Genomic DNA, 56,666 nt, shown 5'->3' on the forward strand with positions numbered 1-56,666 from the left:
GCGGCTGACCCGGTGCTGCAGCAGCTAGAACTTCCGAACGACGCGAGCATCAGCGTGAACGATGCCTTCAAGCCCCTGTCGCGGTTCTTCGACCGGGTGCAGCGCCCTGAACAGCTGTTTTCGGCGGCCATCGGCGCCCTGCGGGTGCTCACTGATCCGGTCGAAACCGGCGCGGTCACGCTATGCCTCCCCGAGGACGTGCAGGCGCAGGCGTTGGACGTGCCGGTGAAGTTTCTCGCCGATCGGGAGTGGCCGATCCGTCGCCCCAGGCCGGATCGCGGCATCATCGACCAGGTCGTGCGCGCTATTCTTGAGGCTAAACGCCCCATGATCGTCGCCGGTGGCGGCGTCATCTACTCCGATGCGGCTGCGGCGCTCGCCGCGTTCGTCGAGCTGACCGGGATTCCTGTCGGAACCTCACAGGCTGGCGTCGGATCCCTGGTTTGGGACCACCCACAGTGCCTCGGCGCGGTGGGTGCTACCGGCACCACGGCCGCCAACCGCATCGCCCGTGACGCCGACCTAGTCATCGGGATCGGCACGCGGTACAGCGACTTCACGACCGCCAGCCGCACCGCCTTCCAGCACCCCGGCGTGCGCTTCGTCAACATCAACGTCGCGTCCTTCGACGCGATCAAGCATGGCGCGGCAATTTCGGTGGTAGCGGATGCCCGGGAAGCACTCCTTGAGCTCACCGTGGGTCTCGATCGGTACCGGGTCGACGCTGAATTCGCCGATCGCATCCGCTTGGAGAAGGTGGAGTGGAATTCGGTCGTCGATGCGGCCATCGCCCCGAGTAGGCGGCCGTTGCCGGCCCAGTCCGAGATCATTGGTGCGGTGCAACAGGCCTCCGACCCGCGCGATGTCGTCGTGTGCGCGGCCGGTTCGCTGCCTGGCGACCTGCACAAGCTTTGGCGGGTACGCGACGAACTCGGCTACCACGTGGAATACGGCTTCTCCTGCATGGGGTACGAGATCGCCGGAGGCATCGGTGTGCGGCGGGCTGCCCCGGATCGCGACTCGATCGTCATGGTCGGCGACGGTTCTTATCTCATGATGCACACGGAGATCGTGTCGGCTGTGGCGGAGGGCCTAAAATTCATCATCGTGCTCGTGCAAAATCACGGCTACGCGTCCATCGGCCATCTGAGCGACACAGTCGGCTCGCAGCGCTATGGCACGCAATACCGTTTTCAGGACAAGTCCCACAACAATTTTGAAACGGAGGTAACGCTGCCGATCGACCTGGCTGCCAACGCGGCAAGTCTCGGGATAGCCGTGATCAGGGTAGAGCCCGGGCCAGACGCCATCGCTGAACTGGCCGTGGCTGTGGCAACGGCGAAGGCTTCCACAACGGCGACCCTGATTCATATCAATAGCGACCCCCTCCTGTTTTCGCCCGATACGGAGAGTTGGTGGGACGTGCCGGTGGCCGAAGCCTCTGTCCTCGAGAGCACGACACAAGCACGAGCGGAATACGTAGCGCAGCGTGAAAATCAGCGCCCCTATCTAGGGGCCTAGCCCATGTCGAAAAGATTTGTTCGTATGTCAAGACAAACACTTGACGGCGGTTTGGCAACCGTATACCGTGGTCAAAAGCAACAACATTAGGACAATAAAACAAATTTAATGTGGAGGCAATAAAGTGCGATTCGTAGTTCTGGGTGCCGGCAGGATCGGGCTCTCCCACGTCGGCACGTTGAAGGCACAGTCCGGTGTCACCGACCTCCTGATCGCCGACCTCGACCCAGCCCGCGCCGCTGCCGCTGCCGCTTCGGTCGGCTCAGAATCCGCCACGATCGACGATGCATTCGCCTCGAAGCCGGACGGCATTGTGATTGCCGCCCCGACCTCGGCCCACGCCGAGCTCATCGTGCGGGCCGTGCGCGCCGGTATCCCCACCTTTTGTGAGAAGCCGCTCGCCGAAAGCCTCGCTTCGAGCATCGCGCTCGTTGAAGAGGTCGAGCGTCGCGACGTTCCGGTGCAGATCGGATTCCAGCGCCGATTCGACGCTGGTTATGTGGAAGCCAAGCGTGCCCTGCAGGCGGGTGACATCGGCGAATTGCGTCGGATGCATCTGTTGACCTGCGACCCGACTCCACCGCCGGCGGAGTACATTCCCACCAGCGGTGGAATCTACCGCGACTGCCACATCCATGACTTCGACATTCTGCGCTGGGTCACCGGCCGCGAGGTTGCTACGGTATTCGCGACCGGCGCCAACCGCGGTGCCCCCTTCTTCGCCGACGCCGGCGACGTCGACGAGTCCGCCGCCCTGCTCACCCTCGACGATGGCACGCTGGTCACGGTGCAGGGCTCGCGCTACAACGGCGCGGGCTACGACGTGCGCATGGAACTCGCCGGAAGCCTCGGAAACCGATCGGTCGGACTCGACGAGCGCGTTCCACTGACCAGCGCTGAGCCGGGCGTTAGCTTTCCCACTGAGTCGGCCTGGCCGAACTTTCAGGAACGATTCGCTCCCGCCTATGCAGCAGAGCTCGCCCGATTCGTCGCTGTCGCTGCGGGTGAAACCGCAAGTCCGTGCACCCCGCGGGACGCCCTCGAAGCGCTCTTCATCGCCGAGGCCGCCGAACTGTCCCGTGCCGAAGGTCGCCCGGTGCGCCTCGATGAAGTCAAGCGCTGAACGTGGTCGAGGCATCCGCTAATCTCCTAAGCCGCATCGCTGCCGCACCGATTTCCTGGGGCGTGTGCGAAGTTCCCGGTTGGGGATTTCAGCTCACCCCCGAGCGCGTTCTCGGCGAGATGCGAGACCTCGGTGTCGTGGCCACGGAATTCGGCCCCGAAGGATTTCTTCCGGCTAGTCCCAGCGACAAATCGGCGACTCTCTCCGATGCCGGGCTGAAGGCCGTCGGCGGATTCTTGCCGATTGTGCTGCACGACGTGGATATCGATCCCGTTCCGGCTATCGAAGCTGAACTCGACTCGTTCGTCGCGGCCGGGGCAACCCGGCTCGTTCTCTCGGCCGACACCGGCCAGGTCGGTTACGACTCGAGGCCGGCGCTGAGCGAGCAGGAATGGGTCACACTGCTCGTCAACCTCGATCGTCTGGTGCAAACGGCAGCCGCACGTGGCGTGGTGGCATCGATCCACCCGCACGTCGGAACGATGATCGAATCGAGCGACGATGTTGCGCGGGTGTTGAACGGCTCCCAGATCGGGCTCTGCCTCGACACCGGGCACCTTCTCATCGGTGGAACCGACCCGGTTGAGCTGGCTCGCAGCAACGCCGCCAGGATCAGCCACGTACACCTCAAGGACGTGCGCCGGGAACTGGCCGAGCGGGTACAGCGCAAGGACCTGAGCTACACCGACGCAGTGCGCCTGGGCCTGTACGCGCCGCTCGGATCCGGCGATATCGACATCGCATCGATCGTTCGTTCGCTGGAGGCGGCCGGTTATGCGGGCTACTACGTGCTCGAGCAGGACACCATCCTGACCGAAAACCCACCCGTCGGCCAGGGCCCGCTCTCTGATGTGCGCATCAGCATCGATTTTATCGCCGGTTTGGCGACTCCCTAAAACATCTCAGTCCCGACAGCACCACCCGCACCACACACAGCACTATTCACATGCATCCAATGGAGGATTCACTCATGAAGCTCAAATATCGCTGGATGACGGCGCTCGTCGTCCTGCCCCTCGCCCTTACCGGTTGCACGGCCGCCACCAACACTGCGGCCACCACGACCACCGACGCCGCGGCATCCGGCGACAAGATCACGATCGCGGTCGTCACCCACGGCTCCCCGGGAGATACCTTCTGGGACGTCGTTAAGAGCGGTGCGGAGCAGGCCGGCACCGATTTGGGGGTCACCGTCACGTACCAAGGCGATGGCGACCCGGTGAAGCAGAGCCAGCTGATCGACGCAGCTATCGCCACGAACCCAGACGGTCTCATCGTCTCTATGGCCAACCCCGACGGTGTCCAGAACGCGGTTGAAAAGGCGGTCGCCGCCGGCATCCCGGTGATCACGATCAACTCCGGCCTCGACCAGTCCAAGGAATTCGGTGCTCAGACCCACATCGGTCAGAGTGAGTTCATCGCCGGCCAGGGCGCGGGGGAGCAGCTTGCCAATGCCGGTGTCAGCAATGTCATCTGCGTCATTCACGAGGCCGGCAACACCGGACTGGAAGAACGCTGCGATGGAGCAGCTGACACCCTCGGCGGCACGGTCACCAACGTTCAGGTCGACGTCGCGAACGTCGCGGACGCTCAGAACACCATCAAGAGCAGCCTTCTGGCGGACTCGTCCATCGATGGCGTGCTCACCCTGAACCCGGGCATCGCCGTCGCGGCCAGCCAGGCCATCGAGGAAGCCGCCAGCACGGCACAACTGGCGACCTTTGACGTGTCCTCCGACGTCACCCAGTTGATCCTCGACAACAAGATCCTGTTCGCCGTCGACCAGCAGCCCTACTCCCAGGGCTACCTCCCGGTGACGTTCCTCACCCTGCAGGCTCGCAACGGCGATGTTGTCGGTGGCGGTCTGCCGGTCTACTCCGGCCCCGGCTTCGTTACGAAGGACAACGCCGATCAGGTCGCGAAGTTCGCGAAGAATGGAACGCGATGACTCTCACCGCATCCGCGGTGACCGATGAACGGATCAAGCCCGCCGGCCTGATCATCACGCTGCTGCGCCGACCCGAGGTCGGCGCAGCGGTTGCCGCCCTCGCCATTTTCATCTTCTTCTCGGTCTCAACGCAGGCGTTTCTGACACCGGCGGGCGTGGCCACCTGGCTCTACTCCGCATCCCTGTTCGGCATCATGGCCGTCGCGGTGGCCCTGCTCATGATCGGCGGAGAGTTCGACCTCTCCGCCGGTGCCATGGTCGGTACAACGGGACTGATCGTTGGGATCGTCACGACCGAGTGGGGCGTCAATATCTGGCTCGCCCTCGTCATCGCCCTGGCTATCGCCCTGGCCATCGGTGCGGCAAACGCCTTCGTAGTGATGAAGACCGGCCTGCCGAGCTTCATCGTGACGCTCGCCACCTTTTTCATTCTGCAGGGAGTGAACCTTGCCGTCACGAAGATCATCACCGGCACCGTATCAATTCAGGGCATGAGCGCCGTGCCCGGCTTCGATGCCGTCAGGGTGTTCTTTGGCTCTTCCTTCAGCCTGTTCGGCATGGACGTAAAGATCTCCATCGTCTGGTGGCTCGCTATTACTGCCCTCGCCACCTGGATTCTGCTGCGTACCCGCTCAGGTAACTGGATCTTCGCGGTCGGTGGACAGATCACCAGCTCCCGCCAGGTCGGCGTGCCGGTCATGAAGGTCAAAATGGGCCTGTTCATGACCACGGCCGGTGCCGGGTGGCTGGTCGGAATGCTGCAGCTGTTCGATGTATCCACGGTGCAGGCCACCACGGGCATCGGCCAGGAGTTCATCTACATCATCTGTGCCGTGGTCGGCGGATGCCTGCTGACCGGTGGCTACGGATCGGCCATCGGTGCGGCGCTCGGTGCCCTCATCTACGGCATGACCCTACAGGGCATCGTGTTTGCCCAGTGGGACAACAACTGGCTCAAGGCTTTCCTCGGGGGGATGCTGCTGCTGGCCGTGCTCGTCAACCTCTATGTACGCCGCCAGGCAGGAGTTCGCTCATGACGCACGCAGAAGCATCCGCTGCCCCGCCCATTCTCGAAGTTCGGGACATCGGCAAGACCTACGGTTCCATTTTGGCGCTGCAGGGTGTGTCGGCCTCGGTCGGGGTCGGTGAAGTCCTCTGTGTGCTGGGGGACAACGGTGCCGGAAAGTCGACGTTCATCAAGATTCTGTCCGGGGCGCACGCCCACACCCAGGGCAAACTGCTCGCCTACGGGATTGAGCGCATCTTCGGCAGCCCGCGTGAGGCCCTGGACCTGGGGATCGCGACGGTCTACCAGGATCTCGCCGTGGTTCCGCTGATGCCGGTCTGGCGAAACTTCTTTCTGGGCTCGGAGGTGACTCGTGGGTTCGGCCCGTTCAGCCAGCTGGACGTCAAGGGCATGCGCCGGATCACCAAGGAAGAGCTCGCCAAGATGGGCATCGACCTGCGCGATGTCGACCAGCCGATCGGCACCCTGTCGGGCGGTGAACGCCAGTCGGTGGCCATCGCACGCGCCGTGTATTTCGGCGCGAAGGTCGTCATCCTCGACGAGCCGACCTCCGCTCTGGGCGTCAAGCAGGCCGGTGTGGTGCTCAAATACATCGCGCAGGCCCGCGACCGCGGCCTCGGCGTAGTTTTCATCACGCACAACCCGCACCACGCCTATCCCGTCGGCGACCGGTTCCTGCTGCTCAAGCGCGGAACCAGCCTCGGCGATTTCAAGAAGAGCGAGATCACCATCGAGGAAATGACCAAGCTCATGGCAGGCGGAGCAGAACTCGACGCGCTGGCGCACGAGCTCGCTCGCGCCTAGCTCGCCTCAGGAAAAAATCTGGCCGTCTGACCCTGTGGGGGTTCAGGCGGCCAGACGTCGTTGCGCTACTTCTCGACCAGCGTCACCTCGAAGGAGTATAAGTCGGGGCGGTAGCAGTGTTGGCCGAACTCGACAGCGCGACCTGAGTTGTCGAATGCTGTGCGGTCCATCGTAAGCAGGGCCGAGTTCTTCTCGATCTCCAGCAACACGGACTCCTCGTTGGTGGACTTGCGGGCACCGATGTGCTGGCGGGCTACCCGCATCGTGACACCTCGTGAACGCAACACCTGGTACAGGCCGTGCGCGACGAGATCACCCGGTTCGATGCCGATGAACTCCTCGGGGAGCCAGTTTTCCATCACGGCGACGGGCACGTCGTCAGCCAGCCGCACGCGGCGCAGGTGCAACGTTTGACTACCCTCGTCGATTCCGAGGCGCTCGGCTGTTTTCGCATCCGCTGCCTGCGATTCGAGGGTCAGCAGGTGGGTCGATGGCACCTTGTGCGTGCTGGTGAGGTCGTCGTAGAGGCTGGTCAACTCGACCTTGCGCGTCACTTGGCCGTGCACGACCTGGGTGCCGATGCCGCGACGGCGCACCAGCAGGCCCTTGTCAACGATTTCCTGGATGGCACGGCGCACGGTTGGGCGGCTGAGGCCCAGCCGCTGGCCGAGGGCGACCTCGTTCTCGAGGCGTGAACCGGCGGGCAGCTCACCGCTGAGGATGGCCTTTTCGATGCGCTGGGAAACTTGAAAGTACAGCGGAATCGGCCCGGACCGTTCCAGATCCATGAACATTCCCATGGGGAGGGTGTTTTCTTCCTGCGCGCTCATGTGGCCCCTTCACTGACATGCCAAGAGCTTTGGTTAGTTGTCCTGACAATATCAGGTCATGCTGTGGGCTACCGGGGAAAAATTTGCTACCCACGCAGCCGGGCCACCGCGGCGACAGCAGCCCGAACGGATGCCGCGGCCGCGGCCGCGTCCGCCGCTGTCGTACCAGCGCCCAGCGTGAACCGCACCGCCGTCTGAGCCACGTCGGCCGACAAGCCCATCGCCGTGAGCACGTGCGACGGTTCGCTGCTTCCGGCCGCGCAGGCGGACCCACTCGAACACACGATGCCACGTTGTTCAAGCTCAAGTAGCACCGCCTCGCCGCTCGTGCCCGGAAACACGAACGACGCTGTGCCCGGCAGGCGTTCGGTGCGGTGTCCGGTGAGGCGGGCCGATGGGGTCTCGCCCAGCACGGTGGCGATAAATTCATCGCGCAGAGCGCCGGTTCTACTGGCGGCCAGAGCGCGTTCGGCGACGGCCAGGCGTAGCGCCACGGCCAGAGCCACCGCCCCGGCGACGTTCTCGGTACCGCTGCGTTTGCCTCGTTCCTGCCCGCCACCGTGCACCAACGGTTCGATCGCCAGACGCCCGCGCAGAAAGACGGCACCGATGCCGGGGGGAGCGCCGAGTTTGTGGCCGGACAGGCTCAGCGCATCCACGCCGAGCCTCGTCACATCGAGGTCGAGCCAGCCGCCGGCCTGTACCGCATCGGTGTGGAACGAAACTCCAGCGGCGTGAGCTACAGCGGCCAGCTCGGCCAGGGGCTGCACCGTGCCGACCTCATTGTTGGCATAGTGCACGGAGACCAGGGTCGTGTCGGGCCGAAGCGCACGGGCCAGGCCGGCGGGGTCGACGCGGCCGGCGGCATCCACCGGCAGCAGTGTGATCTCGAAACCGTGCAGGCGGTGCAGGTAGTCGCAGGATTCCAGTACGGCTTCGTGCTCGATCGCGGTGGTGACCACGTGGCGGCCGCGCGGGGTGCCCAGCGCTATGCCTTTGATTGCGAGGTTGTCGCTCTCGGTGCCGCCGCTCGTGAACACAACCTCGCCGGGACGACACCCGAGCGACTGCGCCACGCTGCGCCGTGCCTCCAGCAGTGCGGCCGCCGCAGCTTCGCCGACCTGATGGTGGCTCGACGGGTTGCCGAAACTGCCGGTCAGATGCGGCCACAGGGCCTCGAGTGCTTCGCGGCGCACCGGGGTCGTCGCGGCGTTGTCCAGGTAGATCATGGGTCTAAAGCGCGAACCCGGCCGGCGTGTTCACTCGAATGGCGATATCGAGGCCGAGGTCGAGAGAGTGCACGCTGTGTGTGAGCGCTCCCACCGAGATGACATCGACACCGGATGCCGCGATCTCGCGTACCGTCGCCAGCGACACACCGCCGCTCGCCTCGACGATCGCGCGCCCGGCGACCTGAGCGACGCCCGCGAGCAGGTCGTCGGGGCTGAAATTGTCGAGCATGATCGTGTCGATGCCGGCGGCGATTACATCTTCGATCTGGTCGAGGCGGTCGACCTCCACCTCGAAGTGGGTGGTGTGCGAGAGGCGGGCGCGCACGGCCAGCAGCGCCTCGGTCAGGCTGAGTGGCCCGGCCGCGAGCACAGCGAGGTGGTTGTCCTTGGCCATGACGGTGTCGGAGAGGCTGAACCGGTGGTTGTGGCCGCCGCCATCGCGAACGGCCTGCCGCTCCAGGGCGCGCAGCCCGGGGGTGGTCTTACGGGTGTCCACGATGCGGGCCTGGGTGCCAGCCGTCTCGGCCACGTACCGGGCGGTCAAGGTGGCGATTCCGCTCATCCGCTGCACGAAGTTCAGGCCGATGCGCTCCGCCTGCAGGATGCCGCGGGCCGGGCCGGTCACCTCGGCGAGCGTTGCACCCGCGGCGAACGAGTCGCCGTCGGCGACGAACTGGCGTACGTCGATGCGGGCGTCGGTCAGGGCGAAGGCGGCGGCGAACACGGCGCCTCCGCTGAATACGCCCGGTTCGCGCGCTTCGAGCCGGGCCGTCGCGACGGCGTCGTCGGGAATGAGCACGGCCGAGGTGAGATCGCCCCACGGGGCGTCCTCGTCGAGGGCGGCCTGCACAACAATGGTGATGGAATGGTCGGTCAGCATGCGATGGCCTCCTGGGCCGCAACGAGTGGGAGTGGTTGGTCGTGTCGTGTCTGCGAGACTGAGCGGGCCAGTTCGGGCCGGGGCTCGGGAAAGTCCGAGCGGTAGTGCGCGCCGCGGGACTCTTTGCGGGCCAGGGCGGCGGCCACGAGCAGCCGGCCGAGACCGAGCAGGTTGCGGTCTTCGAGGGCGGCGACCGAGGTGCTGGTGTGTTCCGGTGCGGTCCACTCGGCGAGGAGGGCGGCGGCGGTAGCCAGGCCGCCACCCGAACGGTGCACCCCGGCGAGGTCCCAGAGGAGCTGTTGGAGCGCGGGGCGATCAACCAGCGTGTTGGCGTCAGCCGACGGTAACTTTATGGCGGTCTCGTCGGGCAGGCCATGGATCGAGCTGGCCGAGAATTCAACCGGCGGATGGGGGCGATTTGCGGTGCGGGTCGCGCCGGCCGGCCACGGCTGGCCGAGCGCCCGCACTGCGCGGTCGGCGAAAACCGCCGCTTCGAGCAAAGAATTGGAGGCGAGCCGGTTGGCGCCGTGCGCTCCGGTGCGAGCGACCTCGCCGACGGCGAAGAGCCCGGGCAGGCTGGTGCGGGCCCAGGTATCCGTTGCGACGCCGCCCATCCAGTAGTGCGCGGCCGGCGCCACCGGGATGGCCTCGATCGCCCAGTCGAGACCTGCCGCCCGGCACGCTGACGTGATGGTGGGGAACCGGGTTTCGAGCAGCTCGCGTCCGAGCGCGGTCGCGTCGAGCCGTACCGGGGCGCCGCCCTGGCGTTCCATCTGGCGGGCGATGGCGCGGGCGACGACATCGCGTGGCGCGAGTTCGGCGTCGGGGTGTTCGGCGAGCATGAAGCGATCGGCGAGGAGATTGCGCAGAACGGCGCCTTCACCCCGCACCGCCTCGGACACGAGCGGGGTGCCGGGTACAGCCAGGGCGGTCGGGTGAAACTGGTAGAACTCCAGATCGGCAACGTCTGCGCCGGCACGGTACGCCGCCGCTACTCCATCACCGGTCGCGACCGAGGGATTGGTGGTGTGGGTGTAGAGGGCGCCGGCACCGCCGGTGGCGAGGATCACGGCGTCGGCTTCGACGCTTCGCTGCACGTTGTCCGGGCCGAGAACGCGGGCGCCGCCCACGATACCGCCGTCGACCACCAGGTCGACGAGCATCGTATGTTCGCGCACGTCGATCGAGGCCCGGCGTCGCACGGTCGCCACGAGGGCAGCCTCGACGGCGGCCCCGGTCGCGTCGCCGCCGGCGTGCACGACCCGCGAGCGTGAATGTGCCGCTTCCAATCCGCGGGCCACGCCCGACTCGTCCCGGTCGAAGTCCACGCCGAAGCGGATGAGGTCGCGCACCCGGGCCGGGCCTTCTTCGCAGAGCACCCGTACCGCGGCCGGCTCGCACAGTCCGGCGCCGGCGCGCAGGGTGTCGAGCACGTGCGCGTCGACCGAGTCGTCCCGAAATAGGGCAGCGGCAATGCCACCCTGCGCGTAGCGGGTATTGCTCTCTGGCAGTACCGACTTGGTGACGAGGACCACATGGTGTCCGGCATCCGCCGCGCGCACGGCGGCCAGCAAGCCGCCGAGGCCGCTGCCGATGACGAGGATCGACGCCATGTCAGGCGCCGACCAGAACCGGTGGCCGGGCTGCGAGCATCCGCTCGAGGGCAAGTCGGGCGTGACCGGCAACATCGGCCGAGACCGTGATCTGGTTGAGAACCTTACCTGGCGCTTCGCCACCGCCGACGAGTGCCTCGAGCACCCAGGCCAGGTAGCCGGCGTGGATGCGGTACATGGTCGAGCAGGGGCAGATCACCGGGTCGAGGCAGAAGATCTCATGCTCGGGATGCTCGGCGGCGAGACGGTTCACGAGGTTGATCTCGGTTCCGATCGCAAAGGTCGTGCCGGCCGGAGCGGCGGCGATCGTCTTGGCGATGAAGTCGGTGGATCCGGCCGAGTCGGCGGCGTCAACGACCTCCATCGGGCATTCCGGGTGCACCAAGACCCGCACGCCCGGGTGTTCAGCGCGGGCGGCCTGGATCTGCGGCACGGTGAAGCGGCGGTGCACGCTGCAGAAGCCGTGCCAGAGCACGACCCGGGCGTCATCGAGTTGGGCAGCCGTATTGCCGCCGAGGGGCTTGGTCGGGTTCCACATCGGCATCTGCGCCAGCGGAACGCCCATGGCTTTGGCGGTGTTGCGGCCGAGGTGCTGGTCGGGAAAGAACAGAACCCGCTGGCCACGTTCGAACGCCCACTCGAGCACGGCCTGGGCGTTCGAGGAGGTGCAGACGATGCCGCCGTGCTCGCCGCAAAAGCCTTTGAGCGCCGCGGAGGAGTTCATGTAGGTGACGGGGATCACCGGAACCCGGCCGGAAGCATCCGGAGCCGTGCCGTAGAGTTCCTCGAGCTGCTCCCAGCACTCGGTGACGGAGTCGATGTCGGCCATGTCGGCCATGGAACAGCCGGCGGCGAGGTTGGGCAGAATCACGGCCTGGTCGCCGCCGGAGAGCAGATCGGCGGTTTCTGCCATGAAGTGCACGCCGCAGAACACGATCGCGGCTGCGTCGGGACGGCTCTGCGTGGCCTGGGCCAGCTGAAAGGAATCGCCGACGAAATCCGCGTGGCGCAGCACCTCATCGCGCTGATAGAAGTGACCGAGGATGACCACCGAATCGCCGAGCACGTTTTTGGCTTCGACGATACGTGCGCCGAGTTCCTCCGGTGAGGCGGTGCGGTAGCGCTCCGGCAGCGCGCCCTGACGGGGCGACCCGGCCGGTATCACGTCGCCCATCGACGAACCGGGTCCGTAGCCGGGCGTGCCGGCGTCGAACTCCCACGGAGGGGTCGCCAGGTCGGTGCTGCACGTGCTGCCGGCGACTTTGCCGGTGCTGATGAGACGAATGGTGGTCTCGACCGAGGGAATAGTCATGGCCGTGCTCCTTGAAAGTGGTGGGGTGGAAAGTGCGACACAGTGGTTCAGACAGTCGGTCCGGGTGGGTCGTGCGCCGCGGCCTGATCGTCATAGCGGTAGAGCCGTGCTGGTCGATGCCGCGCCCCGGCCACATATTGGTCGGTGCTGATCAGGCTGCCGCTCGCCTCGATCGACCGGCGAAAATTTGCCGGGTCGAGTGCTTTCTGCAGCACGGCCTCGTGTACCCCGCGCAGTTGGGCGAGGGTGAACGTGTCGCCGAGGAACGCGTGGGCGATGCGGGCATATTCCACCTTGGTACGTAGCCGCCAGAGCGCGTATTCCACGATGCGGTTGTGGTCGAAGGCGAGTGGAGGAAGTCTGTCCGCCGCGAACCAGCGCACGTTCTCTCCAACGGATGCCCGCTCCGCGACTTCGGAACGCACGAGCGCCCAGTAGACGACAGATACCACGCGCAGCCCGGGGGAGCGGTCTATATCACCGAAGGTGTACAACTGCTCGAGGTACCGCGGCGAGAGATCGGTTGTCTCACGCAGGGTGCGGGCAGCGGCCGCGGCGAGTTCCTCGTCGGCCGGCAGCCAGCCGCCGGGCAGCGCCCAGAGGCCGAGATGTGGCTCGCGGGTGCGGCGCACGAGGGGCAGCCACAAAGTCTTGCGTCCCGACGTGTCGTCCCGGCGCAGGGTGAAGATCACCGTTGAGACGGCCAGGGTTGCTCGGGCGCTTCCATGCTCGAGCGGGCTCTGCTCGGTCAGATGATGCTCCAGCACGGGGATCCAGTCGTAAAGGTCGAAGTGACTCTAACTGCTGAGATCATCATATAGTCAAATCGACTCAAACACCGAAATACGTCAAATTCAGGCTTGACGTGCGGCCGCAGCGGCCTCGCGTGCGCCTGTTCGGCTGATACCCATACCCATCACGCCCCACAGTGTTACGCGGGCCATCGCCTCCACGGCGATGCGTGGACTCATCTTCGACGCTCCTCGTACCCGCTCGACGAATGTGATCGGTACCTCGACCACGCGCAGGTCGGCCCGCACGGCGTGCAGAAGCATTTCGATCTGAAAGCAATAGCCGAGGCTGTCCACGCTGGAAAGGTCCATCCGTTCGAGGGCCTGGGCCGAGTAAACCCGGTAGCCACCGGTAGCGTCTCGTTGCGGCAGTCGCAACAGCAAGCGGGAATAGAATGATCCTCCACGGGAGAGCGCACGCCGGTGCCAGGGCCAATTTTCGATGGCTCCGCCGGGCACCCAGCGTGACCCCATCACGACGTCGGCCGTGTCGGCCGCCGCCAGCAGACTCGTGAGCTGCTCTGGCAGGTGGGAGCCGTCGGCATCGATCTGCACCAGTTGGGTATAACCGCGGGAAAGGCCCCAGCCGAAGCCGTCGAGATACGCTGCACCGAGCCCGGTCTTTTCGGTGCGATGCAGCACGTGAACGTTCGGATCCCGGGCCGCCAGGCCGTCGGCGAGTGCGCCCGTGCCATCGGGGGACGAATCATCGACGACCAGGATGTGCACGTCGGGCACACTGAAACGCAGCCGATCCACGATCGAGGCAATATTTTCTGCCTCGTTGTAGGTCGGTACAAGTACCAGGGTGGTAGGTACAGAGTTGGTAGGCACGACGTTACCTCGTCATTTCAATGATGCGGGTGCGGTTTACCAGTGTCGACTGGGCGACGTGGAATCCTTGAACGGTGAGCGTGCGGACATCCGTTTCTCTTCGCGAATCTCCACTTCCCGAGTATTGCAGGAGCCAGACGCGGTCGAGGGCTGTCACGGCCGGCAGCGCGTCGGTCAGCGGTTCCACCTCGTCCCACAGCCAGGTCGTGGCGTCGTAGGGGCGGGTGAGGGTCACATCATGCAGGCCGGCGAAGGCCTCGGGGTAGAGATGCATAGCCAGCCGCGGGACCCGTGACGGGCGCACGCTTTGGTCGAAGACAACGCCATCACCGGGCGTCGCTTCGGTGGCGATGATGTCGGCGGCCTGGCGCCAGTCGCTTCCCTCGTTCTTGCCGAAGTCACCGCGTTGCGCGGCGTAAGCAGGCACGATCACGGCCACCAGCGCCAGCACGCTCGCTGCCCGCAACCAGTTGTTGGCGAGCGCTGCAACGCCGACGGCAATGACGATGCCCACCGCCGGGGCACAGAGCGACAGGTAGCGCAACGAATACATCGGTACCAGTTGGGTGCCGATGAGCAGAATGGCACTGGGTATCACCATCCACGCCACAAAGACTGCCAGCCCAGCGCGTCCGGGCAATCCGGTGGACCGATGGGTAACGGGACCGCGCAGGAACACCGCGAGCACTGCCACGAGGATGAGCGCCCATGCCACGATCGCCACCGGAATAGTGTCGAACCACTGCATCACCGCTGCCTCTGAGACCGTCACCTGTGGCCGTCGGCCGATGAACGCGATCTGTTCCCGCTGCGCGGAACCCGCCAGAAATATCGGGGCGGCCAGCAGCAGCCCGAGTGCGCTCGCGCTCACCCAGGCGACGACGCTGCGCCACAGGAGATGCGAGCGCGCCAGCACCAGAACCACCACTGCGTGCACCGGCAGCAGCAAAGCCAAAAATAGAAAGACGTAGATGCCGAGCGCGAGCAGCAGGGAATATCCGCCCCACAGCAGGATCTGGTGGCTTCGACGCGCGCCTTCGCTGCGCACCGCGTGCACGAGCAGCACGGTGAGCCAGACCCCGATAGCCGTCGCGATAGCGGTGGATCGCGCTTCGGAGCCCATATAGGTGACCCGGGGAATCAGAGCGAAGACCAGGCCACCGCCGATCGCCACTCGCGACCCCATGAAGAACCGAGCCAGAACAACAGTCCCCGACGCGGCGACACCGATCGCGATCGCACTCGGCAGCCGGGTGGAGAGCTCCGAACTGCCGAAGAGATCGATCCAGCCGTGTAGAAACAGGTAATACACGCCGTGCACGGCATCCACGTTGTCGAGCATGCCGAACAGCGAGGGCAGCGATCGTTCAGCCGACATAATGCTCGCAGCCTCATCGCCCCAATACGACGGCTGCCAGGACCAGGCGAACGAGATCAGACAAGCCACCAGCCCTACGAGACCTGCCGACCAGCCGGGTGAGCGCCGCATCCACAGGGATCGTCCGGGTAGCGGGGATGCCGTGAGGCGCGAAGCGAGAACGGAAGTCACCCTATGAACCTACCCAGCAATTGTTAACGAAAGCCTTCGAAACCCCCCGAGTTGCCTGCCAAGAGCAATCCTTTCACTGGTCGGCCTCGGCAGGGGTGCCGGTATCCAGCCAACAGCTAGGCTTTCGCCATGACTTCAGGCGCCGCAAGTGATCAAGCCAGCATTGCCGAAGCGAGCATAGTCGGCGTGGCAGTCGCCCAATTCGCGCCGGGGCCTGATCGGGCGCACAATCGCGCCGTGCTGCGACAGCTCGCGACCACGGCCGCCGGGCGCGGCGCCCACCTCGTGGTCTTTCCCGAGTACTCCGCCTTCTTTGAGCCGAAACTCGGGCCGTCGTTTGTGGCGGCAGCCGAACCACTCGATGGAGAATTCGTTACGGCGTTGGCCGCGCTCGCCGCAGAGCTGAGCGTTCATATCGTCGCTGGCATGCTCGAAACGACCGCAGACCCGTCCCGGTTTTCCAACACCCTTGTCGCCGTCGATCCAACCGGACGCCTCGTAGCGACCTACCGCAAACTGCACCTCTACGACGCGTTCGGCGATCGCGAATCACAGTGGGTGCTGCCGGGCACAGTGACTGATCCGGAGATCTTTGACGTCGGCGGGCTGCGAGTGGCCCTGCAAACCTGCTACGACGTGCGTTTTCCCGAGGTCACACGTCGGCTCGTCGATGCTGGGGCCACCCTCGTGCTTGTGCCGTCTGAGTGGGTGCGGGGTCCGCTCAAAGAACACCATTGGCGCACCCTGCTCACGGCTCGGGCACTGGAGAATACCGTTTTTCTGGCCGCGGCCGATCACACACCGCCGATCGGCGTCGGCACGAGCCTCATCATCGACCCGATGGGCGTTGCCCTGGTCAGTCTTGGTGAAAGCGCGGATGTCGCCGTCGCGTTCTTGGCACCGGAGCGGGTCGCCGCCATACGGGCGATCAATCCGGCCCTCGCACTGCGTCGCTTCGCCGTCGTTCCGCGCTGAATACTCAGCGTTTGGTGACGCTGGCCTTGGTTGCGCGGGTCTGCGCGGCCACTCGAATGCCGAGGGACGGTTCGATCTTGGCAGCCGCGTCGGTGTCGACGGCGGCGCTTTCTTCGGCGGTGACGATTAATCCTTGCGCGCTGTTGGCCGAACGGGTCAGCTGGGCAACCCAGTTCGGGTTGATGGTCGGTGCGTGGCCGCCGGCAAATTTGAAATACAGCGGAATCGCCGGGTGCAGCCAGGCTGAGCTGCGGCCGTCACCGACCACGGCGGCGTCCCGCCAGGACAGCAGAAAGCTTTCGCCGCGGCGCAGCTTTTGAATGATCACGAGCTGCAGGTGTGCCAGCATTCGGTCTTCGAATTCCACGACGACACGGTCGTACGTGAGGGAACCCACGATCGCCACTTCCACTTCGATTATCGGTTACGCGTTGCCCGGTAGCGCTTTGCACGGCTGCGCCGACCGGGAGCCGGAAACGAATAAAAGCGCGGCCTGCCCAGCTGCGAAGAACTGAGGACATCTTCTACTGTCCTCCATTCGGGGGGTAAATTCAAGGTTTAGAGAAAGTGTTCGGCTGACTCGCGGGTGCCGGGATCGGCCGGGGATCGGCGAATTCGAGCCGGAGCAAGACCTCGAGCGGGCGTTCGATCTGGCCGAAATGCCCGGCTCCTGCGATGGTGCTGATCACGCAGTTCGGTACCGCGGCGCGCAGTCGCTCGTCATCGTCAGCTGTCACGAACACATCGTGGTCACCGTGCACTGAACGCACCGGGCAGCAGATATGCGCCCACCGGGCGGCTGTGTCGTAGGCGCCGGCCCGCACGGCCGCGCGAACGAACCGGGCTGGCCTGACCTCGGTGCCGAGCGCAGCGACGACCGTCGAGGCGACAGCCCCCGGCCGGCTGAACAACGGGGCGACGAGGGCGCGTAGCAGACCAAGGCGCGCGACAGCCCGCACCAGGCCGCGGCCGAGGGGGCCGGCGAGTTGCAGCATCCGCATGGTCAGGAGCAGCGCCGTGAACGCAGGCAGCATCGAAAACCGGCGTAGCGGGTGACGAACGCTGTTCTGGATCGAGAATGTGGTGGCCGAAACCAGTCCAACGGATGTCGTTGCGCGCTTTTCGCTCGCCGCCAGCTGCAGCGCGATGAAGCCACCCATGGAGTGACCGACGACGTTCCAGTGTTCGTAGCCGAGGGAGCGGGCTGCGTCGGCGACCAGCTCGGCCATCGACTCGACACCGGATGGCGTTTCGTCGGAGGCCACGGGAGAGTCGCCCCATCCTGGCAGATCGGGAATGATGAGATCGATCAGGTCGCGGCCTGTCGCATCGGCGGCCTGCAGCAGGGGCGTCCACGTTGTCCACGAGCCGGCGGCGCCGTGCAGCAGAATGGTTGCCGTGTCGCTCGCGGTGCGGCGTCCGTGCCGAACCACGACCGTTCCGCCCCGAAGACGCATGGTACTCGTGGTGAGGCCGAAGTGATGAGCATCGGCGTCGAGGGGAAAGGGACTGTACCCCAACGCTGTGGCCGGTGGGGCTGGCTGTGGCCGAATGGGCACCTGTGGGCCGGACGCGGGAGCATCCGGGGCCCCGAGCGGTGCCACGGGGTGGTTGCGGTTCGCTGGTGGGGACATCAAGGTGCTCATGGGGGTAGTTCGGTGCCGCAGTCAAACCGGATTGCCGATTCGAATGATTCGGGAACCCGAATTTACAGTTGATTGGCAGGCAGGAATATCGCGCCGCTGCGTTCCGTTCTGCTTACGGATGCACAGGACTTCCCTGGAGCCTCCCAGAAGAACATGTCCGGTCTGACTGACCGGATGATTTAGAAAGAAGTGTCCGTGAAACTCTTTTCTCCGCTGAACGTTGGCGACCTCGAACTTCCCAACCGCCTCGTCATGGCGCCGCTGACCCGCGTCCGCTCCGGCCAGTCGGGTGTTCCCGGTGAACTCGTTGCCCGGTACTACGCGCAGCGCGCCACCCTCGGCCTGATCGTGAGTGAAGGTACCTACCCGAGCCATGCGGGCCAGGGTTTCACCGGCCAGCCAGGGCTCGTCGAACCGGAACAGCTTGCCGGCTGGAAAGCGGTCACCGACTCAGTGCACGCTGCTGGAGGCCGTATCGTCGCTCAGGTCATGCACGCCGGCCGGGTCACCCACGAAGCGACCACCGGTGGCTACCCGGTCGTCGCGCCGAGTGCCATCGCCGTCAACGGCCTTACACGCACCTATGACGGCAAGAAGGACTACCCGGTGCCGCACGCTCTGACTATCGACGAGCTGGGCGGCATCCTGGATGAATTCGTGCTGGCCTCGAAGAACGCCATCGCGGCCGGATTCGACGGCGTCGAACTGCACGGCGCCAACGGTTACCTGCTGCATGAGTTCCTGTCGCCGGCCTCCAACGTGCGTGACGATTCCTTTGGCGGCTCGCCCGAAAAGCGCGCCCAGTTCGTCATCGACGTGGTCACCGCAGTCGCTCAGGCGATCGGCGCTGACCGGGTGGGCCTTCGTATCTCACCCGAACACAACATTCAAGACGCGCTCGAAACGGATGCCGCCGACGTCACGGCTACCTACGGTGTTCTCCTCGACGGGATCGCCTCGCTCGACTTGGCGTACCTGAGCGTGCTTCATGCCGACCCGCGCGGTGAATTCGTACAGAATCTGCGGTCCCGTTTCGGCGGTGTCTTCCTGATCAACAGTGGATTTGGCACCATCACCGAGCGCGACGAGGCTCTGGCCATCGTTCACGACGGTGTCGCCGACGCCGTCGTCGTTGGTCGTGCGGCCATCGCCAATCCTGACCTCGTGCGCCGCTGGCGTGACGACCTGCCGGTGAACGAGCCCAACCCGCTCACGTACTATGCCGACGGCGCAGAGGGTTACACCGACTACCCCGCCCTCGCCTCCTAGCCCGTCGCGGAGCCCACCCCACTCGGGTCGGGCGCATAACTCCTGCAATTCGTGGGCCGTCGGCGAGAATTCCGCGTCATTTCGGGGTTCAAACAACGCTGCCACAGAAATTGCAGGAGTTATGCACGCTGGGGTGTGCGGTGTGCGGTGAGCGTTGGGTTGCAGGAGTTATGCACGCGGGGGTGTGCGGTTAGCGTCGCGACAGGTTCGCGAGCTGCTTCGACGCCTGCTCCAGGAGTTCTATCTTCTTGCAGTAGGCAAACCGAACAAGCGGCGCATAATCGGCCCGGTTCGCCGGGGAGCAGAACGCGGTGATCGGCACCGCGACCACACCAGCCAGCTCCGGCAGGCGTCGGCACAGCTCTGCACCGTCCGTGAACCCGAGCGGTGTCGCATCCGCAACGATGAAGTATGAGCCCTGCGGCAGCGTGATTTCGAAGCCGGCCGCGCGCAGCCCGGTAGCAAGCACATCGCGTTTGTGCTCCAACTCGGCGGCAATGTGGGCGAAGTACGAATCGGGAAGGTCGAGCCCCGCTGCGATCGCGGGTTGGAACGGCGCCGCACTCACGTAGGTGAGAAACTGTTTGACCGCGAGGATCGCCGTGATGATCGAAGAAGGGGCAGAGACCCAGCCCACCTTCCACCCGGTGAGGCTGAACGTCTTGCCGCCCGAAGAAATGGTGACCGTTCGATCCCACGCTCCCGGCAGGGTGGCGATTGGAATGTGCGGCGCCTGGAACGTGAGGTGCTCATACACCTCGTCGGTGACGATGATCGCGTCGTGCCGTTGCGCGAGCTCGACGATCAACTCCAGCGTGTGCCGGGCAAAAACCGCGCCCGTGGGATTGTGCGGATCGTTCACGATAATCAGCCGGGTGCGGTCGGTGACGGTTGCCCGCAGCGCGTCGAGGTCTGGTTGATAGTCGGGTGCCCGCAGCGGCACTGGTCGATGGATGCCGCCACCGAGGCCGATCAGACCGCCGTAGGCGTCGTAGAACGGCTCAAAGGTGACGACCTCGTCACCCGGCTCAATCAACGCCAGAATGGTGGCCGCGAGAGCTTCTGTGGCCCCCGCAGTGACGAGGATTTCGCTGCCCGGGTCGAGTTCCAACGCATAGAACCGGAACTGGTGCCGGGCGATCGCCTCCAGCAGCACCGGCTGGCCCCGGCCGGGCGGATACTGGTTGACTCCGTCGCTGATGGCTTGGCGGGCCGCCTCGAGCACTACGGCTGGCCCGTCTTCATCGGGAAAACCCTGCCCGAGGTTGATCGCACCGGTGCGCATCGCAAGCGCGCTCATCTCGGCGAAGATGCTCGCTGCAACGGTACCGTCAGCGGCGAGAAGTCCGGCCCCGCGCGCCGTGCGTCGCCACGCGCCGGACATGGTCATCGCTGGCTTGCCTGAGTGAAGTTCTGCATGGTTTCCAAACTATCGCTTGGGCAACGTGTGGGCATGATCATTGACTGCTCTCAGCTTGTACATATTGAACGTTCAGGTTTGGGCGCAAAGCTTGCAAAGCTTGGAAGGAGCACCGATGACTGACAACACCAAGGATTTTGGCACCACCCCTGATCCTGCTGATGACACTGCCGCTTTTGCTGTGAATGAGTCCGGCGAGGCTACCCCACCCACTGCCCCACCGTCGACCCCACCCACCGATGCCCCGGCCGTGCCCACGTCCCCGACCGCGCCGCCGGCGAGTGTCGAGTCCGCTGTCCCGGTCGTCAACGCACCGACCCTGCCGACTCACGATGTCCCCGACACCGCCCAAACCGTCGCCTACCCGACGGATGCTTTCGGTCGCCCGGTCGAGACTGCGGCAGCCTCGAGCTCCACTAACGCTCCGAGCTTCACTGATTCTCCGAGCTTCGCTGGCGCTCCGAGCGCTTCGTCGCAGGCGTATGCGACCGCTGATTATTATCCCACGGATGCTTTCCCCGGCCAGCCCTTCGCGTCGAATAAGACGAAGGAACCCGGTCGCCGCAAGGGCAGTGTCGCGTTGATCGCAGCGCTCGCCATTGGTGCTCTCGTCGGTGGATCGTCCGGTGCCGGGATTACCGCGCTCATAATGAATGGCCAAAACGACGGCGTACCGGTCAGCCAGGTCTCCGGCCCCAGCAATGTCGTGGTGAACGACACCAAGAGCGTCAACCAGATCACCGCCGTCGCGGCCAAAGCCTCGCCGAGCGTCGTGACCATTGACGTTTCCAGCAGTTCCTCGGGCGGAACCGGATCCGGTGTGATCCTCACCGACGATGGCTACGTGCTCACCAATACCCACGTCGTCACCCTCGACGGGGCCGTCTCCGACGTGAAAATCGAAGTCAAAAGCAGTGATGGCAAGCTGTACGCCGCCACGCTCGTGGGTACCGACCCGGTCTCCGACCTCGCCGTGATCAAACTGACCGACGCCAGTGGACTCACCCCGATTACCTGGGGCGATTCCTCCGAACTCAACGTCGGTGACAGCGCCATCGCCATCGGTGCCCCGCTAGGCCTCTCCGGCACGGTCACTGACGGCATCGTCAGTGCCCTCAATCGCAGCATTACCGTCGCGAGTTCGGCAGCGCCGAGCTCACCCGACACCACAGCGCCCGACGAAGGACAGAGTCAGAACCCCTTCTTCTTCGACTTTCCGAACCAGGACGGCACGCCGTCGAAGGGTACCCAGGCCGCCACGGCGAACATTGCCCTCCCAGTGATTCAAACGGATGCCGCCATCAACCCGGGCAACTCCGGAGGCGCCCTGCTCAATGGCAGCGGTGAACTGATCGGCATCAACGTGGCCATCGCCAGCGCCGGCAGTGCCACCTCGTCGTCCGCTGCCGGGAGCATCGGCGTCGGATTCTCCATTCCGTCGAACTTTGCCAAGCGCATCTCCGAGGAGATCATCGCCAACGGAACGGCCACCCACGGCCTGCTCGGTGCGGGCGTCAAGGATGCGTCCAGCTCGACCAGCAGCACTGTGGGCGCCCTCATAAGCAAGCTAACCTCGGGCGGTGCCGCCGACAAGGCCGGTCTGGCCGAGGGCGACGTCGTCACCAACTTCAACGGCGTGCCGATCACAGACTCGATCGACCTCACCGCCCAGGTGCGGGTGCTCCCCGCTGGTGGAACCGCCGCCCTCACCTATGTGCGAGACGGCAAGTCGACCACCGTATCGGTCACGGTGGGCGAGTACACCAGCTAACCGCACTCTGTTCCTCCCTTCTCATCGCGTCGCCGGCTCGCCGGCGACGCGATTACGGTGAGCGGTGCTGTTTGACACGTTCCGCGATGATTGGCATTTCGTGGGCTGGTAGGCTCGATCGTCTTACCCATCAACCGGAAAGCTGGCCAGCCAGGTGCACCAACGTGGTGAGAAATTTCTTCCCGGGGTGTCGTACGTGATGCCGGTGCTCAACGAGGCGACGCACGTGCGAGCCGCCGTCGAGAGCCTGCTGGCACAAGACTTCGAGGGCCCGTTTGAGGTCACCCTGGCGCTCGGACCGAGCATCGACGGCACGACCGAACTGGTCGAAGAAATGGCCGCGGTCGACTCGCGAATTCGGGTCGTGCCCAACGACATCGGCTCGACTCCGGCGGGCCTGAACATCGCCATCCGTGCGTCGCAGTACGCGGTGGTCATTCGCGTCGACGCCCACTCGGTGCTACCACCCGAATACGCCCGCATCGCCGTGGAGACGCTTGAGCGCACCGGTGCCGACAACGTCGGTGGCATCATGGATGCCCGTGGTATCAGCGCGTTCGAGCGCGCAGTGGCCCGTGCGTACGGTACCCGCATCGGCCTCGGCGGTACCCCGCACCATGTCGGCGGGGCTGAGGGTGCTGCCGAAACCGTCTACCTCGGTTGTTTTCGCACTGCGAGCATCCTGGCTGTCGGATTGTTCGACGAGGGCGTCAAACGCGGTCAGGACTGGGACCTCAATCGGCGCCTCCGTGAGGCCGGTGGACTTGTCTGGTTCACCCCCGAACTGCGCGTGCTGTATCGTCCGCGGCCGACCCTGCCCCAACTCGCCCGGCAGATGCTCTCGACCGGGCTCTGGCGCGGCGAACTGGCCCGTCGGTATCCGGCGGCCAACGGCATCCGCTATTTTGTGCCGCCGGCCATGGTTCTGGCGGTAGCTCTCGGGCTGCTCCTCGGAGTGGCCGGAATCGTGCAGGTGGCCTTCGGCGCGGCGCCGTGGTTGTTCCTCGGTCTCATAGTTCCCATCGGGTATCTGGTCATCGTGGTGGCCGCGACGCTCACGGTGGCCAGGCCGGACGGAATTCGTACCTCCCTGAATTTTCTCGTAGTCTTGCCCTGCATTCACTTCTGCTGGGGGGTCGGGTTTGTGCTCGGGTATCTCAAACTCACCAGCAACATCACGGCACACACGGGAAGGTGAGCAGATGACCAGTTCGCCCGAGACCTCACATCGGCGCTTGGCTCGACCGGAATCGATCGCTCAGCTGCGCGCGGTGGCCCAGCCGCCCGAAGTGCGCCTGCGTGCCAACGCCGAGCACTGGACGGCGAGCCTGTACCTGCGCGACCTATCGCCGTACCTGACCTGGGTGCTGCTGAAGACCCGCATCTCCGCCAACGGCGTGACCGCGTTGATGATCCTCGCCGGCTGGTCGACTGCCGCCGCCCTGCTGATCCCCGGAATCTGGGGGGCACTGCTCGCCCTCGCGTTCAGCCAGGTGCAGATGCTCATCGACTGCTGCGACGGCGAAGTGGCGCGATGGCGCGGCACGTCCTCGCCCGCCGGCGTGTTCCTCGACAAGGTCGGACACTACTCCACCGAGTCACTCATTCCCATCGCCCTCGGAATTCGGGCGGCTGCGTACCCATTCGACTCACCCGACGACTTTTTGTGGAGCACCCTGGCGTTGCTGCTCGCTCTGATCATCGTGCTGAACAAGGCGCTCAACGATATGGTGCACGTCGCACGGGCCAATGCCGGATTGACGAAGCTCGCCGACACCCACGGCGAGAAGACTCCGACCTCGAGCGTGATCGCCCGGGTGCGCCGACTCGCCCGTTTCGTACCCTTCCATCGCCTGTACCACTCGGTCGAACTGACCATGGTCATCTTCGCTGCCGCCGTCGTCGGACTGTTTCTCGAGCAGCCGCTCGTTGACCGGACCGTGCTGATCGTACTGGTACCGCTCGCGTTCCTATCGCTCATCGGCCATTTTGTGGCCATCATGGCGTCCAAGCGTGTCCGTTCCTGACGCAGCTGCCGGCGCTGCACCGGCCGGCGCTGTGACGGTCGGTGTGGTGGTGCTCACTCAGGGCACCCGTCCGGCTGATCTCGAGCGGGGCATCCGCTCGGTGCTGGCCCAGCAGGGAGTGACCCTCGACGTGGTCTGCGTCGGCAACGGTTGGCAACCGACCGGCCTGCCGGTCGGCGTGCAGTCCTTCGGACTTCCGACCAACCTGGGCATTCCAGCCGGCCGTAACCGCGGCGTGTCGCGTGTCACCGGGGAATACCTGTTCTTCCTCGACGACGATGCAAGCATTCCCGACCCGAAGTTCTTGATCGACGCGATCGGCAAGATGCGCGCCGACCCGACAATCGGGCTGCTTCAGCCTCGGGTCGAAGACCCGGCGGGAATCGAATCGCCGCGTCGGTGGATTCCCCGCATCCGCAAGGGCGAGGCCAGTACGCCCGGACCGGTATTCTCCGTCTGGGAGGGCGCCGTTCTGCTGCCGCGCAGCGTCTTCGACGCGACCGGAGGCTGGGCCGAACCATTCTTCTACGCGCACGAAGGCATCGAACTGGCGTGGCGGGTCTGGGACCAGGACCGGGTCGCCTGGTATGCCGGCGACCTCGTGGCCAACCATCCGGTCATTCTGCCCACCCGACACGCCGACTACTACCGGCTGAACGCTCGCAACCGGGTGTGGCTGGCTCGCCGCAACCTGCCAATGCTCTTGGTGCCGCTGTACGTGGGCGCCTGGACGGCGATTCAGGTGCTGCGCTGGGGCCCGAGCAACCGGCCGGCACTGCACGCCTGGTTCGACGGCTGGCGCGAAGGGTGGCGTCAAGACCCGGGACCACGGCATCCGCTTCGAGCACGCACGGTCTGGCGAATGACCCGCGCAGGGCGCCCTCCGATCATCTAACGAAAGGTAGTCTTAGCCGGTGGCAATTCGGGAAGACGTCAGGCGTGCAGTCAAGCTGGTCAGGGATGTTATGGCCTCCCGCAAGGCCCAACACGAGCTGCGTGGGCCGCTGCAAGAACGGGAGCTGCGCGAAGACAATCATTTCAAGATTGCCGTGTACTTCGCTGACGGACCCGTCAACATGTACCAAATACGGCAGTGGTACCAGCCGCTCGCAACGCTCGCCAAGACGTGGCCGGTACTCGTGATCAGTCGTACTGGCGGCGGCACCCTCAAACTCATGAACGAGGCGCCCATTCCCGTCGCCTACGCCCGTACGGTTCCGCAGCTCGAGCAGATCGTTGCCGAGCAGGATATTCGTATCGTGTTTTACGTCAACCAGAACCCGCGCAACTTTCAGATGATGCGCTACGGGCGGTGCTGGCACGTTTTCATCAACCACGGTGAGAGCGACAAGATGTACATGATCACCAACCAGTTCAAGGCCTACGACTACTCGTTCGTTGCGGGGGACGCTGCACTCGCCCGGCTCAACCGGGTGCTCTGGGACTACGACTTCGATAAGCGCGCCTTCAAGATCGGGCGCCCCCAGGCCGACTACTTCAGCGGTCAACTGCCTTACCTGCCCGATGAACGCCAGGTTGTGCTCTATGCGCCCACCTGGGAGGGGGACAGGGCCGCCGCGGCCTACGGGTCTGTCGCCAGCCACGGTGTTGCGCTCGTCACTGCTCTGTTGGCCACCGGTACCCACCGCGTCATCTATCGACCACATCCGCGCAGCGGCGTCGTCGACCACAACTACGGGGCCGCCAACAAGGCCATCATCGGCGCCATTGCCGCGGCCAACGATCGTGACCCGCGCGCGCAGCACGTCTACGACTCTGGTCCTGATCTCGGCTGGCAATTAGCCGCAGCGGATGTGGCCATCGTCGACATCTCCGCCATGGTCTACGACCGGCTCGCCACCGGCAAGCCGCTCATCATCACCCGGCCCGTCAACCCAACGGCCGTGATCGACACGAGCGGCTATCTCTCCGACTGTGAGTGGCTCCCTGCCGATCACGCCGCCGATATTGTGATCGCCGTCGACCGACTCACCCACGATGAGGCGGCGGTCGATCGCCTGCAGGGCTGGGTGCACCGCTATTTCGGTGACACCGCCCCTGGCGTCGCGACGGGCCTCTTCCACGGGGCCGTGCAGCACCTGATGGATGAGTGGGACCGATTCGCGGCTGTGCACGATGCCGATCGTGCGATCGTGCCCGATTCTGCACAGAGTCCCGGTACGGAGTAGTACACCGACGCCCCGTCGCTCCGGGCGTGGTCGGCTACGAAGCGGATGCCGTTGGCTCGGCCGATATGGCCGCCACCGACTTACCGCGTCGCTTTTCGCGAACCGTGATGGCACGCACTTGCGGGTCCAGATCCGGCCGAAAACCGGCGGGGGCCGGACCGAAGGCGAGGCGTGACGCGCGCATCACCTTGGTGCCCAGAATGTGGTTTCCCGCACCGCCGATCACCGCTCCGATGCCAAACGGCAAGGCCTTTCCGAGCAGGCTCGCCCCGCCGCGGGTGGCGAACTGGCGCAGAAATGTACTTTTGAGTCGGTCGGTGAGTGGGCCGAGAACGGCGCGGGGAAGACTGTTGGTGATGAGTTCACCCCAGTAGGTGTTTCTCGCGGTTCCCGAGCCGGTCACCTGACCGGCGAGCTGTCGCACCAGATCGCTGCCCTCCCGGCCGAGCATCATCGTCAGGACGAGGGCGCGGGCGCGATCGGGGTCTTCCACCGCGATTCCATGCACTTCGCTCACCGATTGGGTGAACAAAGCCGTTGCCTCGAGAAAACCGGCGGTTTCCACTCCCGATAGTGCGAGGGTGATTCCGGTGCCGACGCCGGGAATAACCGCGGTGGCGCCCACCGCGGCACCGCCGGCTGTGACCGCAGCGAGGTAGCGTTTTTCCAGAATGCGCACGATTTGTTCGGGGGCGGCTTGGGGATTGCGCCGTCGGATGCTGCGAATATGTGCAAGCACGACGGGTCGATGGATGGCCAACACCCGATCAAAGCCCTTGACAAGCCCGGTAGGCAGTGCTCCACCTTGGGGAGTGCCGCCGGTCGATGACAGCATCGGTGTGCTCTTCCTCGCCATGGCTCGCCTTTCTCGGTGCCTCTGGTCGAGTGTACGGGGTGCACCGTGACGCGCGCTGGGTTACTTGGGCGCACCCGGATACAAATACTGTCTTTCGTTAAAAGTCCACCCGCTAGTCAAGACTCGGCTGTGCCGCTACAACTGAAGAATGCTTGAGCCCAAATCAGAAGCCTCGCGACTGCTCGGACTACGCCTGCGAGAGCGCCGTTTGGCGCTCGGGTTCAATCAGGAGTCTGTTGCGCTCCTCGCCGGACTCAACGTCTCGAACTACGCCCGCATCGACCGTGGGCACGGAAACCCAACGATGTACACGCTCATTCGCCTGGCGGCCGTGCTGCAACTCGAGTTGAGTGAGCTCGTGACCGGTCTCGCTCTCGAGCAGCTGCCGCCGACTCGCGACTCGTACATCGCGATCGAGTTTCGACGCTCCCAGAACGCCACGGCGAATCGGCGGCCAGGCTTGGGTCAGGCTGCTGGTTTGACGCCGTAGTCGGTGTTGTACCGAGCAAGCACGTCCGTGATCGGCCCGTCGAGCACCAGGTCGCCCTTGTCGAGGTACAGACCGCGGGTGCAGAAGCGTCGCAGATCGCGCTCATTGTGCGAGACGATGAACAGGGTACGCCCGCCCGCCAGGAGTTCCTCGATGCGGCGATAGCACTTTTCCCGGAAAGCTTTATCGCCCACGGCCAAAACCTCATCGACCAGCAGAATCGGCTCCTCCAGCCGAGATATCACCGCAAAGGCGATTCGTACTTTCATACCGCTCGACAGGTGTTTGTATGGCGTGTCAATGAAGTCGGCGATCTCGGCGAATTCGATGATCTCGTCGAAGCGTTCCGTGATCTGCTTGCGTGTCATGCCGTGCAGGCCGGCCGTCAGATAGACGTTGTCGCGCACACTGAGGTCGTCCACGAACCCGCCGGTGATCTCGATCAGTGGTGCCACGCCCTCCGTGACGCGTACCGACCCCTCGTCGGGCAGCACGACTCCGGTCACGAGTTTGAGCAGGGTCGACTTGCCTTGACCATTGCGCCCGACGACACCGATGGCTTCGCCCGGTTGCACGGTGAAGGAAACGTGCTGCAGGGCCCAGAACTCACTTGGCCGACTGCGCCGTTTATTGGCACCGAAAAGATCCTTGAAATTTCGACGCCCACGCCGATTCCGGCGAAAGCGGATGCCGACGTTCTGCAGGGAGATCACAGGCGTTCCCGTGGTGGATGCTCTCACCTGGGCCACTAGATCTCCTTCAGAACGGCACGTTCGGTGCGTCGAAAGACCAGCAATCCGAGCCCGAGGAAGACGAAGGACATGACCGCGCTGATCACGACAGTGAACCAGTCGAGCTGCTCAGGAAAGAAAGCCGAGCGATAAAGACTGAAAATGCCGGTCAGCGGGTTGAAAGCAGCCCAGAAGTGCAATTCGGGCGGTAAGTCGGTGGTGCCGTAGATGATGGGGGAGGCGTAGAACAGAAATCGCAGGATGAGTTTGACGGCCCGTTCCAGGTCGCGGAAGAACACCACGAGCGGGGCGACGAGCAGTCCGACGCCGGCGGTCAACATTGCCTGGATAACAATGGCGAGGGGGAAGAACAGTACGTCGATGCTGAGTTCGGCGCCATACACGACTGCGAACAACACCAGCACGGGCAGGGATGCCAGAAACTCGATTCCCTTGGATAGCACCAGGCGGTTCACCCAGATGGTGCGGGGGATGCGCGTGGAGCGGATGAGTTTCGCCTCGCGCAGAAATGCGCGGGTGCAATCCGAGACCGCACCGTTGAACCACATCCAGGGCAGCAGGGCAGCCAGGAGAAACACGATGTACGGGGTGTCGCCGACGCTGCGGTCGAAGACCTGGGTGAAGACGAACCAGTAGATGCCGGCCATCACGAGCGGATCGAGGATGGACCAAAAGTAGCCGAGCGCTGAGGTCGAGTAGCGCACGCGCAGATCGCGCTCCGTCAGCAACCACAGCGAATGCCGATACCGGGCGAGCGGCGTGCGCTGTTCGGGGCGCACCTGGGCGTAACTACTCACGCGGTCTATCGTATGGGAGCGCGGGCGGCGTTCCGTGCCAGTCGTGGCTGGTTCCTTCTGCGCGGGGCTTGTTCCCGATGCAGCGACGACGAAACCCCCACGCCGAGGCGCCGGGGTTTCGGATGGTGCGAGTGCGTTGGTTAGACGAACAGGTTGGCGCGCTCGAGGTCCTCGGCGAAGTCCACTTCGACGGCATAGAAGTCGGAAATATTCACCGGCTCGACCAGCATGCGGTTCTGTTCGATAGCCAACTCGATGCCGCGTTCAAAGTAGTCCTGGTCGGCGACCTTGGCCAGCTGGCGGATCAGGGTTGCTTTGTCCGTGCTCGACACGTAGTTGATGCCGACGGCTTCGCCGAGGCCGTCCCTGACGGTCTTCGACAGTTCCTTGATAAAGCCTTCGGCGCTCGTGGTGTACTTGACTTCTTCATCGGACACCTTGTCAGTGTTGACGGTGACGAAGGACTGGTCACGGGCCATCATGGCGGCAGCGCGGTCGAGAATGGCCGGGTCGAAGACCACATCGCCGTTCATCCACAGTACGCCGCCGGACTTCGAAGCCTGCAGGGCACGCAGCAGACTCTTTGAGGTGTTGGTCTGGTCATACTCCTCGTTGTAGACGAAAGATGCCTGCGGGAACGCTTCGATGATGTGCTCAAGCTTGTATCCAACGACGATCGTGACCTGGGCAGCGTTGCCGAAGGCATGGTCGATGTTGTCGAACTGCTGCTGCATGATCGTTCGGCCGTCGCTCAGCTCGGTGAGGGGCTTCGGCAATGAGCGCCCGAGACGGCTGCCCATACCGGCCGCCAGAATGACCACTTGCGTCCTAATTGCGTGCGTCTTAGCCGACTGCGTCGTCACGATTATCTCCTCAAGAATGGTTGGGGTTACGCCGCAAAACCCGCTCTCATTGCGAAGAGTTTGCTTAGGATTCACCCACATGTTCACGTAAAGACACACCGTTATGTCATTCTCACCATAACCTGTTGCCTCAATATGAGGAAAGAATTCGTTCAGCACGTGTCCATTTCGTGACCCGGCACGGAGCCTACTCACAGGTTGCAAGGGCCACTGCCGTCCTCGCCGCGCCGTCCTGTCGGTGGTCCTTGGTAGATTGGCGGAGTGACTTTTGTGCCGCCCCACCCTGAACGCGACGACGAGCCTGTCGTGGACCGTTCCGCCGACTCGATGGCACCGCTCGCCACGGAGTCGGCAGGCAGCAAGCCGGCGGCCAGCAAGGCCGCGGCCAATAAGCCGGCAGTGCGTAAGCCGGCAGTGCGTAAGCCAGCTGTGCGTAAGCCAGCGGCGGTTAAGTCGGTTGACACTCAGGCAGTTCCGGACGAAGGCGCAGATAAGCCAGCTGTGCGTAAGCCAGCCGTGCGTAAGCCAGCTGTGCGTAAGCCAGCGGCGGTCAAGTCGCTTGACACTCAGGCAGTTCCGAACGAGGGCGCAGGTAAGCCAGCGGCGGTTAAATCGGTTGACACTCAGGCAGTTCCAGACGAGGGCGCAAGTAAGCCAGCTGTGCGTAAGCCAGCCGTGCGTAAGCCAGCTGTGCGTAAGCCAGCGGCGGTCAAGTCGGCCGGTACTCAGGCAGTTCCGGACGAAGGCGGCGGAAAGCCAGCCGTAAGTGAGCCAGCCACGGGTAAACCAGCCGTGCGTACGCCAGCAGTACGCAAACCAGCAGTGCGCACGTCGACGACGCCGAGAAAGCTGACGGCGCCAAAATTACCGGACGTTGCTAGGTCGACCCGGGCGACTGAACAGACACTCGCCGAGAACGCAACCGACGAAACCACGCGCCCGTACGCGACCCGCGATGCGCTCGTCGCGATCGAAACGGAACAGCCACTGGGAACGCCCCTCGCGCCGCTGCCCGAACCGAGCATGGATCCACGTCCCGAGGAAATGCAGGGAACTGCCACACCCCGCATCTCAGAGCCAGCCGCGAAGGCCGTCATTTCTCCGGCGGTGAAGTCGGCAAAGAAGCCCGCTGTCGTTGAAGCTCCAATAGTCATTGCAGCCCGGGGACTCGTGAAGCGATTCGGTCACAATGTTGCGGTCTCCGATCTCGACCTGACCGTGCGAGCCGGTTCGTTCTATGGCATTGTCGGGCCGAACGGGGCTGGCAAGACCACGACCCTGTCGATGATCACCGGCCTGTTGCGGCCGAGCGCCGGGAACGTCACGGTGCACGGTATCGACGTCTGGGCTCGGCCGAACGAGGCCAAGCGTGTGATGGGCGTTCTGCCCGACCGGCTTCGACTCTTCGACCGCCTCACCGGCGCACAACTTCTTTATTACGCTGGCACCCTGCGCGGCCTCGACAACGACACCGTGCGCAGCAGGTCGGCGGACCTCGCTGTGGCTTTCGGCCTCGAGGATGCCCTCAACCGTCTCGTTGCGGACTACTCCGCCGGCATGACGAAGAAGATCGCCCTGGCCTGTGCAATGATTCATTCCCCGCGGGTGCTCGTGCTCGATGAGCCGTTCGAGTCCGTCGACCCGGTTTCTGCGGTCAACGTGACCGAGATTTTGCAGAAGTATGTGGCCGCCGGTGGCACTGTCGTGCTGTCCAGCCACGGCATGGACCTGATTCAGCGCGTCTGCGATCATGTTGCCATCATCGTGCAGGGCCGGGTCCTGGCAGCGGGAACCATTGACGAGGTCCGTGGCCCGAAGTCGCTGGAAGATCGGTTCGTCGAGCTCGCCGGTGGGCGCAAGGTAGCGGAGGGCATGGAATGGTTGCACAATTTTTCGGACTGAAACTCCGGTTGCTCGCCAACCTGTTTCGTCGTAGCCCGTGGCAGGTTGTCGGCCTGGTCGTAGGACTGCTCTATGGTCTGAGCGTCTCCATCACACTTCTCGTTGCACTGATCACCCTGCGGTTCGTCGGTGACCCCACACTGATTCGCGATTCGCTCACTGTGGCCGGATCGGCCGTAGCGTTGGGTTTTCTGATCATCCCGATCGTGGTCGGCATCGATGACAGCATGGACCCCCGTAAGTTTGCCTTCCTCGGAATTCCGAACCGTTCGTTGTCGCTTGGCCTGGCCGGTTCGGCGCTCATCGGCGTACCGGCGGTCACCCTGACGATCGTGCTTCTCGGCACCGTGGTCACGTGGTCGCGTGGCATCGGGCAGACTCTGCTCGCTCTCATCTCCGCCGCGCTGATCCTGGCGACCTGCATTCTGCTCTCGCGAGTGAGCGCATCCCTCGCGGCTTTTCTCCTGTCGACCAGACGCTCCCGCGAGTTCACCGGGCTGATCGGTGTCGTTGTGCTGGTCTTGATTTCTCCACTCGTTGTGGTGCTGTTCAGCACGGACTGGGACCGACATGGCCGCACCCTGCTGGCCACTCTCGCCACGATTCTGGGCTGGACGCCGTTCGGGGCAGCGTGGGCCGTTCCCGGCGACGCCTCCACCGGTGCCTGGGGTGAGGCCATCCTCAAACTGCTTATAGCCGTGGGATCCACCTACGCGCTCTGGCTGATCTGGCAGTTCGTCGTGGCTCGCATGCTGGTATCGCCCGGCCGTGAAGCAGCGGCGAAACAGTATTCCGGCCTGGGCTGGTTCGACCGGCTGCCGCACAGTTCCGTTGGCGCTATCGCTGCGCGTACCTTCACTTACTGGGCGCGCGACTCACGGTATTGGGTGTCGCTGATCATGATTCCGATTGTGCCCATCATCGCCATCCTGCCACTGAGTGTCGTCGGCGTGCCGCTGCATTACCTCGCGCTCGTGCCGGTGCCCCTCATGTGCATTTTTCTCGGGTGGACCATGCACAATGACGTTGCCTACGACAGCACCGCAATCTGGCTGCACGTGGCTTCGGGAACGCACGGCCTGGCCGACCGTATCGGCCGGATCCTTCCCGCGCTCGTCATGGGTATACCGCTCATCGGCATTGGCTCGGTCATCAGCATTTCGTTCTACGGTGACTGGTCAGTGCTGTTGTCGATGCTGGGCGTGAGCACGTGCATCCTTTTGGCCGGTTTGGGCTTCTCGAGCTACACATCCACTCGTTTTCCCTACCCGGTCACCAAACCCGGTGACAGCCCGTTCGCCCAGCCGCAGGCTACAGAGACCGCCGCGGGACTGGTGCAGTCGCTCACCTTCACGGGCTCAATCATCGTGGCGCTACCCGCGCTCATCTTCGCCTATCTCGGAATCGTTGAGGATCCGGCCTGGCATCTGCTCGCGCTCGGCACCGGCGTCGGCCTCGGACTCGTGGCTGTGGTCGTGGGAATCTGGGTCGGTTCGCGTGCCTTCGACCGGCGCGGTCCTGAGATGCTGGCTTCTGCTCAACGGGCCTGACCCGTCGCGGGCAGAGTGTTTAGACTGAGGCTATGACTGAATTTCGTGTGAGCATTGCAGAACCCGGCCAGCCCGGCGGCGGAACGTCCACGCTTGATCGTGAGCTCGAGGAACTTCTGAACCAGGAGCAGATCGAGCCCGGCGATCACGAACGTTTTTCGCACTATGTTCCCAAAGACAAGATTCTCGAATCGGCCATTTCGGGCAAACCGGTCAAGGCCCTGTGCGGCAAGAAGTGGCTGCCGGGACGCGACCCGGAAAAATTTCCGGTGTGCCCAACGTGCAAGGCCATCTACGAGAAGATGAAGGCCAAGTAGCGCTTAATCTGCCCGGGGTTATCGATACGAGGTCGGAATAACGGGCTCGCCGCGCCCTAAACGAAAAGCCTCGATTGGCAGTTCCTGCATGACGGATGCGTTGTGCGCGCGGGCGCGCAGCGTTCCGGCCGGTCCCACGTATCGTTCGTCGACGGTGCCGTCGCTGATCAGCGGGACCAGAAGTGCGCGTTCGAGGCCGCTGCGGGAATCGAAACTGCCGCCGGGTCCGTCACCGAGCAGAATGATCTCTTCCTGGGCGGTACCGGCGGCATCCACTCGACGAAGCGCACTCTTGCGACCACCGATAGACAGCTTCGCGGTCGACGTTTTGGCGACGGAGATCCAGTCGTTGCCGTGGCCCTTATGCGCGACGAGCTTGTAGACCAGGCCGGCGGCCGGCTCTCCCGAACCGGTGACCACCGAGGTGCCGATGCCGAAAGCGTCGACCGGGCTGGCCGACAGAGCCGCGATGGCGAACTCGTCGAGGTCGCTCGTGACGGTGATTTTCGTGTTGACGGCGCCGAGAGAATCGAGTTGCGCTCGGGCCGCCGCGACGACAATGGGGAGATCGCCGGAGTCGATGCGAATCGAGCCGAGCTCGGGCCCGGCGATCTTGACCGCCAGGGCGATGCCGGCCGGCACATCGTAGGTGTCCACGAGAAGCGTTGTGGCGGTACCGAAGGCATCCACTTGCGCCTGGAACGCTTCTTCCTCGCTGTCGTGCAGCAAAATGAACGAGTGGGCCGCTGTCCCCATGGTGGGCAGACCCCATTGGCGGCCGGCTTCGAGGTTGCTCGTCGATGCAAAGCCGGCGATATATGCAGCGCGGGCGGCAGCGACCGCCGAGTGCTCGTTGGTGCGGCGTGATCCCATCTCGGCGATCGGGCGTCCGAGGCTCACTGAGACCATGCGGGCGGCGGCGCTGGCGACCGAGATGTCGTAGTTGAGCACGCTGAGGATGAGGGTCTCCAGAATGACACCCTCGGCGAAGGTGCTCTCGACCAGCAGCAGGGGGGATCCGGGAAAGTACGCTTCGCCCTCCTGGTAACCCCAGACGTTGCCGGTGAAGGAATAGTCGGCCAGGTAGTCGAGGGTGGGAGTGCGCACGACGGAGTTGTCGGCAAGCCAGGTCAGTTCCTCAGTGGTGAAGCGGAATTGTCGAATCAGTTCGAGCAGGCGGCCGGTACCGGCGACGATTCCGTAGCGCCGGCCGGTGGGCAGCCGTCGGGCGAACGCTTCGAACATGCACTCACGGTCGGCGGTCCCGCTCTGGATAGCGGCGTCGACCATCGTGAGCTCGTACCGATCGGTGCGTAAAGCCGGGGTGCGGGCGGCTGGGCCGCCGTGCGCTGGCACGGGGTACGTGGGGGACAGGGTCACCCGGCACAGCTTATCCGCTTGTCGGGCTAGGCTTGGTCTCCGTGACGGATGCACCGATTGGTATTTTTGATTCCGGAGTCGGCGGCCTGACCGTCGCCCGGGCGATCAAGGACCAGTTACCCAACGAGTCCATTCTCTACATCGGCGATACGGCCCACTCGCCGTACGGGCCCAAGAAAATAGCGGACGTACGGGGGTTCGCCCTGGACGTGCTCGATGATCTGGTGGCGCAAGACGTGAAACTGCTTGTGATCGCGTGTAACACGGCGTCGGCGGCGATGCTGCGCGACGCCCGTGAACGCTACAGCGTGCCCGTGATCGAGGTCATTCAGCCGGCTGTGCGCCGCGCCGTCGCAACCACGCGCAACCAGCGAGTGGGAGTCATCGGTACCCTCGGGACTGTCAACTCGCGTGCCTACAACGACGCCTTCGCCGCCGCACCCCAGATCACGCTGTTCAGCAAAGCCTGCCCGCGGTTCGTGGAGTTCGTCGAAGCCGGCGTCACGACCGGCGCCGAGGTGCTCGCCGTCGCCGAGGAGTACCTTGCGCCGCTGCGCGCTGCAGGCGTCGACACCCTCGTGCTCGGCTGCACCCACTATCCCTTTTTGCGCGGTGCCATCTCGTATGTGATGGGAGAGAACGTCACCCTGGTCTCGAGTGACACCGAAACAGCTAATGACGTCTACCGGGTGCTGGTGAGTCAGGGCCTGGAACGCGCACGCACGAGCCCGCCCAGCTACCGTTACGAGGCGACCGGCGACAGCGCCGAGGAATTCCTGGCCTTGGCCCATCGTCTGATCGGACCCGAGGTCAGCCGCGTCGACCTGATCGAGACCGGCACACTCAACCTTGCCGAACTGGCAGCATCCAGTCGAAGCGGACCCCCTAATTCCCCCTCCACCCGAATCACTAGGAGCACACCGTGACCGAGACCCTGCGCGCCGATGGGCGCACCAACGACGAACTTCGCCCCATCACGATCGAGCGCGGCTGGAGCGACCAGGCCGAAGGCTCGGCCCTGATCTCATACGGCCGCACCAGGGTACTCTGCACGGCGTCGTTCACTAACGGCGTTCCGCGTTGGATGAGCGGCAAGGGTAAGGGCTGGGTCACCGCCGAATATTCGATGCTGCCGCGCTCGACCAACAGCCGCATGGACCGTGAATCGGTCAAGGGCAAGATCGGCGGTCGCACGCACGAGATCAGCCGCTTGATCGGTCGCAGCCTGCGCGCGGTGGTCGATATGAAGGCGCTTGGCGAGAACACACTCGTGCTCGACTGCGACGTGCTGCAGGCCGACGGAGGAACCCGCACCGCGGCCATCACCGGCGCGTACGTCGCCCTCGCCGATGCGCTCGAGTGGGGGCGCACCAAGAAGTTCATCTCGCAGAAGGCGCAGCCACTCATCGACAGCGTCTCGGCCGTGTCTGTCGGCATTATCGGCGGAGTGCCCATGCTCGACCTCGCCTATACCGAAGACGTGCGCGCTGACACCGACATGAACGTCGTCGTGACCGGGCGCGGCAAGTTCGTCGAGGTGCAGGGCACCGCCGAAGCTGCACCGTTCGACCGCAGCGAGCTCGACGTTCTGCTCGACCTCGCCGTGAAAGGCGCTATCACCTTGACCGAATTTCAGACCAGCGCACTGGAGCGTTGAGCGGTGCAGATCGTTCTCGCAACGCACAACGCCCACAAGGTCGAGGAGTTGCGGCGCATCCTGGCCGCGCAGCTGCCTGGCATCGAGGTGCTCGCCTATGACGGCCCCGAACCGGTCGAAGACGGTGTCACTTTTACCGAGAATGCACTGATCAAAGCGCGCGCCGCTGCCGCGCACACCGGGCTCCCGGCAATCGCAGACGACTCGGGAATCTGCGTCGACATTCTTGGCGGGGCACCGGGAATCTTCTCGGCGCGTTGGTCGGGACCGGCCAAGGATGCCGGTGAGAATCTGCGTCTGCTGCTTTGGCAGCTCAGCGACGTTCCCGAGGAGCACCGCGATGCCCACTTCACGTGTGTGGCCGCTCTCGCCCTGCCCGACGGCACCGAGCGGGCCGTGACCGGCGAATGGCCGGGGCAGCTTCTGTTCCAACCGGCTGGCGTCAACGGTTTTGGATATGACCCGATCTTTCTGCCCGAAGGCTATGCCATTTCGGCGGCCGAGCTTTCGGCCCATGTAAAAAACCAGGTCAGCCATCGGGCGATCGCGTTCGAGGGTCTCGTTCCGGTGCTGCGCGAGGTGCTCGGTGCCCCATGACGCCGCGTCAGATCGAGCAGCACCCGGATGCTGAGAACGGCATTCATTCCCAACTAGCCTGCGGGCTGGCGAGCGGGTGTGCGCGGCTCTAACGTTGAGCCATGGGCCACGATCACGCGCACGGCACCGACTCGAACCGGAGGCGACTGACCCTCGTCATTGGCATTGTGTCTGTCGTGCTGCTGCTCGAAGTGATCGGTGCCTGGCTGACCGGATCGCTCGCTCTCCTGGCCGACGCGGGGCACATGCTGTCCGACCTGCTTGGGCTCATCGTTGCCCTGACGGCCACCGTCATGGCGTCACGCCCGGCGACGGACCGGTCCACCTTCGGTTTTCAGCGCACCGAGGTGTTCGGCGCGCTGATCAACGGGTTGATCCTGCTTGGCGTGGCCGGCGTCGTTTCGGTCGCTGCGATCGCTCGCCTGATAACCCCGGGCGAAAGCGCTGTGCTGCCAGCTCCCATGCTCATCGTGGCCATCATCGGTCTGGCAGCGAACATCGCCGGAATGCTGCTGCTTCGTCCGGCCGCTGCCGGGTCGATCAACATGCGCGGCGCCTACCTCGAGGTGCTCGGCGACGCCCTGGGATCTGTTGCCGTGATCGTGGCCGCCATCAGTATTCTGATAACCGGTTTTACCCAAGCGGATGCCGTCGCCTCGCTCGTCATTGCCGCCATGATCGTTCCGCGCGCTTTCGTGCTGTTACGTGACGTCGTGCGTGTCTTCAGCCAGTCCACGCCGGCCGACACCGATATTTCCGAGATTCGGCGCCATCTGCTCGGCACGGATGGCGTGGTCGACGTGCACGATGTGCACGTCTGGGCCATCACCAGCGGTGCGCACGTGTTCACCGCGCATATCGTCGTGGAGGCGACCGTGCTCGCACACGGCACCGACGCTTTGCTCGATGAGCTGTCGGGATGCCTCAGCAAGCATTTCGACGTCGCTCATTCAACCTTTCAGCTGGAACCGACCGAGCACGCCGAGCATGAAGGCCACCAGCACCGCTGAACGAATCAGATGGTGACGGCCTCAGCTCTCGTGGCGGCCCGTGTGGTTGGTCTTGAACGTTTGGGGGTCGAGCAGGTGACTGCCCGTGGCTGTGGTGGGCTGGCCGCGCAGTCGGCGGGCTTTTACGATTGACTGCACGTAGTGGAACACCGTGGGAATGAGGGTGATGACCACCGCGCTGAGCAAGATCAGGTCGATGTACGTCGTGACGAATTCGGCCACCGGCGGAATATAGCCGAGAAAGTACCCGCCGAAGGTCAGGCCGGCCCCCCAGAGCAGCGCGCCGATCAGGTTGTACAGCGTGTACTTGCGGTAGTCCATATGGCCGACGCCCGCCGCGACCGGTGCGAAGGTACGCACGATCGGCACGAACCGGGCGACGATGACGGCGACACCGCCGAATCGCACGAAGAACGCATTTGTGCGGTCGACGTTCTTAATGCTGAATAGGCCGGACTCCTTGCGTTCAAAGACGCGCGGACCGAACTTATGTCCGATGAGGTAGCCGATTTCACCGCCCAGGAACGCGGCAAATCCAATGGCCAGGGCGACCCACCAGATATCAATCCGGATGACGCCGGCGGCGGGGAACGCGAGCAGGCCGGTGATGATCAGCAGGGTATCGCCCGGAAGGAGAAACCCGACCAGCAGCCCGGTCTCGGCAAAGACGATCGCGCAGACGACGAGCAAAGCCCAGGGACCGGCCGACTCAATGATGTGCGTCGGGTCGAGCCAGGGAATCAATGCGGTGTGAATCACGCGGGGAACTCCAGTCGGCGGAGGGCAGACGTTCGGGTAGCGACGGCGGGTGCCGAGACACAGGGTATCGCCCAATAGTGAGAGAACGCCGGGCCGCCGACCCCTGAAACAGGGGGCTCGTCAACCAGTCGTGGGGCTGGTCGAGGTCGCGGGCTGTGGCATCCGCGCAGGGTACCCGTACTGAACGCATCTGGGAAAAGCGCCGTTACGGTGAAAGTCAAGCCCTCACCTGACCCGAAAGAAGTCAACGGTTCCCCCGTGGGGGAGCGTGTTGTTCGATGTGCTGTCGAGGGCTGAAGAATGAACCATGTGCGGGAGAGGGGACTTGAACCCCCACGCTCGAAAGCACAGGATCCTAAATCCTGCGTGTCTGCCAATTCCACCACTCCCGCTGGTGCCTTCCCAGTGTAGTTGTCCAGCTGCGCGACTGGGTCTAGTTGGCTCTGTCCTTTCCGGTGATGACGTTACGGCCGAGCAGTGCCGGCGCATAGGACTCCATTTGCGCGCGGAGCGCCGCGACGAGCGCCGCGACGGCCGGCAGCCGCAATGACTCGGTGCGCAAAACCATCCAGTACGGCAGTCGTTCTTGGAAATCTTCTGGAAGAAGGCGCACCAGGTCTGCATGCTGATCGGCCATGAAGCAGGGCAGAAATCCGATTCCAGCGCCGGCCCGGGTTCCCTCGACATGCACGAACACGTTGGTGGAGCTGAGCGACTCCCGCATCTGCGGCACGAGCCGCCGGGGGGCATCGAGGTCGTCGACCTGAAGCATGGAATCCACGAAATACACGAGGGGATGCTCGGTCAGCTCGGCAATGGTGGTCGGTGTGCCGTGGGCCTTGAGGTAGCGCCGTGAGGCGTACATTCCGAGGCTGTAATAACCAAGCAGAATCGACTCCGCCCGGTGCACCTGCGGCTCACCCACGACGACTTCGATGTCCAGTCCTGAACGGTGCTGCAGGGCCCGCCGGGTGACGGTGACGATTTCGACGCGCAAGAGCGGATGCCGGCGCTGCAGTACGGCCACGGCCGGGGCAGCGATGTAGGCGCTGAAGCCGTCCGTCGCCGACATGCGCACCACCCCGGAGATCTGTTGGGCTTCGGCGTCGGAACCACGCAGCAGGCTGACCGCAGATTCCACCCCCTCAGCCGCGGTGCGGGCGCGTTCTCCGAGCTCGGTCAACTCCCAGCCGCCCACGGCGCGGGCCAGGAGACGGCCGTCGAGGGCCTTTTCGAGGGCGGTGATACGCCGGGACACCGTGGTGTGGTTCAGGCCCAGGCTTTCAGCCGCGGTGGTGAATCGGCCGGTGCGTGCGACCGCGAGAAAGATGAGGAGATCATCGGGAGTGGGAGCGGTGCCAGCCGGCGGAAAGGTCATACGCAATTATGCATAGGCTCTCGGCTACCGGCAGATCTCGGCGCGCAGCACCGCGGCGAGGGCGGCCCATCGGGGTCGGAAGGCGTAGAGGCAGCCCAGACGAAACCAAGCCGCAGCTTCGTAGGCGTTCACGCGTTCGGGGGCGACGTGAAGCTCGTCGGCGACCGAATCGATCAAGTCCGCGGCGTGCGTGCGACGTGCGGAGCTGAGAAGCCCCTGGCGCTCGCGAAGCGCCAGGTGCGCGCGCAAATTGCCGAGGTCGAGAGCGGGCTCCGCATTCGCCGCGGTGTCGAAGTCGATCAGACCGCTACCGTGCGAGGAATCCCACAGAATCTGCTTGTCGTGCAGGTCTCGATGGGCTGGGCGCACTGCGTCGGCTGTTCCAGCGACCAGCCCGGCGGCAACTCGATCTGCGACCTGCACGAGGCGAGACGACGCGGCTGACGGGTTGAAACTGGTCAGTTTCGCCGCCCACGACCGTACGATGGCCGCTTCGGCGAACGCATCGTGCACGGGAAGTGACGGATCTGCCGGCGCGGAGCCGATCGAATCGACCCACGCGCTGCGCCAGGCAAACCAGGCGCGAATCCACTCGAGGCCAGCGGCCGGATCCGCTCCGAGATCATGCAGTGAGCGCCCGGGAACAGTGGTGCAGGTGACGACATCTCTCGTCACCGCCACGATGCGCGGCCGTAGGAAAGCGGATGCCAGCCCCTCGACGTTTTGCATTGCCGCCACTGCGGCGACCGCGCGACCCGGCCGAAAGACCTTCGCGTAATTCGAGCCATCTGCAGAACGCACGACGGCGCGACGGCCGGGACGGTGCACCACAATCCAACCCGATCGGGCGGTAGCGGCGAGGTCGGGGAGCTGGTCGTCGTGCCCGAAGCGGCCGAGGACGGCGCCGCTTGACGGTGTCCAACGGCCACCGCGTACCTGACCGTCGTGTCCGGCCCGCGCCTCGAAGGTCGCTCCGCTACGACGATCAGGCCAGGCCCGTTCAATCTGCCAGGTGGTTCCGTCGTCGTCGGCGCTGGGGGGCAGCGAAAGCATCATGATTCCAGCACCTGTTCGGCGGCGGTGAGAATGCGTTCGACGTCACCGACCCAGTCTGGGGCCCGGTACCGGAACGGATCGATGGCGCGGCTGAGCAGCGAGTGAGCCAGCCAGTCGTTGATCGCATCCGGGCGCAGTTCGCCGCCCGCCCCGACATAGCCGTCAAACAGGGCCACGGCGAGGTCCGGGCTCCTGAGGATGATGGCGGCCGCGGCGAACGAACCGAGGTCGCGTTCCGGATCCGACCAGCCGACCCGATCGAAATCGATCAGGCGGATCTCGCCGGGTCTGACGAGCACCTGATCGGGCGAGAAGTCGCCGTGGGTGAGAACTGGATCGCTGGGCCGGTCCGATGCGGCACGGCGATCGTTGATGGCCTGGGCCAGTCGGTGCGCGCGTTGGGCGAATTCGGGCAGGACGACCGCAATGGCTCCCGCCGCACGCGCGGATTCGGATTCGGCCAACGTCGGGTCGGCGTTGCGGGCACCGATCGCAAACTGGCCGCGTGCCAGGCGGAGGGAATGCAGCGCTGCCAGCGCCTGCCCGGCCGCGCCCGCCGCATCCGTGCTTTGGACGGCGGCGAGGTCACCGGTACCCCACCACTGACCGGCGACGACATCACGCAGGCCTCCGGGGTGCCATAACCGAACGACCGGGATCCCCTCGGAAGTCAGGTGATCGAGAAATTCGACCTGACGGAATTGTTGGTCGACACTTGCGCGGTGGGTGCGCGGCGTGACTTTGACGACGAGATCGGTCGCCCCTAACGTGCGCAGGAGCAACCGCCGGTGCGGGTTGTGTCGGAGCAGGGTCGATGTTTCGGTCAGTTGAGGGCATGCCTGGTCGAGCCGGGCGAGAGTGCCGGTGAGCCTGCGGTCAGCTGATGCCGTGCCGTGCACGGTTCCCCGGATGCCCTCCACTCGCGCGGCAGTGGCGTTGCCGCGTCGCGCGTTCAGCAGACTCTTACTCACCTTGCTGTCGTCGACATAGCTGGCGAGCCAGCCGTGGTCACCCCACCGGTCGTGCGGTTCGGCGAAACGGTCGCTGGAGTAGGTGATCACCACGCTTGATGCCGGCTTGTAGCGGATGCGGGTGACGTGTGCTGGGCGGTTGAGTGCAGCGGACAGCTCCTCGTCGTCGTTGAAAACCAGACGGAGCGCCGCCACGCGGGGATCCCGAGAGATCAGATCCTGCTCAGCGGCGTGAGACCTCGCCGTGACGCGGCCGTTCGGCGGCGGGCTGGTGCCGGCCGCGATCGTCATGACCGGATCCGAACGGTCGTCTCCTGCTCGGCCAGCCAGTTTGACAGCCGACTGCCGGGTGACTTGAGAAGTTCTGCCGGGGACCCATCTTCAACGATCCGACCGTCTTCAAGCCACAGCACCCGGTCCGCGCGATGCACGGCGTGGGAAGCGTGGGTGATCGTAATAACCGTTCGACCCCGAGTAAGGGTTTCCATCGAGGCTTCGACGACGCTGCGACCGCTGGGGTCGAGACCGGTCGTTGCCTCGTCGAGGATGACGATGGGGGCATCGCGCAGGACTGCACGAGCGATGGCGATGCGTTGGCGTTGGCCGCCTGACAAGGTGTTGCCCCGACCGCCGAGTATCGTCTCAAAGCCGCTCGGCAGGGCGGTAATGAATTCTTCGGCATTCGCAATCCGGGCCGCATCCTCGACGTCGGCGTCGGTCGCATCCAGGCGACCGTAGCGGATGTTCTCCCGCACGGTCGTGGCGAACAGCACGGAGTCCTGCAGCAGGATCGACACCTGCCCGCGTAGGCTGCGCAGCGTCACGTCCCGTACGTCGGTGCCGTCAATGCGCACGCTGCCGGAAGACGGGTCGACCATGCGCAGGATCAGACCGACCAGGGTGGATTTGCCCGAGCCGGACGGACCGAGCAGGCACACGTTCTGCCCGGCCGGAATCTCGAGCGACAGCCCGGCGAACAACGGCCGGCCGTAGCCGTCCGGGGCGTGCACATCATGGAACGTCAACCGCCCTATGCTGCGGTCGAGTGGCCGAGCGGTCGGCGAATCGAATACCTCGATGGGTTCGTCGAGGAGTTCGGCGATGCGTTCGCCCGAGGCGGTGGCCCGCGCGATGCGCCCGGTGTACTTGGCCAGGTCGCGCAGCGGTTTCATGGCGATCTTGAGATACATCATGAACATGACCAGTTCGCCGAGAGTCATCTGCCCGTCGATGACGCGCCATCCGCCTCCGGCGAGCACGAGCGCGGTCGCGACTCCGACGATGATGTCGGTTCGGCGTTCGAGCCCGGCAGCCAGACGGCGACTTTTGATCCCCTCGCGCAGCGCGGTCTCATTGCCGCTGCGGAAGGCTCCGGAGACGGTGTGCTCTAGACCGTATGCCTGCACCACCCGGATAGCATCGAGCGTTTCGGCCGCGGTATTAGCGAGTGATCCTTCGCCCTTCCTGGTGGTGCGGGAAGCGGAGGTGATGGCACGTGAACTGCGTCGCGACGACAACAGGTACGCTACGGCCGCGCCCACAACGACGAGGGCGAGGAGCGGATCCAACACAAGCATGACGATCGCGAGGACGAAGAATGTCAGCACGTTGCCGAAAAGCGGAAGCCCGGCCGTGACGGCGACTTCCTGCAACCGGCCGATGTCTCCGACCAGGCGTTGTACCGTATCACCGGACCTGGCGGCGGCGTGGTAGCGCAGGGAGAGTACCTGAACGTGGGTGAACACCCGCGTCCGCAGGTCGGTCGCAACACGAGACCCGACGAGGGCGAACGCCACCGTGCTCAGATAGCTGCACGCGGCGCGCCCTGCCGTCAGTGCGACCAGAAGTGCTCCGCAGGCGAGCAGCAGCCCAATGGTCGCCTGCGGCGTATTTGAGCCGGGCGGAAGGGTGGCGCCGAGACTGGCCGTGACCGAATCGATCACGAATTTCACCGGCCACGGTTCGAGAACGCACAGCGCGACCTCGAGCAGCAGCGCGATGAGGCCGCCGGTGACCAGTTTCCAGTGCCGTCCGATATGGGGGCGGACGATGTGCAGGCTTTGGCGCAGGGCACTGGGCTCGCGTGAGCGCGTCATCGTCGGCCGCCGATCAGCAGCGCGGGTTGCGGCGCGAACGAGTCGGCGGCCCCGGCCTTCAGCTGCGCCTGGTCGGCCGCGCTGAGCTGGTCGAGGATCCGGCCCACTACAGTCCGCCAGTCATGCCGCTCGACGGCGAGTGCGCGTGCGGCGCGGCCTAGTCGCACTCGCAGGGCACGATCTTCGTTCACCCGGCCGAGTGCATCCGCGAGGGCTACCTCATCGCCGGGCGGTACGAGCAGCCCGGTGCAGTCGTCGACGATGACGGTGGGAATCTGGCCCACCGCCGAAGCGACCACGGGGAGTCCCGCGGAGAGGTACTCGTAGAGTTTGAGGGGGGAGAAGTACTGATCCTGGCCGGCCGGATACGGTGCGGCGGCCACGTCGAAGCCGGCCAGCAGCTCGGGCACCCGTTCCGGCGCCACGGCCCCGGTGAACTCCACGTCGAGTGGGTAATTCGAAGCCAACTGGCGCAGCGCCGCCCGTTCTGGCCCATCGCCCACGATGCGCAGGCGCCAGGGCGGTTCGGCGGCGAGCCGACCGGAATTCGCGCGTGCGGCAGATTCAGCCCGGGCGGTGGCGCGGATCAGTACATCGACGCCGTGCCACGGTTTCAAGGTGCCGATGAAGCCGACGGTGAACCCGGTCGTCACCGACGAGTGCGCTGGGGGCACGATACGCCGGGTGTTCACGCCATTCGCAACGACCGTGATACGACGAGGTGACGTCGCGAAGGGTCGGACCCAGGCGGCGACAGGCTCGGAGACGCACACGACCACGGTTGCGGCCGTCACCACCCGCGTGGTGTCGGCACGGGCGCCGGCCTCGTCGACGAGGGTACGATGCGTGCGCTGTTCATCGATGAGCGGGGCGTTGACCTCGAGGATCACGGGAGACCCCGTGGCGCGGGCGATGACGGCCGAGGCTGTGCTGAACAAGGAGTAGCGCTCGTAGACGAGGTCGCATCCGTCTTCGATCGCGGCGTCGGCAAGGCTCTGCGCGGCGCTGGCGATGGCGCGTTCCCGTTCGGCTGGTGACTCGGTGGCCGCTACCGTACGCTCGACGACGGGAAGGTCGTGCAGGTCAGCCGGTACGTCGCTGCCACGCCGGGTGCAGTACACGGTCACGGGCATATCGCGTTCCCGGAAGGCGCGCACCACTTCCTGCACGTGCACCGAGGAGCCCTTCGTGCCGAAGACGGGAACACCGGGGTCGACACACAGATAGGCGACGCGCATCAGGCCACCGCCATCGGTTCGAGTGACGCCGGTTGATTCGTCGGGTGGCTCGCATCGGAGTCGGTGTGGGCACACAACTCGCCCAGTACTCGGGCCTGACGGGCAGAATCGAACGATTCCTCGACCACCCGGCGGGCGTTTCGGGCGAGCCGACCGAGGTTCGCGGCGGGATCAGCGGCTCCGCGCATGGCAGCCACCAGGTCGTCAAGGCTGCCGGAGCGGCACAGGATTCCGGTCTCTCCCGCGCGGACGATCTCGGGGATTCCCGTCACGTCCGTTGAAATGCAGGGAACGCCGAGGGCCATCGCCTCGAGGATGGAGGTGGGGAGCCCATCGGCGTTGCCATCGCTACCGACGATGCAGGGCGCTACGAACAGGTCAGCGGCGGCCAGCCGCAGGGCCACCTCGGTCTGCGACACCGGGCCGAGCAGCCGCACGGTACCGAACAGTCCGAGACGATGGATCTGTTCGCTCAAAGCCCCGGTCAGTTCGCCCCCGCCCACGATGTCCACGGTCAGCGCGACACCGCTATGGTGCAGTGCGTGCGCCGCATCGACCAGCAGGCTGAAGCCCTTTTTCTCGACCAGGCGACCAACAGCGACCACCGCGAGGGGCCCACTGGGTGGTCGGTGCTCGGTGAATGGAAAACGGGCGAGTTCCAGTCCGTTGTAGACCCGGTGCAGTCTCAAGGTCTCGGCCGGGAACCGGCGACGCAGATAATCGAAGTTGTACTCGCTCACCGTTACGGCATGATGGGCCCCGGCCAGTTTCACAGCCAGGTCCGCCGGGTCCACTGACTCGTGGAAGAGGTCTTTGGCGTGAGCCGTGAATGAGTACGGCACCCCCGTGAGCAGCGACGCCAGGCGGGCCACCGTTGTGGCGACCGAGGCGAAGTGGGCGTGCAGATGGGTGATGCCGTATTCCCTGACGGCGCGGGCCAGGATGACCGCCTGCACCGCGTCGTCGACATCGGCCAGCAGCAGCTCGTCGAGACAGGCGGACATTGCCGATCCGACGCCGGTCTTGGCCGTGGACTGGAATTCCGCCCAGAGCAGCGAGGTTTTCCACGGCCGGTCGATGTAGACGACCGGCGCGGCCACGCGGGCCAGTTCCGCATGAAAGCGAGAATCGACCGGCGGCCGCAGGGAGAAGATGACCAGATTTTCACCGGCGGCTTCGCGGGCGAGGATTTCGGACACGACGAACGTCTCCGAGAGCCGGGGATACATTTTGAGCACGTAGCCGATTCGAGGGGATCCGGAATGGTCAGACAGCATGTTGCACCTCCGCGGGTTCGCGAACCCGCTGTTTGGAATTGAGTAGTGCCGCCGCGAGTACGGCGACTGTCTCCAGGCCGTCGAGGTTCACTGTGCTGCGCGGAACGACCCGGCCGACGTTCGCTGCGAACCAGGCCGATAGGAAGGCCGGAGTCGCGGTGTCTGCCGTCACGGTCTCGACGAGTCCGCGGCGGGCCAGTGCTGCGGCGCGAATCGACTGCTCCTGCCGTCGGGCCTCGCGCGGTACGACCAGGGTGGGCGCAGCGGTCGTCATCGCTTCGCTGATCGAGTTGTACCCGCCCATGCACACGACGGCAGCTGCCCGGCGGAGCAAGGCGAGGGCATCTGGAACCGAGCGCAGGATGCTCGTGCCCTCGCGTGCCACGGACATGATCTCGGCATGATGGGCGTCGGGCATCTGAGGGCCCGTCACGACCAAATGTCGGTACCCGGGTGGCGCGATCGCACGGGCCGCAGCCGAGGCGAGACGATGACCGTCGGAACCGCCGCCAACGGTGGTGAGTATGAAGGGTTCGCTGTCGCTCGTTGCGTGCCCGATCGGCCGTCCGTTGGCGAGGTAGCCGGTATGCACCGCGAGGTTGAGTAGCGAGGACGGGATTTCCCCAGTCTCGAATGCATTGTGCACGCGCGGGTCGCCGTACACCCAGAGCGCGTCGAACAACCGCCGGATGGCGGTGGCGCCGCCGATAGCCCGCCACTCGGCGAGGGCCACAGAGGGACGGTCGAGCACCTCACGAAGACCAAGCACGATGGCGCACTCGGGCCGGGTTGCGCGCAGGCTCACCAGGGCACTTTCGAGTTCTCGGCGAGCGCCGAGTGCGTGCCGATCAACGATCAACAGGTCAGGGGCGAACTCGCGCAGGGCGACGCGCAGAATGCCTGCGCGAATCGACGTCATCGTGTCGATTCCCAGTGTGAGATGACGCGGGCGGTAGCCGTCGACACCGGTGGTGATGCCGGGCAGCACCAACCAGTCCCAACCGGCGGGAGTGGGGAAGGACGTTGCGGCACTCTGTCCGGTGACTAGAAGTCCGCTCACCGGTTCGTGGATGATGGACGGAAGGTACAACGACAGTGCGTGCGCGATGGCGAGGTTCCGCCGTACGTGTCCCAGTCCGATCGAATCGTGCGAGTACAAAACAATCCTGGTGACCATGGCGTTCCTCCCGGGTGTCGACCCTCGTGGTCGTGAGATCAGAGTCCGGCCTGCGCGTGAGGTACGGATGAGTAAACAGTGAGTGAATTCTTAGGAAACGCATATGAACTGGCCGTGCAGCGCCTGAGCAAATTCGGGACGGGCACCCCGCCGAGCCATGATCTGCGATTATGCACATCGGCTCTGTCTTTTTGGTTCTTGTCACCCGCCCGTTGTGCGTGAATACTCAAACACGTCGTACTTTTGTGAAGGCGACCGATTCCTTACCGCACGCCGCTGCGGCCAAGTACGTGTCATCGACGACACAAAGGAGACAGACAATGAGTGTCAATCAACGCGTGGGGGCTGCCGGTTCCGGTCGGGCCGCTCGCCCAGCTGGCAGCGAAACCGAAAAATCCGGCCTCAAGAAGATCGTCGCCGCCTCTATGGTCGGAACGGTCGTGGAGTGGTACGAGTTCTTTTTATACGCCACCGCCGCGAGCCTGGTCTTTGGTACGGTCTTCTTTCCGAACGCCGGCAGCGAACTCGACGGCATCATCGCCGCCTTCCTCACCTATGCCGTGGGATTCATCGCCCGGCCGCTCGGTGGCATCGTGTTCGGCCAGATCGGCGACAAACTCGGGCGCAAGCACACCCTGCAGGTGACGATCATCATGGTGGGTGCCGCCACCTTCCTCATGGGTTGTCTGCCCGGCTTCGACACCATCGGCTACTGGGCACCCGCCCTGCTCGTGGCCCTCCGCTTCATTCAGGGGTTCGCTGTCGGTGGCGAATGGGGCGGCGCCGTTCTGCTCGTCGCCGAGCACAGCCCGAACCAGTCCCGTGGCTTCTGGTCGAGCTGGCCGCAGGCCGCCGTACCGATGGGCAACCTGCTCGCCACTGTGGTGTTGCTCACCATGACGTGGCTCCTTTCGCCCGAGCAGTTCCTCAGCTGGGGCTGGCGTGTGGCCTTCTGGCTCTCCGCGATCATCGTCGTGATCGGCTACTACATTCGCACCCACGTCAGTGAAGCTCCGATCTTTCTCGAGGCCCGCGCGCAGGTCGAAGCCGAGAAGGCCGTGAACTACGGTGTGCTCGAGGTCGTACGCAAGTACCCCAAGGGAATCCTCGGAGCCATGGGCCTGCGGTTCGCCGAAAACATCTTGTACTACATCATCGTGAGCTTCACGATCGTCTACCTGAAGACCGTGCACGAATACGACACCGGCCAGTTGCTGATCGCCCTGCTCATCGCGCACGTCGTACACTTCATCGTCATTCCCCAGGTTGGTCGTCTCTCCGACCGAGTGGGCCGCAAGCCCGTCTATCTGGCCGGCGCCGTGCTCGGTGCTTCCTGGGCGTTCTTCGCTTTCCCCCTGTTCGACACCCTCAACCCGGTGCTGATCATTCTGGCCGTCACTGTCGGGCTCTGCTTCCACGCCCTCATGTATGCGGGCCAGCCCGCCATCATGAGCGAAATGTTCCCGACCCGGATGCGCTACTCCGGGGTGTCCCTCGGTTACCAGGTCACCTCGATTCTGGCCGGCTCGATGGCGCCGATCATTGCCTCCGCGCTTTTGCAGCAATACAACAGCTGGGTTCCGGTCGCGATCTACATCATGATCGCCTGCGCCATCACGGTGGTCGCCGTGGTCACGCTCAAGGAAACCGCGGGAGCGTCGTTGCGCGAGGTCGACGCTGTCGACGCCCGCAAACACGGGCTCGAGCCGGTCACCACCGGCAACTGACCCGGCCCGAGCAATTGGGTTAGCAAACAACTGGGTCAGGAAGTAACTGGGTCAGGAAGTAACTGGGTCAGGGAGGCGACGCACCGGTGGTGCCTCGCCTCCCGAAGAACTGCCCATGCCGTGATCGTGCAGTGATCGCGCAACCAAAGGAACATCATGACTGATCTCACCGACGCTGACATCGACGCCGATGCCGACCGCGTCAGCGCCCTTCCCGTTCGCACCAGTGCGCAGCCCCTCGCCGGGCGTCGCGCTCTCGTCACGGGTGGTGCGAGCGGCATCGGCGCCGCCGTCGTTCGGGCGCTCGCTGCCCGCGGCGCGCACGTCGTCGTCGCCGACATCGACACCGCCGGTGCCACCGCCCTGGCCGAGGAGGTCGGCGGGTCAATCTGGATCGTCAACCTCATGGATACCGCAGCCCTCACCGATGCTGCGCTCGCGTCCGCGCTCGCGGGGGTCGACATCCTGGTCAACAATGCTGGCATTCAACGCATCAACCCGATCCAGGACTTCAAGCCGGCCGACTTCCATAACATCCTCACCCTCATGCTGGAGGCGCCGTTCCTGCTGATACGAGCTGTGCTACCGCAGATGTATGCGGCGAACTTCGGGCGCATCATCAATGTGTCGTCGGTGCACGGTATTCGCGCTTCGCCGTACAAGAGCGCCTATGTGTCGGCTAAACACGGGCTCGAAGGCCTGTCCAAGGTGACCGCGCTCGAGGGCGGAGCGCACGGAGTCACGAGCAACTGCGTTGCTCCCGGCTATGTGCGCACGCCGCTGGTCGAGAAACAGATCACCGATCAGGCACTCGTGCACGGCATTCCGGCGTCCGAGGTGCTCAGCACGATCATGCTCACCGAGAGCGCGATCAAGCGGCTGGTGGAACCGGCCGAGGTCGGCTCGCTCGTGGCCTGGCTCGCCTCCGATGACGCTGCCATGGTCACCGGGGCGAGCTACACGATGGACGGCGGCTGGTCGGCCCGCTAAAGCGGGGTCGATCATTTTTTTGCTGTTCAGAGGAGAAAAAAACAAGCCCTGTGGAGAATCTGCACGAAGAAGTGCAAAAGAGGCCATCATGCGGGGATGACCGAAGCCGTTCGTATCATCACAGACCAGGTGCGCCAGCGAGTGCGCCGCGAGGGCGTTGACCTCGCGGCCAACAACGCGTTGGTGGAGCAGTACGTGCGCGATGAACTGCGCCGCTACAGCGAGCGGGCGCTCGGCGGGCTCGCACCGATGATCGCCGATGAGCACCAAGCCACTCGCGAGGTCGTGGCCGCGCTCACCGGGTTCGGTGTGCTGCAGCCGTTTCTCGACGATCCGGAGATCGAGGAAATCTGGATCAACGGCCCGGCCCGAGTGTTCGTAGCCCGAGACGGCGTACCCGAACTGACCTCACTGTTGCTCGGCGAGCAAGACGTGCGTGACCTGGTCGAGCGGATGCTGCAGGCCTCCGGTCGCCGCGTCGACCTCTCGTCGCCGTTCGTCGATGCCTCGCTGCCCGACGGTTCACGGCTGCACGTGGTGATTCCAGACATTACGCGCAAGCACTGGGCGGTGAACATTCGCAAGTTCACCCGGCGCATCCGCGATCTCAACCAGTTGGTCGGCCTCGGCGCGCTCACCCAACAGGCAGCCGATTTTCTTCGGATCTGCGTGCTGGGCGGGCAGAATATTCTGGTCTCCGGCGCCACCCAGACCGGCAAAACCACAATGCTCAACGCCCTGCTCTCCTCGACCCGGCCGGGCGAACGCATCGTGACCGTGGAGGAGACCTTTGAACTCGACCTGTCGGCCCGTGATGTCGTCGCGATGCAGTGCCGGCAACCGAGTCTGGAGGGAACCGGGGAGATCACCCTGCGCCGGCTGATCAAGGAGTCGCTGCGGATGCGGCCCGACCGGCTCGTGGTGGGCGAGGTACGCGAGGCGGAAAGTCTCGACCTGCTCATCGCCCTGAACAGCGGGCTGCCCGGAATGTGCTCGATTCACGCCAACAGCGCCAGGGACGCGCTGGCGAAACTCTCAACCCTGCCGCTGCTGGCCGGCCGTAACATCGACTCCTCGTTCGTGCTGCCCACCGTTGCGGGCTGCATCGACATCGTGGTGCACTGCGAGATCGATCGCCACGGCCGCTATTCCTGACGCTGTCGGTGATCGTGGGTGTGGCATCCGCTGCCCTGGTGCACGGAATCTTCGCGGTGCTCGCGCTCAGTGCTGTCGCCGGTCTGGCCGGGCTGCTGCTGCCCTGGTCGATCGTGTCGTGGCGGGCGGCGGCCAGGCGCCGGGCCAATCGCACGGTGTGGCCTGACGTCGTCGACCATCTGGTGTCGGCACTCCGTTCCGGGCTGGCGTTGCCAGACAGCGTGAGCAGCCTCGCCCAGGCCGGTCCGGTTGCGACCCGCATCGCCTTCGTCCAATTCGAGCGTGAATATCGCGCCACCGGCAATTTCAGCTACTGCGTTGACGAGCTCAAACGTTCCCTCGCCGACCCGGTTGCCGACCGCATTCTCGAGACGCTGCGGATGGCTCGCGAAGTCGGTGGCAGCGACCTCACGGTCGTACTGCGCAGCCTCTCCGCGTGGCTGCGACAGGATGCTGCGGTGCGGCTCGAGGTGGAAGCCCGCCAGTCGTGGGTCGTGAACGCCGCCCGACTGGGCGTTGCGGCACCGTGGATCATTCTTATTCTGCTCGCCTCCCGCCCTGAAGCGGCCGTTGCCTACAACTCGCCGGCCGGAATCGTCGTGATCGCGAGCGGCCTCGCCCTATCGGTCATCGCGTATCGAGTGATGATCGCTCTCGGTCGACTTCCGGAGGAACGCCGATGGTTCTCGTAGTCAGCGGGTGCCGATGAGCGCCGCGCTCGGCTGGGCCGTGTTGTGCGGAACGGGCCTCGGTGTGGGGTTGTGGTCGCTCGTGAGCTTGACGCCGCGGCTGACCAGGCCCCGCCTGATCGACCGCGTGGTGCCCTACATTCTTGATATTTCTCCGGAAGCGCGCCGCATCGTCGCCCGGCGAACAGTGAACCCGATTCCCGTGCTGGGAAGCCTGTTCGCACCGCTGTTCGGCGCGCTGTCACGGGGGTTGTCGAGTCTTCTCGGCGGCAGCGAGACCGTTGCGCGCCGACTGCACCAATCCGGGTCGGTGAAGACGGTCGAGGAGTTTCGTTCCGTGCAACTCGTCTGGGCCTTGCTGGCGTTCGCCGTCGCAACCGTGATCACCATCGTTGTGCTGCCCGAGCTGCTATTGGCCGCCCGTCTTTCGCTGCCGTTCGTGGCAGCAATCGGCGGAGTCGTGTTGCGGGACTGGCTGCTCCACCGGGCCGCCACCGCACGACTGGCTCGTATGCGCAGCGAACTGCCGACCATTCTTGAATTTCTCACCCTGTCGCTCTCGGCTGGCGAAGGCATTCTGGATTCGATTCGACGGGTGTCGCTCACGAGCACTGGGGAGCTGTCTCGCGAATTCGCGGGCGTGGTCGCCGACGTTCATACCGGGATCCCCATCGGTTCGGCATTACAGTCGCTCTCGCGCAGCATCCAGCTGCCGGAGGTGACCCGGTTTGTCGACCAGGTCACCGGCGCGCTAGACCGTGGGTCACCGCTGGCCGAGGTGTTGCGGGCGCAGGCGCAGGATTCCCGCGACCAGACCAAGCGCACGCTGCTCGAGCTGGCAGGCAAGAAAGAAGTTGCGATGCTCGTGCCGCTGGTTTTTCTGATTCTTCCGATGACCGTTCTGTTCGCTGTTTTTCCCGGACTCGTCGTGCTGCAGACCGGGTTCTGACGCTCCACTGCACCATCCACCCCATGAGAAAAGAGAATGCCATGACCCGAATCATGCGCCGCTTCAACAGCCTGCTCCGCGATGAAACAGGAGACGTGCCCGGCTGGGTGCTGATCACCCTGATGACGGCCGGCCTCGTTTTGATCATTTGGGGGCTGGCCGGGCCCGCCCTTAGCGGTGTGTTCCAGCAGGCCATGGATCGCGTGAGCAGTTTCTGACCGGTCGACATGCCCAAATTCGGTGAGCGGATACGACGCCTCGCCTCGCTGCGCCGCACCACGTTGCGAGACGAGGCGGGTTCCGCCGTGGCCGAATTCGTCATGGTGGTGTCATTGCTGACCTTTCTGACGCTCATGGTCATGCAGCTGGCCCTCGCGCTGCACATTCGCAACACAGTGCTCGACGCCGCGGCTGAAGGCGCCCGCTACGCCGCGCTCGCCGACAGCAGTTTGCCTGCGGGCGCCCAACGCACCCGCGATCTGATCACGACAGCTATTGGAGCGACCTATGCCACCGATGTCGTGGTGCAGTACAAAGTGAGTGCCGGATATCCCACTGTCGAAGTTCGGGTGGTCGCACCGCTGCCCCTCATGGGACTGCTCGGTGTCCCGCACGGATTGGAAGTGGTTGCTCATGCTGCGGTCGAATCGTTGCGGTAGGGGGTCGGAGGCGGGTTCGGCTTCGCTCGAATTCATCACGGCGGGCATGATCCTGCTGGTGCCCCTGGTCTATCTGGTGCTCGCGCTGTCCGCCTTGCAGGGGGGTGCGCTCGCCGTCGAGGGAGCAGCCCGGCAGGCGGCCCGGGTCTATGTGCGGGCCCCCGACGAGGTCACCGCGACCGAACGGGCCCGCCGAGCCGTTGCCTTCGCGCTCGAGGATCACGGGCTCGACCCGGGCGACGCCGAAGTGCAGATCGAGTGCGCTGGCGGAACAAGCCGCTGTTTGACCAGCCAAGGGCTCGTGACGGTCACCGTGCGAATCGGCATTGCGCTGCCGTTGGTGCCCGACATGCTCGCACTGAACCAGAGCGCGAGTGTGCCGATGACCGCGGCGTCGACGCAGATGGTGTCCCGATTTGGCGGCCTCGGATGACCAGGCACCGGTCGCCCGCGTCGAACGAAGATGGTTCGACCTTGTTGCTCACTATTTTCTATGGCTTTCTGGCCCTGAGCCTCGTGCTCGTGGCCCTGTCGGCGACGTCGCTTTACCTCGAACACAAGCGGCTGCTCAGCCTCGCTGACGGTGCAGCGCTGGCCGGGTCTGAGGCGTTCACCCTCGACACGGTGCAGGTGGGTGTGGTCGGGCCGCGGCCGCAGCTAAGGTCGGACGACGTGTCGGCTGCAGTCGGTGAGTATCTGCGCCTCGTTCCGCACGACTCATTCGAGGCGCTCACCGTGATGAGCGCGGCATCCGCTGATGGGCAGAGCGCGTCGGTGACGCTGCGCTCCTGGTGGCGTCCACCCGTGCTGACCCTCGTGGTGCCAGACGGGGTGCCACTCATGGTGACGGTGGTGTCCCGGGCGGTGTTTCATTAACGGGGGCGCACAAAGTGGCACTGGTAATTTCAGGATAGAAGCGTACGCTGCACAGATACGTTGTCGACGTGGCAGCCTCCTATCTTGTTGGGGGCTTCAGGGTGTGTACCGCAGTCGACACCGTGCCAGCCCCGGTCCCCGGTTGGTAGTGCCGGCGATCTTGAGTCGTCGTTCAACCGGGTTGGTCGCCGCCGGTTGACGTGGCCCAACCCGGCGGCTGTGCAACACCGAGATCGGCTGTGAAATCATGGATGCATTACTGGACGAACACGTCGTGGACGAGCTCGACTTCGATGCACTCCTCCCCTGCGAGGGCGTGCACCACGATCGCGGACTCAGTGGTCACGAACCGGCCGAATCAGGGGGCTACATGGTGATTTCACCGTGCTGTGGCCCCAAGGTGATCCAGTGTGCGTCGCGGGTCGACGCCATGCGCGTATCCGGCGTGCTTTATTGCGGGTCGTGCCGACACGAGCACCTCACCAGCGAATACCAGTTCATTCCGTTGCAGGTATAGCCGGCGGCTCGCGCCCTCATTTTCAGAGCGGATGCCGCGAGCGGTACTGTCGGTAGGTGCCCTGAAGGCGCCGACAGGAGCAGCGTGCGTACCAGGCGGGACAAACTGAGCGGTGCAGGAGCTCAGCTCGCCACCGAGGTCAGTATCAACTTTGGCTCAGCACTGGCCGGACTCCTCATTCCCGTCGTCGGTTCGCCCATCGTGGTCGCGGCCCGCCAGA

The 56,666-nt window shown here is 64.8% G+C and carries 56 protein-coding genes and 1 tRNA gene (2 of these 57 running past the window's edge); 32 read left to right on the forward strand and 25 right to left on the reverse strand.

The window, feature by feature from the left end; all coding sequences use genetic code 11:
- The 6 genes from iolD to CXY83_RS11920 all read left to right on the forward strand — a co-directional run.
- Positions 1-1,521, forward strand: partial view of a 3D-(3,5/4)-trihydroxycyclohexane-1,2-dione acylhydrolase (decyclizing) gene (gene iolD, locus CXY83_RS11895; protein WP_104197557.1) — the 3' portion only. Its footprint begins 366 nt before the window's first position; 1,521 of the gene's 1,887 nt are visible here — the last part of the coding sequence; its start codon lies beyond the left edge, outside the window; it ends in the stop codon at positions 1,519-1,521.
- A 124-nt stretch (positions 1,522-1,645) separates the two neighbouring features.
- Complete coding sequence (locus CXY83_RS11900; RefSeq protein WP_104197558.1) at positions 1,646-2,644, forward strand: Gfo/Idh/MocA family oxidoreductase; 999 nt, start codon at positions 1,646-1,648, stop codon at positions 2,642-2,644.
- 2 nt (positions 2,645-2,646) lie between these two features.
- Positions 2,647-3,540, forward strand: a complete 894-nt coding sequence (locus CXY83_RS11905; RefSeq protein ID WP_233200858.1) for a TIM barrel protein — start codon at positions 2,647-2,649, stop codon at positions 3,538-3,540.
- Positions 3,541-3,614: 74 nt separating this feature from the next.
- Positions 3,615-4,592, forward strand: a complete 978-nt coding sequence (locus CXY83_RS11910) for a sugar ABC transporter substrate-binding protein (protein ID WP_104197559.1) — start codon at positions 3,615-3,617, stop codon at positions 4,590-4,592.
- Complete coding sequence (locus tag CXY83_RS11915; protein ID WP_104197560.1) at positions 4,589-5,629, forward strand: ABC transporter permease; 1,041 nt, start codon at positions 4,589-4,591, stop codon at positions 5,627-5,629. The genes CXY83_RS11910 and CXY83_RS11915 overlap by 4 nt, the downstream gene beginning before the upstream one ends.
- Positions 5,626-6,423, forward strand: a complete 798-nt coding sequence (locus CXY83_RS11920) for an ATP-binding cassette domain-containing protein (RefSeq protein WP_104197561.1) — start codon at positions 5,626-5,628, stop codon at positions 6,421-6,423. Before CXY83_RS11915 ends, CXY83_RS11920 begins: the two co-directional genes overlap by 4 nt.
- Positions 6,424-6,488: 65 nt before the next feature.
- Here the strand turns inward: CXY83_RS11920 and CXY83_RS11925 are convergent, their stop codons facing one another.
- From CXY83_RS11925 to CXY83_RS11960, 8 genes are all read right to left on the reverse strand, one after another.
- Positions 6,489-7,253: a GntR family transcriptional regulator gene (locus CXY83_RS11925; RefSeq protein WP_104197562.1), complete on the reverse strand. Its 765-nt coding sequence runs from the start codon at positions 7,251-7,253 to the stop codon at positions 6,489-6,491.
- A gap of 86 nt (positions 7,254-7,339) precedes the next feature.
- Positions 7,340-8,482 carry a cysteine desulfurase family protein gene (locus CXY83_RS11930; protein ID WP_104197563.1) on the reverse strand — a complete coding sequence of 381 codons (1,143 nt, stop codon included), beginning with the start codon at positions 8,480-8,482 and terminating at the stop codon, positions 7,340-7,342.
- Positions 8,483-8,486: 4 nt separating this feature from the next.
- Entirely contained in the window at positions 8,487-9,365 is an 879-nt protein-coding gene (nadC, locus tag CXY83_RS11935; RefSeq protein WP_104197564.1) for a carboxylating nicotinate-nucleotide diphosphorylase, read from the reverse strand.
- Positions 9,359-10,978, reverse strand: a complete 1,620-nt coding sequence (gene nadB / locus CXY83_RS11940) for an L-aspartate oxidase (protein ID WP_104197565.1) — start codon at positions 10,976-10,978, stop codon at positions 9,359-9,361. The genes nadC and nadB overlap by 7 nt, the downstream gene beginning before the upstream one ends.
- A 1-nt stretch (position 10,979) precedes the next feature.
- Positions 10,980-12,290: a quinolinate synthase NadA gene (gene nadA, locus CXY83_RS11945; RefSeq protein WP_104197566.1), complete on the reverse strand. Its 1,311-nt coding sequence runs from the start codon at positions 12,288-12,290 to the stop codon at positions 10,980-10,982.
- A 47-nt stretch (positions 12,291-12,337) separates the two neighbouring features.
- Positions 12,338-13,057, reverse strand: a complete 720-nt coding sequence (locus CXY83_RS11950) for an NUDIX domain-containing protein (protein ID WP_233200860.1) — start codon at positions 13,055-13,057, stop codon at positions 12,338-12,340.
- A gap of 87 nt (positions 13,058-13,144) precedes the next feature.
- Complete coding sequence (locus CXY83_RS11955) at positions 13,145-13,915, reverse strand: polyprenol monophosphomannose synthase (protein ID WP_104197567.1); 771 nt, start codon at positions 13,913-13,915, stop codon at positions 13,145-13,147.
- A 4-nt stretch (positions 13,916-13,919) separates the two neighbouring features.
- Positions 13,920-15,464 (reverse strand): glycosyltransferase family 39 protein, encoded by a 1,545-nt coding sequence (locus CXY83_RS11960; RefSeq protein WP_134571855.1) that lies wholly within the window; start codon positions 15,462-15,464, stop codon positions 13,920-13,922.
- A gap of 129 nt (positions 15,465-15,593) precedes the next feature.
- Here CXY83_RS11960 and CXY83_RS11965 point away from each other — a divergent pair, with 129 nt between their 5' ends.
- Complete coding sequence (locus CXY83_RS11965) at positions 15,594-16,439, forward strand: carbon-nitrogen hydrolase family protein (protein WP_104197569.1); 846 nt, start codon at positions 15,594-15,596, stop codon at positions 16,437-16,439.
- 4 nt (positions 16,440-16,443) lie between these two features.
- Here the strand turns inward: CXY83_RS11965 and CXY83_RS11970 are convergent, their stop codons facing one another.
- The gene (locus tag CXY83_RS11970; RefSeq protein ID WP_233200862.1) at positions 16,444-16,836 is read right to left on the reverse strand and encodes an ATP-dependent DNA ligase; all 393 of its coding nucleotides are present in this window, start codon (positions 16,834-16,836) and stop codon (positions 16,444-16,446) included.
- A gap of 154 nt (positions 16,837-16,990) precedes the next feature.
- Positions 16,991-18,085 carry an alpha/beta fold hydrolase gene (locus tag CXY83_RS11975; RefSeq protein ID WP_104197570.1) on the reverse strand — a complete coding sequence of 365 codons (1,095 nt, stop codon included), beginning with the start codon at positions 18,083-18,085 and terminating at the stop codon, positions 16,991-16,993.
- A gap of 195 nt (positions 18,086-18,280) precedes the next feature.
- On the opposite strand from CXY83_RS11975, the gene CXY83_RS11980 reads away from it, so the two are divergent.
- Positions 18,281-19,354, forward strand: a complete 1,074-nt coding sequence (locus tag CXY83_RS11980) for an alkene reductase (protein WP_104197761.1) — start codon at positions 18,281-18,283, stop codon at positions 19,352-19,354.
- Positions 19,355-19,544: 190 nt separating this feature from the next.
- On the opposite strand, the gene CXY83_RS11985 is transcribed toward CXY83_RS11980, so the two are convergent.
- A complete protein-coding gene (locus tag CXY83_RS11985) occupies positions 19,545-20,744 on the reverse strand; it encodes an aminotransferase class I/II-fold pyridoxal phosphate-dependent enzyme (RefSeq protein ID WP_104197571.1) in 1,200 nt (399 codons plus the stop codon).
- A gap of 145 nt (positions 20,745-20,889) precedes the next feature.
- Here CXY83_RS11985 and CXY83_RS11990 point away from each other — a divergent pair, with 145 nt between their 5' ends.
- The 5 genes from CXY83_RS11990 (at position 20,890) to CXY83_RS12010 (ending at position 26,761) form a co-directional block, all read left to right on the forward strand.
- Positions 20,890-22,545: a S1C family serine protease gene (locus tag CXY83_RS11990; RefSeq protein WP_104197572.1), complete on the forward strand. Its 1,656-nt coding sequence runs from the start codon at positions 20,890-20,892 to the stop codon at positions 22,543-22,545.
- A gap of 154 nt (positions 22,546-22,699) precedes the next feature.
- Entirely contained in the window at positions 22,700-23,743 is a 1,044-nt protein-coding gene (locus CXY83_RS11995) for a glycosyltransferase family 2 protein (protein ID WP_255408772.1), read from the forward strand.
- Between the two features lie 4 nt (positions 23,744-23,747).
- The gene (locus CXY83_RS12000) at positions 23,748-24,572 is read left to right on the forward strand and encodes a CDP-alcohol phosphatidyltransferase family protein (RefSeq protein ID WP_104197573.1); all 825 of its coding nucleotides are present in this window, start codon (positions 23,748-23,750) and stop codon (positions 24,570-24,572) included.
- Entirely contained in the window at positions 24,559-25,467 is a 909-nt protein-coding gene (locus CXY83_RS12005; protein WP_233200864.1) for a glycosyltransferase family 2 protein, read from the forward strand. The genes CXY83_RS12000 and CXY83_RS12005 overlap by 14 nt, the downstream gene beginning before the upstream one ends.
- 19 nt (positions 25,468-25,486) lie before the next feature.
- Positions 25,487-26,761, forward strand: a complete 1,275-nt coding sequence (locus CXY83_RS12010) for a CDP-glycerol glycerophosphotransferase family protein (RefSeq protein ID WP_104197574.1) — start codon at positions 25,487-25,489, stop codon at positions 26,759-26,761.
- 34 nt (positions 26,762-26,795) lie between these two features.
- Here the strand turns inward: CXY83_RS12010 and CXY83_RS12015 are convergent, their stop codons facing one another.
- Positions 26,796-27,617 carry a hypothetical protein gene (locus tag CXY83_RS12015; RefSeq protein ID WP_369831159.1) on the reverse strand — a complete coding sequence of 274 codons (822 nt, stop codon included), beginning with the start codon at positions 27,615-27,617 and terminating at the stop codon, positions 26,796-26,798.
- 148 nt (positions 27,618-27,765) lie between these two features.
- Between CXY83_RS12015 and CXY83_RS12020 the strand changes: the two genes are divergently transcribed.
- A complete protein-coding gene (locus tag CXY83_RS12020) occupies positions 27,766-28,107 on the forward strand; it encodes a helix-turn-helix domain-containing protein (protein WP_104197575.1) in 342 nt (113 codons plus the stop codon).
- Here the strand turns inward: CXY83_RS12020 and CXY83_RS12025 are convergent.
- From CXY83_RS12025 to CXY83_RS12035, 3 genes are all read right to left on the reverse strand, one after another.
- Positions 28,083-28,856 carry an ABC transporter ATP-binding protein gene (locus tag CXY83_RS12025; protein WP_233200866.1) on the reverse strand — a complete coding sequence of 258 codons (774 nt, stop codon included), beginning with the start codon at positions 28,854-28,856 and terminating at the stop codon, positions 28,083-28,085. The genes CXY83_RS12020 and CXY83_RS12025 overlap by 25 nt on opposite strands.
- A complete protein-coding gene (locus CXY83_RS12030; protein WP_233200868.1) occupies positions 28,856-29,656 on the reverse strand; it encodes an ABC transporter permease in 801 nt (266 codons plus the stop codon). Before CXY83_RS12030 ends, CXY83_RS12025 begins: the two co-directional genes overlap by 1 nt.
- 140 nt (positions 29,657-29,796) lie before the next feature.
- On the reverse strand, positions 29,797-30,489 hold the full coding sequence (locus CXY83_RS12035) for an NTP transferase domain-containing protein (protein WP_104197766.1): 693 nt from the start codon (positions 30,487-30,489) through the stop codon (positions 29,797-29,799).
- Positions 30,490-31,542: 1,053 nt separating this feature from the next.
- Here CXY83_RS12035 and CXY83_RS12040 point away from each other — a divergent pair.
- From CXY83_RS12040 to CXY83_RS12050, 3 genes are read left to right on the forward strand one after another with little or no spacing between them, the layout of a single operon-like run.
- The gene (locus CXY83_RS12040; RefSeq protein WP_104197767.1) at positions 31,543-32,421 is read left to right on the forward strand and encodes an ABC transporter ATP-binding protein; all 879 of its coding nucleotides are present in this window, start codon (positions 31,543-31,545) and stop codon (positions 32,419-32,421) included.
- Entirely contained in the window at positions 32,397-33,971 is a 1,575-nt protein-coding gene (locus CXY83_RS12045) for a hypothetical protein (protein WP_104197577.1), read from the forward strand. The genes CXY83_RS12040 and CXY83_RS12045 overlap by 25 nt, the downstream gene beginning before the upstream one ends.
- 32 nt (positions 33,972-34,003) lie before the next feature.
- Positions 34,004-34,288 carry a DUF3039 domain-containing protein gene (locus CXY83_RS12050; protein ID WP_104128156.1) on the forward strand — a complete coding sequence of 95 codons (285 nt, stop codon included), beginning with the start codon at positions 34,004-34,006 and terminating at the stop codon, positions 34,286-34,288.
- A gap of 18 nt (positions 34,289-34,306) precedes the next feature.
- On the opposite strand, the gene CXY83_RS12055 is transcribed toward CXY83_RS12050, so the two are convergent.
- On the reverse strand, positions 34,307-35,668 hold the full coding sequence (locus tag CXY83_RS12055) for a nicotinate phosphoribosyltransferase (protein WP_255408773.1): 1,362 nt from the start codon (positions 35,666-35,668) through the stop codon (positions 34,307-34,309).
- A gap of 41 nt (positions 35,669-35,709) precedes the next feature.
- Between CXY83_RS12055 and murI the strand changes: the two genes are divergently transcribed.
- The 4 genes from murI to CXY83_RS12075 all read left to right on the forward strand — a co-directional run bounded on the left by murI (position 35,710) and on the right by CXY83_RS12075 (position 38,932).
- Positions 35,710-36,594, forward strand: a complete 885-nt coding sequence (murI, locus tag CXY83_RS12060) for a glutamate racemase (RefSeq protein ID WP_104197578.1) — start codon at positions 35,710-35,712, stop codon at positions 36,592-36,594.
- Positions 36,591-37,325: a ribonuclease PH gene (rph, locus tag CXY83_RS12065; RefSeq protein WP_104197579.1), complete on the forward strand. Its 735-nt coding sequence runs from the start codon at positions 36,591-36,593 to the stop codon at positions 37,323-37,325. Before murI ends, rph begins: the two co-directional genes overlap by 4 nt.
- A 3-nt stretch (positions 37,326-37,328) precedes the next feature.
- Positions 37,329-37,922 carry an RdgB/HAM1 family non-canonical purine NTP pyrophosphatase gene (rdgB, locus tag CXY83_RS12070; protein WP_104197580.1) on the forward strand — a complete coding sequence of 198 codons (594 nt, stop codon included), beginning with the start codon at positions 37,329-37,331 and terminating at the stop codon, positions 37,920-37,922.
- A 101-nt stretch (positions 37,923-38,023) separates the two neighbouring features.
- Positions 38,024-38,932: a cation diffusion facilitator family transporter gene (locus CXY83_RS12075; protein WP_104197581.1), complete on the forward strand. Its 909-nt coding sequence runs from the start codon at positions 38,024-38,026 to the stop codon at positions 38,930-38,932.
- A gap of 21 nt (positions 38,933-38,953) precedes the next feature.
- Here CXY83_RS12075 and CXY83_RS12080 read toward each other — a convergent pair whose 3' ends face one another.
- From CXY83_RS12080 to CXY83_RS12120, 9 genes are all read right to left on the reverse strand, one after another.
- A complete protein-coding gene (locus CXY83_RS12080; RefSeq protein ID WP_199184965.1) occupies positions 38,954-39,688 on the reverse strand; it encodes a DedA family protein in 735 nt (244 codons plus the stop codon).
- A gap of 313 nt (positions 39,689-40,001) precedes the next feature.
- Positions 40,002-40,083: transfer RNA gene (locus tag CXY83_RS12085), tRNA-Leu, on the reverse strand.
- 41 nt (positions 40,084-40,124) lie between these two features.
- Entirely contained in the window at positions 40,125-41,069 is a 945-nt protein-coding gene (locus tag CXY83_RS12090) for a LysR family transcriptional regulator (RefSeq protein ID WP_104197583.1), read from the reverse strand.
- A gap of 24 nt (positions 41,070-41,093) precedes the next feature.
- Positions 41,094-42,125 carry a phosphotransferase gene (locus CXY83_RS12095; RefSeq protein WP_104197584.1) on the reverse strand — a complete coding sequence of 344 codons (1,032 nt, stop codon included), beginning with the start codon at positions 42,123-42,125 and terminating at the stop codon, positions 41,094-41,096.
- On the reverse strand, positions 42,122-43,387 hold the full coding sequence (locus CXY83_RS12100) for an aminoglycoside phosphotransferase family protein (RefSeq protein WP_104197585.1): 1,266 nt from the start codon (positions 43,385-43,387) through the stop codon (positions 42,122-42,124). Before CXY83_RS12100 ends, CXY83_RS12095 begins: the two co-directional genes overlap by 4 nt.
- Positions 43,384-45,192, reverse strand: a complete 1,809-nt coding sequence (locus CXY83_RS12105; RefSeq protein WP_104197586.1) for an ABC transporter ATP-binding protein — start codon at positions 45,190-45,192, stop codon at positions 43,384-43,386. The genes CXY83_RS12100 and CXY83_RS12105 overlap by 4 nt, the downstream gene beginning before the upstream one ends.
- Positions 45,189-46,430: a glycosyltransferase family 4 protein gene (locus CXY83_RS12110; protein ID WP_104197587.1), complete on the reverse strand. Its 1,242-nt coding sequence runs from the start codon at positions 46,428-46,430 to the stop codon at positions 45,189-45,191. Before CXY83_RS12110 ends, CXY83_RS12105 begins: the two co-directional genes overlap by 4 nt.
- Entirely contained in the window at positions 46,430-47,707 is a 1,278-nt protein-coding gene (locus tag CXY83_RS12115) for a glycosyltransferase family 4 protein (protein WP_104197588.1), read from the reverse strand. Before CXY83_RS12115 ends, CXY83_RS12110 begins: the two co-directional genes overlap by 1 nt.
- Positions 47,697-48,884, reverse strand: coding sequence for a glycosyltransferase family protein (locus CXY83_RS12120; RefSeq protein ID WP_104197589.1), 1,188 nt, complete (start codon positions 48,882-48,884; stop codon positions 47,697-47,699). The genes CXY83_RS12115 and CXY83_RS12120 overlap by 11 nt, the downstream gene beginning before the upstream one ends.
- 320 nt (positions 48,885-49,204) lie before the next feature.
- Here CXY83_RS12120 and CXY83_RS12125 point away from each other — a divergent pair, with 320 nt between their 5' ends.
- The 11 genes from CXY83_RS12125 to CXY83_RS12170 all read left to right on the forward strand — a co-directional run.
- Entirely contained in the window at positions 49,205-50,611 is a 1,407-nt protein-coding gene (locus tag CXY83_RS12125; protein ID WP_104197590.1) for an MFS transporter, read from the forward strand.
- A gap of 156 nt (positions 50,612-50,767) precedes the next feature.
- On the forward strand, positions 50,768-51,601 hold the full coding sequence (locus CXY83_RS12130; protein WP_104197591.1) for a 3-hydroxybutyrate dehydrogenase: 834 nt from the start codon (positions 50,768-50,770) through the stop codon (positions 51,599-51,601).
- Positions 51,602-51,697: 96 nt separating this feature from the next.
- Positions 51,698-52,756 (forward strand): CpaF family protein, encoded by a 1,059-nt coding sequence (locus CXY83_RS12135; protein ID WP_104197592.1) that lies wholly within the window; start codon positions 51,698-51,700, stop codon positions 52,754-52,756.
- Between the two features lie 8 nt (positions 52,757-52,764).
- On the forward strand, positions 52,765-53,448 hold the full coding sequence (locus CXY83_RS12140) for a type II secretion system F family protein (protein ID WP_233200869.1): 684 nt from the start codon (positions 52,765-52,767) through the stop codon (positions 53,446-53,448).
- Between the two features lie 13 nt (positions 53,449-53,461).
- Entirely contained in the window at positions 53,462-54,394 is a 933-nt protein-coding gene (locus tag CXY83_RS12145; RefSeq protein ID WP_104197594.1) for a type II secretion system F family protein, read from the forward strand.
- Positions 54,395-54,435: 41 nt separating this feature from the next.
- Positions 54,436-54,612 carry a hypothetical protein gene (locus CXY83_RS17880; protein WP_199184955.1) on the forward strand — a complete coding sequence of 59 codons (177 nt, stop codon included), beginning with the start codon at positions 54,436-54,438 and terminating at the stop codon, positions 54,610-54,612.
- Positions 54,613-54,621: 9 nt separating this feature from the next.
- Positions 54,622-55,053 carry a TadE/TadG family type IV pilus assembly protein gene (locus CXY83_RS12150; RefSeq protein WP_166786112.1) on the forward strand — a complete coding sequence of 144 codons (432 nt, stop codon included), beginning with the start codon at positions 54,622-54,624 and terminating at the stop codon, positions 55,051-55,053.
- Positions 55,054-55,099: 46 nt separating this feature from the next.
- Positions 55,100-55,486 (forward strand): hypothetical protein, encoded by a 387-nt coding sequence (locus CXY83_RS12155; protein WP_233200872.1) that lies wholly within the window; start codon positions 55,100-55,102, stop codon positions 55,484-55,486.
- A gap of 41 nt (positions 55,487-55,527) precedes the next feature.
- A complete protein-coding gene (locus CXY83_RS12160) occupies positions 55,528-55,929 on the forward strand; it encodes a pilus assembly protein TadG-related protein (protein WP_233200874.1) in 402 nt (133 codons plus the stop codon).
- A gap of 247 nt (positions 55,930-56,176) precedes the next feature.
- A complete protein-coding gene (locus CXY83_RS12165; protein ID WP_104197597.1) occupies positions 56,177-56,446 on the forward strand; it encodes a hypothetical protein in 270 nt (89 codons plus the stop codon).
- 84 nt (positions 56,447-56,530) lie between these two features.
- Positions 56,531-56,666 carry the 5' portion of a DMT family transporter gene (locus CXY83_RS12170; RefSeq protein WP_104197598.1) on the forward strand. It continues 749 nt past the right edge of the window, so 136 of the gene's 885 nt are visible here — the first part of the coding sequence; the start codon lies at positions 56,531-56,533; its stop codon lies off the right edge, out of view.

It is taken from the genome of Cryobacterium sp. M15 (assembly GCF_002929675.1).
Classification (GTDB): Bacteria; Actinomycetota; Actinomycetes; order Actinomycetales; family Microbacteriaceae; genus Cryobacterium; species Cryobacterium lyxosi.

Bases quoted from the DNA above. Each gene is read 5' to 3' on its own strand.
- CXY83_RS12115 (WP_104197588.1), bottom strand. From the start codon at position 47,707: ATGCTGTCTGACCATTCCGGATCCCCTCGAATCGGCTACGTGCTCAAA.
- CXY83_RS17880 (WP_199184955.1), top strand. From the start codon at position 54,436: ATGACCCGAATCATGCGCCGCTTCAACAGCCTGCTCCGCGATGAAACA.
- CXY83_RS12110 (WP_104197587.1), bottom strand. From the start codon at position 46,430: ATGCGCGTCGCCTATCTGTGTGTCGACCCCGGTGTTCCCGTCTTCGGC.
- CXY83_RS12000 (WP_104197573.1), top strand. From the start codon at position 23,748: ATGACCAGTTCGCCCGAGACCTCACATCGGCGCTTGGCTCGACCGGAA.
- CXY83_RS12020 (WP_104197575.1), top strand. From the start codon at position 27,766: ATGCTTGAGCCCAAATCAGAAGCCTCGCGACTGCTCGGACTACGCCTG.
- nadB (WP_104197565.1), bottom strand. From the start codon at position 10,978: ATGGCGTCGATCCTCGTCATCGGCAGCGGCCTCGGCGGCTTGCTGGCC.
- CXY83_RS12130 (WP_104197591.1), top strand. From the start codon at position 50,768: ATGACTGATCTCACCGACGCTGACATCGACGCCGATGCCGACCGCGTC.
- CXY83_RS12155 (WP_233200872.1), top strand. From the start codon at position 55,100: ATGATCCTGCTGGTGCCCCTGGTCTATCTGGTGCTCGCGCTGTCCGCC.
- CXY83_RS11985 (WP_104197571.1), bottom strand. From the start codon at position 20,744: ATGACCATGTCCGGCGCGTGGCGACGCACGGCGCGCGGGGCCGGACTT.
- CXY83_RS11965 (WP_104197569.1), top strand. From the start codon at position 15,594: ATGACTTCAGGCGCCGCAAGTGATCAAGCCAGCATTGCCGAAGCGAGC.
- CXY83_RS11930 (WP_104197563.1), bottom strand. From the start codon at position 8,482: ATGATCTACCTGGACAACGCCGCGACGACCCCGGTGCGCCGCGAAGCA.
- CXY83_RS11975 (WP_104197570.1), bottom strand. From the start codon at position 18,085: ATGAGCACCTTGATGTCCCCACCAGCGAACCGCAACCACCCCGTGGCA.
- nadA (WP_104197566.1), bottom strand. From the start codon at position 12,290: ATGACTATTCCCTCGGTCGAGACCACCATTCGTCTCATCAGCACCGGC.
- CXY83_RS12090 (WP_104197583.1), bottom strand. From the start codon at position 41,069: ATGACCTTTCCGCCGGCTGGCACCGCTCCCACTCCCGATGATCTCCTC.
- CXY83_RS11920 (WP_104197561.1), top strand. From the start codon at position 5,626: ATGACGCACGCAGAAGCATCCGCTGCCCCGCCCATTCTCGAAGTTCGG.
- CXY83_RS12125 (WP_104197590.1), top strand. From the start codon at position 49,205: ATGAGTGTCAATCAACGCGTGGGGGCTGCCGGTTCCGGTCGGGCCGCT.
- CXY83_RS12075 (WP_104197581.1), top strand. From the start codon at position 38,024: ATGGGCCACGATCACGCGCACGGCACCGACTCGAACCGGAGGCGACTG.
- CXY83_RS12145 (WP_104197594.1), top strand. From the start codon at position 53,462: ATGAGCGCCGCGCTCGGCTGGGCCGTGTTGTGCGGAACGGGCCTCGGT.
- CXY83_RS11915 (WP_104197560.1), top strand. From the start codon at position 4,589: ATGACTCTCACCGCATCCGCGGTGACCGATGAACGGATCAAGCCCGCC.
- CXY83_RS12100 (WP_104197585.1), bottom strand. From the start codon at position 43,387: ATGACGATCGCGGCCGGCACCAGCCCGCCGCCGAACGGCCGCGTCACG.
- nadC (WP_104197564.1), bottom strand. From the start codon at position 9,365: ATGCTGACCGACCATTCCATCACCATTGTTGTGCAGGCCGCCCTCGAC.
- CXY83_RS12165 (WP_104197597.1), top strand. From the start codon at position 56,177: ATGGATGCATTACTGGACGAACACGTCGTGGACGAGCTCGACTTCGAT.
- CXY83_RS11925 (WP_104197562.1), bottom strand. From the start codon at position 7,253: ATGAGCGCGCAGGAAGAAAACACCCTCCCCATGGGAATGTTCATGGAT.
- CXY83_RS12015 (WP_369831159.1), bottom strand. From the start codon at position 27,617: ATGGCGAGGAAGAGCACACCGATGCTGTCATCGACCGGCGGCACTCCC.
- CXY83_RS12045 (WP_104197577.1), top strand. From the start codon at position 32,397: ATGGTTGCACAATTTTTCGGACTGAAACTCCGGTTGCTCGCCAACCTG.
- CXY83_RS12095 (WP_104197584.1), bottom strand. From the start codon at position 42,125: ATGATGCTTTCGCTGCCCCCCAGCGCCGACGACGACGGAACCACCTGG.
- CXY83_RS12040 (WP_104197767.1), top strand. From the start codon at position 31,543: ATGGATCCACGTCCCGAGGAAATGCAGGGAACTGCCACACCCCGCATC.
- CXY83_RS12105 (WP_104197586.1), bottom strand. From the start codon at position 45,192: ATGACGCGCTCACGCGAGCCCAGTGCCCTGCGCCAAAGCCTGCACATC.
- CXY83_RS12120 (WP_104197589.1), bottom strand. From the start codon at position 48,884: ATGGTCACCAGGATTGTTTTGTACTCGCACGATTCGATCGGACTGGGA.
- CXY83_RS12150 (WP_166786112.1), top strand. From the start codon at position 54,622: ATGCCCAAATTCGGTGAGCGGATACGACGCCTCGCCTCGCTGCGCCGC.
- CXY83_RS11910 (WP_104197559.1), top strand. From the start codon at position 3,615: ATGAAGCTCAAATATCGCTGGATGACGGCGCTCGTCGTCCTGCCCCTC.
- CXY83_RS12135 (WP_104197592.1), top strand. From the start codon at position 51,698: ATGACCGAAGCCGTTCGTATCATCACAGACCAGGTGCGCCAGCGAGTG.
- CXY83_RS12050 (WP_104128156.1), top strand. From the start codon at position 34,004: ATGACTGAATTTCGTGTGAGCATTGCAGAACCCGGCCAGCCCGGCGGC.
- CXY83_RS11990 (WP_104197572.1), top strand. From the start codon at position 20,890: ATGACTGACAACACCAAGGATTTTGGCACCACCCCTGATCCTGCTGAT.